The organism is Methylobacterium sp. E-066, from assembly GCF_022829635.1.
GTDB lineage: Bacteria > Pseudomonadota > Alphaproteobacteria > Rhizobiales > Beijerinckiaceae > Methylobacterium.
On sequence record NZ_JAKSYO010000212.1, the window covers coordinates 1 to 51,767 of the forward strand.

General features: G+C 68.5%; 43 protein-coding genes. 22 read left to right on the plus strand and 21 right to left on the minus strand.

Annotated elements, in window-relative coordinates; translation table 11 throughout:
- The 3 genes from MKL20_RS31375 to MKL20_RS31385 all read left to right on the plus strand — a co-directional run.
- A partial coding sequence (locus MKL20_RS31375; protein WP_244039964.1) for a cisplatin damage response ATP-dependent DNA ligase occupies positions 1-1,693 on the plus strand: 1,693 nt, incomplete at its 5' end.
- Complete coding sequence (locus MKL20_RS31380) at positions 1,690-2,157, plus strand: secondary thiamine-phosphate synthase enzyme YjbQ (protein ID WP_244039965.1); 468 nt, start codon at positions 1,690-1,692, stop codon at positions 2,155-2,157. The genes MKL20_RS31375 and MKL20_RS31380, both read left to right, overlap by 4 nt.
- A gap of 141 nt (positions 2,158-2,298) precedes the next feature.
- On the plus strand, positions 2,299-3,090 hold the full coding sequence (locus MKL20_RS31385; RefSeq protein WP_244039966.1) for a flagellar hook basal-body protein: 792 nt from the start codon (positions 2,299-2,301) through the stop codon (positions 3,088-3,090).
- Between the two features lie 16 nt (positions 3,091-3,106).
- Here the strand turns inward: MKL20_RS31385 and MKL20_RS31390 are convergent, their stop codons facing one another.
- The 3 genes from MKL20_RS31390 to MKL20_RS31400 all read right to left on the minus strand — a co-directional run bounded on the left by MKL20_RS31390 (position 3,107) and on the right by MKL20_RS31400 (position 9,265).
- Positions 3,107-4,645: an efflux transporter outer membrane subunit gene (locus tag MKL20_RS31390; RefSeq protein WP_244039967.1), complete on the minus strand. Its 1,539-nt coding sequence runs from the start codon at positions 4,643-4,645 to the stop codon at positions 3,107-3,109.
- Positions 4,646-4,785: 140 nt separating this feature from the next.
- On the minus strand, positions 4,786-7,935 hold the full coding sequence (locus MKL20_RS31395) for an efflux RND transporter permease subunit (protein WP_244039968.1): 3,150 nt from the start codon (positions 7,933-7,935) through the stop codon (positions 4,786-4,788).
- A gap of 16 nt (positions 7,936-7,951) precedes the next feature.
- Positions 7,952-9,265 (minus strand): efflux RND transporter periplasmic adaptor subunit, encoded by a 1,314-nt coding sequence (locus tag MKL20_RS31400; RefSeq protein ID WP_244039969.1) that lies wholly within the window; start codon positions 9,263-9,265, stop codon positions 7,952-7,954.
- Positions 9,266-9,563: 298 nt separating this feature from the next.
- Between MKL20_RS31400 and MKL20_RS31405 the strand changes: the two genes are divergently transcribed.
- The 4 genes from MKL20_RS31405 (at position 9,564) to MKL20_RS31420 (ending at position 15,989) form a co-directional block, all read left to right on the plus strand.
- Positions 9,564-10,565 carry a CobW family GTP-binding protein gene (locus MKL20_RS31405; RefSeq protein WP_243968281.1) on the plus strand — a complete coding sequence of 334 codons (1,002 nt, stop codon included), beginning with the start codon at positions 9,564-9,566 and terminating at the stop codon, positions 10,563-10,565.
- 165 nt (positions 10,566-10,730) lie between these two features.
- Complete coding sequence (locus tag MKL20_RS31410; protein WP_244039970.1) at positions 10,731-11,225, plus strand: hypothetical protein; 495 nt, start codon at positions 10,731-10,733, stop codon at positions 11,223-11,225.
- A gap of 97 nt (positions 11,226-11,322) precedes the next feature.
- Positions 11,323-12,582 (plus strand): O-antigen ligase family protein, encoded by a 1,260-nt coding sequence (locus MKL20_RS31415; RefSeq protein ID WP_244039971.1) that lies wholly within the window; start codon positions 11,323-11,325, stop codon positions 12,580-12,582.
- Between the two features lie 80 nt (positions 12,583-12,662).
- Positions 12,663-15,989, plus strand: a complete 3,327-nt coding sequence (locus MKL20_RS31420; protein WP_244039972.1) for a GAF domain-containing hybrid sensor histidine kinase/response regulator — start codon at positions 12,663-12,665, stop codon at positions 15,987-15,989.
- A 7-nt stretch (positions 15,990-15,996) separates the two neighbouring features.
- Here the strand turns inward: MKL20_RS31420 and MKL20_RS31425 are convergent, their stop codons facing one another.
- From MKL20_RS31425 to MKL20_RS31445, 5 genes are all read right to left on the minus strand, one after another.
- A complete protein-coding gene (locus MKL20_RS31425; RefSeq protein ID WP_244039973.1) occupies positions 15,997-16,305 on the minus strand; it encodes a hypothetical protein in 309 nt (102 codons plus the stop codon).
- The gene (locus tag MKL20_RS31430) at positions 16,302-16,613 is read right to left on the minus strand and encodes an EthD family reductase (protein ID WP_244039974.1); all 312 of its coding nucleotides are present in this window, start codon (positions 16,611-16,613) and stop codon (positions 16,302-16,304) included. The genes MKL20_RS31425 and MKL20_RS31430 overlap by 4 nt, the downstream gene beginning before the upstream one ends.
- A 51-nt stretch (positions 16,614-16,664) precedes the next feature.
- Complete coding sequence (locus tag MKL20_RS31435) at positions 16,665-17,996, minus strand: NAD(P)/FAD-dependent oxidoreductase (protein WP_244039975.1); 1,332 nt, start codon at positions 17,994-17,996, stop codon at positions 16,665-16,667.
- A gap of 181 nt (positions 17,997-18,177) precedes the next feature.
- Complete coding sequence (gene maiA, locus MKL20_RS31440; protein WP_244039976.1) at positions 18,178-18,825, minus strand: maleylacetoacetate isomerase; 648 nt, start codon at positions 18,823-18,825, stop codon at positions 18,178-18,180.
- Between the two features lie 106 nt (positions 18,826-18,931).
- Complete coding sequence (locus MKL20_RS31445) at positions 18,932-19,849, minus strand: aspartate/glutamate racemase family protein (RefSeq protein ID WP_409568219.1); 918 nt, start codon at positions 19,847-19,849, stop codon at positions 18,932-18,934.
- Between the two features lie 879 nt (positions 19,850-20,728).
- Here MKL20_RS31445 and moaB point away from each other — a divergent pair.
- Complete coding sequence (gene moaB, locus MKL20_RS31450) at positions 20,729-21,286, plus strand: molybdenum cofactor biosynthesis protein B (protein WP_244039978.1); 558 nt, start codon at positions 20,729-20,731, stop codon at positions 21,284-21,286.
- 185 nt (positions 21,287-21,471) lie between these two features.
- On the opposite strand, the gene MKL20_RS31455 is transcribed toward moaB, so the two are convergent.
- From MKL20_RS31455 to MKL20_RS31465, 3 genes are all read right to left on the minus strand, one after another.
- Complete coding sequence (locus tag MKL20_RS31455) at positions 21,472-22,404, minus strand: phosphatase PAP2 family protein (protein WP_244039979.1); 933 nt, start codon at positions 22,402-22,404, stop codon at positions 21,472-21,474.
- Positions 22,405-22,667: 263 nt separating this feature from the next.
- Positions 22,668-24,140 (minus strand): amino acid permease, encoded by a 1,473-nt coding sequence (locus tag MKL20_RS31460; RefSeq protein WP_244039980.1) that lies wholly within the window; start codon positions 24,138-24,140, stop codon positions 22,668-22,670.
- A gap of 138 nt (positions 24,141-24,278) precedes the next feature.
- Entirely contained in the window at positions 24,279-24,797 is a 519-nt protein-coding gene (locus MKL20_RS31465) for a hypothetical protein (RefSeq protein WP_244039981.1), read from the minus strand.
- 142 nt (positions 24,798-24,939) lie between these two features.
- Here MKL20_RS31465 and MKL20_RS31470 point away from each other — a divergent pair, with 142 nt between their 5' ends.
- The 3 genes from MKL20_RS31470 to MKL20_RS31480 all read left to right on the plus strand — a co-directional run bounded on the left by MKL20_RS31470 (position 24,940) and on the right by MKL20_RS31480 (position 31,804).
- Positions 24,940-26,055, plus strand: a complete 1,116-nt coding sequence (locus MKL20_RS31470; protein ID WP_244039982.1) for a PA0069 family radical SAM protein — start codon at positions 24,940-24,942, stop codon at positions 26,053-26,055.
- A gap of 387 nt (positions 26,056-26,442) precedes the next feature.
- The gene (locus tag MKL20_RS31475) at positions 26,443-28,575 is read left to right on the plus strand and encodes a methyl-accepting chemotaxis protein (protein ID WP_244039983.1); all 2,133 of its coding nucleotides are present in this window, start codon (positions 26,443-26,445) and stop codon (positions 28,573-28,575) included.
- An 871-nt stretch (positions 28,576-29,446) separates the two neighbouring features.
- Entirely contained in the window at positions 29,447-31,804 is a 2,358-nt protein-coding gene (locus MKL20_RS31480) for a membrane-bound PQQ-dependent dehydrogenase, glucose/quinate/shikimate family (RefSeq protein ID WP_244039984.1), read from the plus strand.
- Between the two features lie 127 nt (positions 31,805-31,931).
- Here MKL20_RS31480 and MKL20_RS31485 read toward each other — a convergent pair whose 3' ends face one another.
- The 3 genes from MKL20_RS31485 to MKL20_RS31495 are packed head-to-tail and all read right to left on the minus strand — an operon-like array spanning position 31,932 to position 34,467.
- A complete protein-coding gene (locus MKL20_RS31485) occupies positions 31,932-32,555 on the minus strand; it encodes a ribonuclease HII (protein WP_244039985.1) in 624 nt (207 codons plus the stop codon).
- Positions 32,556-32,593: 38 nt separating this feature from the next.
- Positions 32,594-33,640 carry a glycosyltransferase family 4 protein gene (locus MKL20_RS31490; protein WP_244039986.1) on the minus strand — a complete coding sequence of 349 codons (1,047 nt, stop codon included), beginning with the start codon at positions 33,638-33,640 and terminating at the stop codon, positions 32,594-32,596.
- An 11-nt stretch (positions 33,641-33,651) separates the two neighbouring features.
- On the minus strand, positions 33,652-34,467 hold the full coding sequence (locus MKL20_RS31495; protein ID WP_243962668.1) for a UDP-2,3-diacylglucosamine diphosphatase: 816 nt from the start codon (positions 34,465-34,467) through the stop codon (positions 33,652-33,654).
- A 542-nt stretch (positions 34,468-35,009) separates the two neighbouring features.
- Here MKL20_RS31495 and MKL20_RS31500 point away from each other — a divergent pair.
- The 8 genes from MKL20_RS31500 (at position 35,010) to MKL20_RS31535 (ending at position 45,294) form a co-directional block, all read left to right on the plus strand.
- The gene (locus tag MKL20_RS31500) at positions 35,010-36,218 is read left to right on the plus strand and encodes an aminotransferase class V-fold PLP-dependent enzyme (RefSeq protein ID WP_243962667.1); all 1,209 of its coding nucleotides are present in this window, start codon (positions 35,010-35,012) and stop codon (positions 36,216-36,218) included.
- 103 nt (positions 36,219-36,321) lie between these two features.
- Positions 36,322-37,266, plus strand: coding sequence for a D-2-hydroxyacid dehydrogenase (locus MKL20_RS31505; protein ID WP_244039987.1), 945 nt, complete (start codon positions 36,322-36,324; stop codon positions 37,264-37,266).
- A gap of 211 nt (positions 37,267-37,477) precedes the next feature.
- Positions 37,478-38,338: an NADP-dependent methylenetetrahydromethanopterin/methylenetetrahydrofolate dehydrogenase gene (locus tag MKL20_RS31510; RefSeq protein ID WP_244019457.1), complete on the plus strand. Its 861-nt coding sequence runs from the start codon at positions 37,478-37,480 to the stop codon at positions 38,336-38,338.
- A 12-nt stretch (positions 38,339-38,350) separates the two neighbouring features.
- Positions 38,351-38,992 carry a methenyltetrahydrofolate cyclohydrolase gene (fchA, locus tag MKL20_RS31515; protein WP_244039988.1) on the plus strand — a complete coding sequence of 214 codons (642 nt, stop codon included), beginning with the start codon at positions 38,351-38,353 and terminating at the stop codon, positions 38,990-38,992.
- A gap of 238 nt (positions 38,993-39,230) precedes the next feature.
- Positions 39,231-40,409, plus strand: coding sequence for a malate--CoA ligase subunit beta (locus tag MKL20_RS31520; protein ID WP_243956589.1), 1,179 nt, complete (start codon positions 39,231-39,233; stop codon positions 40,407-40,409).
- 14 nt (positions 40,410-40,423) lie between these two features.
- Positions 40,424-41,314: a succinate--CoA ligase subunit alpha gene (gene sucD, locus MKL20_RS31525; protein ID WP_243963547.1), complete on the plus strand. Its 891-nt coding sequence runs from the start codon at positions 40,424-40,426 to the stop codon at positions 41,312-41,314.
- 138 nt (positions 41,315-41,452) lie between these two features.
- A complete protein-coding gene (locus MKL20_RS31530) occupies positions 41,453-44,215 on the plus strand; it encodes a phosphoenolpyruvate carboxylase (RefSeq protein WP_244039989.1) in 2,763 nt (920 codons plus the stop codon).
- 107 nt (positions 44,216-44,322) lie between these two features.
- Positions 44,323-45,294 carry an HpcH/HpaI aldolase/citrate lyase family protein gene (locus MKL20_RS31535; RefSeq protein WP_244039990.1) on the plus strand — a complete coding sequence of 324 codons (972 nt, stop codon included), beginning with the start codon at positions 44,323-44,325 and terminating at the stop codon, positions 45,292-45,294.
- A 104-nt stretch (positions 45,295-45,398) separates the two neighbouring features.
- Here MKL20_RS31535 and MKL20_RS31540 read toward each other — a convergent pair whose 3' ends face one another.
- From MKL20_RS31540 to MKL20_RS31560, 5 genes are all read right to left on the minus strand, one after another.
- Positions 45,399-46,076, minus strand: coding sequence for a uridylate kinase (locus MKL20_RS31540; RefSeq protein WP_244039991.1), 678 nt, complete (start codon positions 46,074-46,076; stop codon positions 45,399-45,401).
- 96 nt (positions 46,077-46,172) lie between these two features.
- The gene (locus MKL20_RS31545) at positions 46,173-47,024 is read right to left on the minus strand and encodes a glycosyltransferase family 2 protein (RefSeq protein ID WP_244039992.1); all 852 of its coding nucleotides are present in this window, start codon (positions 47,022-47,024) and stop codon (positions 46,173-46,175) included.
- Complete coding sequence (locus MKL20_RS31550) at positions 47,021-47,614, minus strand: class I SAM-dependent DNA methyltransferase (RefSeq protein ID WP_244039993.1); 594 nt, start codon at positions 47,612-47,614, stop codon at positions 47,021-47,023. The genes MKL20_RS31545 and MKL20_RS31550 overlap by 4 nt, the downstream gene beginning before the upstream one ends.
- On the minus strand, positions 47,611-48,348 hold the full coding sequence (locus MKL20_RS31555; protein WP_244039994.1) for a PIG-L deacetylase family protein: 738 nt from the start codon (positions 48,346-48,348) through the stop codon (positions 47,611-47,613). Before MKL20_RS31555 ends, MKL20_RS31550 begins: the two co-directional genes overlap by 4 nt.
- 157 nt (positions 48,349-48,505) lie before the next feature.
- Positions 48,506-48,829 (minus strand): multiprotein-bridging factor 1 family protein, encoded by a 324-nt coding sequence (locus tag MKL20_RS31560; RefSeq protein ID WP_243963539.1) that lies wholly within the window; start codon positions 48,827-48,829, stop codon positions 48,506-48,508.
- Positions 48,830-49,069: 240 nt separating this feature from the next.
- Here MKL20_RS31560 and MKL20_RS31565 point away from each other — a divergent pair, with 240 nt between their 5' ends.
- Both MKL20_RS31565 and MKL20_RS31570 read left to right on the plus strand, forming a co-directional pair.
- On the plus strand, positions 49,070-49,588 hold the full coding sequence (locus MKL20_RS31565; RefSeq protein ID WP_243963538.1) for an META domain-containing protein: 519 nt from the start codon (positions 49,070-49,072) through the stop codon (positions 49,586-49,588).
- A gap of 312 nt (positions 49,589-49,900) precedes the next feature.
- A complete protein-coding gene (locus MKL20_RS31570) occupies positions 49,901-50,065 on the plus strand; it encodes a hypothetical protein (RefSeq protein ID WP_244039995.1) in 165 nt (54 codons plus the stop codon).
- Positions 50,066-50,104: 39 nt separating this feature from the next.
- Here MKL20_RS31570 and MKL20_RS31575 read toward each other — a convergent pair whose 3' ends face one another.
- Together MKL20_RS31575 and MKL20_RS31580 are read right to left on the minus strand one after the other, a co-directional pair.
- The gene (locus MKL20_RS31575; protein ID WP_244039996.1) at positions 50,105-50,284 is read right to left on the minus strand and encodes a hypothetical protein; all 180 of its coding nucleotides are present in this window, start codon (positions 50,282-50,284) and stop codon (positions 50,105-50,107) included.
- A 179-nt stretch (positions 50,285-50,463) separates the two neighbouring features.
- Complete coding sequence (locus tag MKL20_RS31580; protein WP_244039997.1) at positions 50,464-50,742, minus strand: hypothetical protein; 279 nt, start codon at positions 50,740-50,742, stop codon at positions 50,464-50,466.
- Between the two features lie 136 nt (positions 50,743-50,878).
- Here MKL20_RS31580 and MKL20_RS31585 point away from each other — a divergent pair, with 136 nt between their 5' ends.
- Positions 50,879-51,412: a gamma carbonic anhydrase family protein gene (locus MKL20_RS31585; protein ID WP_244039998.1), complete on the plus strand. Its 534-nt coding sequence runs from the start codon at positions 50,879-50,881 to the stop codon at positions 51,410-51,412.
- Positions 51,413-51,767: the final 355 nt, after the last annotated feature.

Consider the following 51,767-nt stretch of genomic DNA (forward strand, 5'->3'; position numbering starts at 1 on the left):
CGATCTGGCCGAGACCACGGCGTTGATCTGGCCCTCGACGCCTCTTCCGCCCCCCTCCGTGGGCTCCGGTCTTCACCCGGCACCGAATGAGGCGCAGGTCCCCTCTCCCGTGCGGGAGAGGGACAGGGTGAGGGATGCGACCTCTCCGGATGGACCTGATCCCTCACCCCAACCCTCTCCCGCACGGGAGAGGGGGCACGTTGAGCCCTACGCTGACCGATCTGCGAACCTCGTAGCCATCGCAGAGGGGGGAGGGGATGTGCCGGCAGGTCTCGGCCACAACAACCCGCCCCCGCACGTCCCGACCCTCGCCGAGGTCGTGGAGACCCTGGCGACGATCCCGAAGCGGGAGCTGTCCCGCCATCTCGCCGAATGGCTCGACGCCCTGGACGAGACCGGGCGCTGGGCGCTGCTGAAGCTCGTCACCGGCAACCTACGCGTCGGCGTCTCGGCGCGGCTCGCCAAGACCGCGGTCGGCGCGCTGGGCGGCCACGAGGCGGATGCGGTCGAGGAGGTCTGGCACGGGCTGACGCCGCCGTTCGAGACCCTGTTCGCCTGGGTTGAGGGGCGGGCCGAGCGGCCCGAGACCCTGAACCCGGCGCCGTTCCGGCCGCCGATGCTGTCGCATCCGATCGAGGAGGAGGCCGATCTCGAGAAGCTCGAAGCGGAGGCCTTTTCCGCCGAGTGGAAGTGGGACGGCATCCGCGTCCAGCTCGTCGGCGGGCGCGACAAGGCCGGCGTCCAGGTCGCCAAGGTCTATTCCCGCACCGGCGAGGACATCACCGGGGCGTTCCCGGATCTCGCCGAAGCGATCACCTTCACGGGGACGCTCGATGGCGAGCTGCTGATCCTGCGCGAGCGCCGGGTCCAGAGCTTCAACGTGCTGCAGCAGCGCCTGAACCGGAAGGCCGTGACGGGAAAGCTCCTGGAGGAGTTCCCCGCCCATGTCCGGGCCTACGACCTCCTGACCCTGGACGGCGACGACCTGCGGGCGGAGCCGTTCGAGACCCGCCGGGCGCAGCTGGAGGCCCTGGTCACCCGCCTCGACCACGCCCGGATCGACATCTCCCCCGTGGTCCCGTTCGCGGATTGGGAGGCGCTCGCCGCCGCCCGGGCGGACCCGGCCTCCGTGGGCGCCGGCGAGGATGCGGACGCGATCGAGGGCGTGATGCTCAAGCGCCGCAACAGCCCCTACCTGCCGGGCCGTCCGAAGGGGCCCTGGTGGAAGTGGAAGCGCGAACCCCATATCGTCGATGCTGTGATGATGTACGCCCAGCGCGGCCACGGGAAGCGCTCGTCGTTCTACTCGGACTACACGTTCGGGGTCTGGCGGGAGGCGCCGGAGGGCGGCGACGAGTTGGTCCCGGTGGGCAAGGCCTATCACGGCTTCACCGACGCCGAGCTCGCCAAGCTCGACCGCTACGTCCGCAACAACACCACCAAGCGGTTCGGGCCGGTGCGCGAGGTCACCCACGGTCACGAGGCCGGCCTTGTCCTCGAGATCGCCTTCGAGGGCGTGCAGCGCTCGACCCGGCACAAGTCCGGCGTGGCGATGCGCTTCCCCCGGGTCAGCCGCATCCGCTGGGACAAGCCCTCCGCGGAGGCCGACCGGATTGACGTGCTGGAGCGGATTCTGGCCCGCGGCGAGCGCGAGATCGCGTCGGGGGCTACGCTGACGGAGACGGATGCATGAGGCAGGGCAAGATCGGTCCGGTGGAACCGCTGGCCTCCGGCGCGGTGGAGCGCCATGCGAGTGGCCGCCTGACCATCGCGACCCAGGGGCCGGGCTTCACGGATTTCACCGGCGCGGTGGCAGAGTTCGTGCGCGGCAGCGGCATCCGGGACGGGCTCGTCACGGTGTTCTGCCGGCACACCTCGGCGTCGCTGACCATCCAGGAGAATGCCGACCCGGACGTGCAGACCGACCTGATGACCGCGCTCGACGGCTTCGCCCCGCGCGGCGCCCATTATGTCCACGGTGCCGAGGGACCGGACGACATGCCGGCCCATATCCGCACGTTGGTCACGGATTCCGCTCTGAGCATCCCCCTGGTCGAGGGCAGGCTAGCCCTGGGCACGTGGCAGGGGATCTATCTGATCGAGCACCGCGACCGGCCGCACCGGCGTGAGATTGTTGTGAGTGTCATCGGGGCCTGAGCCCAGAGATCCATGTTCGGTCCAATCCTGGCAGCGGTCAGGCAGCAACATTCGCTGACACACCGCCGATTAACCCTGCGGCGCGTCTATAGGCCCGTCTAGGATCGGTTTTTTGGGCCGGTCTCGGGAATGGAGACCCCGATGAGCCTTTACGACGCGCTTTCAAACTCGATCTCCGGCGCGTCGGCACAGTCCTACGCCCTCAACAACATCTCCGGGAACATCGCCAACACCCAGACGGCGGGGTTCAAGACCACGGAGACCAGCTTCGCCGACATGCTCGCCCAGACCGCGCCCAAGACGCAGTCGAGCGGCGGCGTCTCGACCAGCACCCGCGACACCCTCGGGATCCAGGGGACGGTCCAGTCCACCGGGGTCGCGACCAACCTCGCCATCTCGGGCAACGGCTACTTCGTGGTCCGGTCGAACACCGGCACGCCGCAGAGCCCGAGCTTCACGGGCGAGACCGCCTATACCCGGCGCGGCGATTTCTCCCCGGATTCGAGCGGCTATCTGGTCAACGGCGCCGGCTATTACCTGTTTGCCGGTCCCTCGGCGACCGCACCGGTCCAGGTCCCCACCGGAGCGGACACCCTGGCGAGCCTGACGGTCTCGCCCGCGGGCACGCTCACCGGTACGGCCGCGGATGGCAGCACGCAGCCGCTCGGTTCGCTGACGCTGGCGCAGTTCGGCGGCCAGGACAACCTGACCTCCCTCGACGGCGGCACCTACGTGGCCAACGGTCGGTCCGGCGCGCCGAGCTTCGGGTTCGCCGGCGCGACCATCGCGGCTGGTTCGGTGGAGCAGTCGAATGCCGGCATCTCGGACCAGTTCTCCAAGATGATCGAGACGCAGCAGGCCTACACGGCCAACACCAAGGTGATGAGCGCCGCCGACCAGATGCTGCAGGACGCCATCGCGATGGATGTGTGAGGCCCGAAGGCGCGCCTCACAGGAATTTCAGCGGGTCCGTCTCCGGCGGGGGTGGGGCGACGTCGTTGCGGTTCCACCAGCCGCCGCCGAGCGCCACGAACAGGGCCGCGCTGTCGCCGTACTGGGTGGCGCGGGCGCCGGCCGAGGTGACCAGCGCCGAGAGGTAGCCCTGCTGGGCGATCAGCACCTGCGTCGAGGTGACGGCGCCGGCCGTGTACTGCTTGCGGATCAGCCCGAGGCTCTGGTTGGTGGCGCTGACCGCGGCATCGGCGGCGGCCACCGCCTTGGCGTCGGCCTGGAGCGCCCGCAGGGCGTCCGCGACGTTCTGGAAGGCGGTGATCACCGTCGCCTTGTACTGCGCCTGCGCCTGGGTCAGCGTCTCCTCCGCCGCCCGCTGGCGCCGGAACAGGGTGCCGGCGTCAAAGATCGGCGCGGTCGCCTGACCGATGATGGTGAAGAACGCCGCCCCGGGATTGGTCACCTGCGCGAGCCGCACGGCGCTGGAACCGCCCGTGGCGGTCAGGCTGAATTGCGGCAGGCGGTTGGCTACCGCGACGCCGACACTCGCGCTCGCCTGCTGGACCAGGGCCTCGGCCGCCTTCACGTCGGGGCGCTGCTGCACGAGGCGCGAGGGCAGGCTCACCGGCAGCTTGGTCGGCAGGCGCAGGGCCGAGAGCTGGAAGGTCTCCGAGACCTCGTCGGACGGCAGCCGCCCGGCCAGCGCGGTGAGCAGGTTGCGCTGCTGCGCCAGCTGCTTCTCCAGGGGCGGCAGCAATTGCTGCGACAGGGCGAGCGCCGCCTGCTGCTGGACCACGTCGGCGCCGGCGATCTGCCCGAGCGAGAGCTGCTTGTTGAACAGCTGCAGCACCTCGGTCTGCGCCTGGATCACCTTGCGGGTGGCGTCGATCTGCGCCCGCAGGGCCGCTTCCTGGATGGCGGCGGCGACGACGTTGCCGGTGAGGCTGAGATAGGCCGCTTCCAGCTGGAAGCGCTGGTTCTCGGTGGTGGCCTCCAGGGACTCGATCTGGCGTCGGTTCCCGCCGAACACGTCGGGATTGTACGCGACCACCGCCTGCGGCGTGGAGAGGCTGTAGAGGTACCGGCTCTCGTTGTTGAGCGGCGATTGCAGGTCGAGGCCCGGCGCCAGGATGCCCTGCGCCTGCGGGGTCGCGGTCAGGCTCGGATAGAGCGTGCCCTTCTGGGCCAGCACGTTCTGCTGCGCGATCCGGAGCGAGGCCTGCGCGGCCTCCAGGGTCGGGTTGTTCGCCAGCGCTTGCTCGACCAGCTGGTTCAGCGCCTTCGAGTGGAACAGGGTCCACCACTGGCCGGGGATGTCGGCGCCGGAGACGAAGCTCTGGTCCGCCGAGCCGCCCTGGCGGGTGCGGATGTTGTCGGCGGCCGACGGGTTCTTCAGCGGCTCCTTGGTGTAGCGGCCGACCGGCGGCGCCTCGGGCGGCACGTAGTTCGGGCCGACCGCGCAGGCCGACAGCGACAGCGCCGCCGCCAGCATTGCGGCCGCGCGACCGCACCGGTTCGGCGCCAACTCCACCATCATGCCCCCGAAACCCCTCCTGCGGTAGAGCGTCCCGGCGCACGGCCAAGTCAATCCGACGGCGGCGCGATCCCGCGCGCCGGATCGGCGCTGTGGTGTTCCGGTCACGTGTCGTCCCCCGGCTCGCGCCGCCCCGATCCGGCTCATGCCGCGGCCCGATGCTCCGTCCGCGCCCGCGCGTTCGGGTTCGGTCGGCGCCGGGAGAACAGCGAGATCAGCACCGGCACCACCACCAGGATCAGGTTCGGGGCCAGGATGATGCCGCCGACCACCACCAGGGCCAGGGGCTTCTGCACCTGCGAGCCGATGCCCGTGGACACCGCCGCCGGCAGCAGGCCGACGCAGGCGGCCACGCAGGTCATCATCACCGGGCGCATGCGCACGATCGCGGCGTTCCACACCGCCTCCTTGCGCTGCCAGCCCTCGTCGAGGAGCTGGTTGTAGTAGGCCAGGAGGATCACGCCCTCCATGGTCGAGATGCCGAACAGCGCGATGAAGCCGATCGCCGCCGAGATCGAGAACGGCGTGCCGGTGAACGACAGGGCGAAGATGCCGCCGATCATCGCCATCGGGATCACCGAGAGCGTCAGCAGCATGTCCGCCACCGACGAGAAGTTGATGAACAGCAGGAGCGCGATCAGCAGCAGGGTGACCGGCACGACCAGGCTCAGCCGGGTCGCGGCATCCTTGAGGTTGGTGAACTGCCCGACCCATTCCATCCGGTAGCCCGGGGGCAGGTCCACCGCCTCGGCGACCTTGCGCTGGGCCTCGATCACCGCGCTGCCGAGGTCGCGCCCACGCACCGAGAACTTCACCGGGATGTAGCGCTCCTGGTCCTCGCGGTAGATGAACGAGGCGCCCGAGACGAGGTCCACGTCGGCGATCTCGGAGAGCGGCACCTGGATCACGCCGCCATTGGGGTTCTGGGCGCCCACCGCGATGTTGCGGATGCCGGCGAGCGACGAGCGGTATTCCTTGGCCAGCCGCACCCGCATGGAGAAGTGCCGGTCGGAGCCGTACTCGTAGAGGTCGCCCGCGGTCTGGCCGCCGATCGCGGCCTGGATCGTGGTGTTCACGTCGCCGATCGACAGGCCGTAGCGGGCGGCCTTGTGGCGGTCGACGTCGATCCGCACGGTCGGCTGGCCGAGGGATTCGAACACCGCCAGGTCGGTGATGCCGGGCACCGTGGCGAGCGCCGCCTTGGCCGCGTTGGCGGTCTTGGTCAGCTGGGCGAGGTCGCTGCCGTAGATCTTGACCGAGTTCTCGCCCTTCACGCCCGAGGCCGCCTCCTGGACGTTGTCCTCGATATACTGTGAGAAGTTGAACTCGATCCCGGGAAACTCCGCTTCGAGCTTCTTGCTCAGGTCGTGGATCAGCGCGTCCTTGTCGAGGCCCTTGCGCCATTCGTCGATCGGCTTGAGCGGCGCCAGGATCTCGACGTTGAAGAACCCGGTGGCGTCGGTGCCGTCGTTGGGCCGGCCCTGGTGCGAGATCACCGTGACGACTTCCGGGACTTCCTGGAAGATCTTGCGCAGGCGCTGGACGTAGGCGTTGCCGGCCTCCAGCGAGATCGAGGACGGCATGGTGCCGCGCACGTAGAGGTTGCCCTCTTCGAGCCGGGGCAGGAATTCCAGGCCGAGGTTCCGGGCCGCCAGCCCCGAGACCAGCAGCACCGCCAGCATCACCGACAGCGCCAGCACCCGGTTCTTCAGGCCGAAGGCCAGGATACGCTCGTGCCCGGCACGCAGGACCCGCACGATCAGGGTGTCGCGCTCCTCCAGCTTCCGGGGCAGGATCAGCGCCGACAGGGCCGGCGACACCGTGAAGGTCGCGAGCAGGCCGCCGACCAGCGCGTAGGCGTAGGTCTTGGCCATCGGCCCGAAGATGTGGCCCTCGACGCCGCTCATCGTGAAGAGCGGCAGGAAGCCGAGGATGATGATGATCGCCGAGAAGAAGATCGCCCGGTTCACCTCGATGCCCGCGATGGCGATGGTGCCGAGCCGGCCCTCGAGCCCCCCGGGCGCCTCCTGACCCTCGGTATGCTCGGGCTCGGCGAGGTGGCGGAACACGTTCTCGACCATGATCACCGTGGCGTCGACGATCAGGCCGAAATCGATCGCGCCCAGCGACAGCAGGTTGGCCGAATCGCCGCGCACAACCAGGATCAGGATCGCGAAGCCGAGCGCGAACGGGATCGTGGCCGCCACGATGATCGCGCTGGTGAGCGAGCCGAGGAACAGCCACTGCACGATGAACACCAGCACCACCCCGAAAACGAGGTTGTGCATCACCGTGTGGGTCGTGGTGTGGATCAGGCCCGAGCGGTCGTAGATCCGCTCGATCTTCACGTCGGGCGGCAGGATCGTCGAGCCGTTGATCTTGTCGATCTCGGCCTCGACGCGCTCCAGGGTCGGCAGGCTCTGGCCGCCGCGGCTCATGAGCACGATGCCCTCGACCACGTCGGACTGGTCGTCGTGGCCGACGATGCCGAGACGCGGCGCGTTCGACACGCGCACCTCCGCCACGTCCCGCACCAGCACCGGCGTGCCGTTGACGAGGCTGATCATCGTGTCCTTGATGTCGTCCATGTCGCGGATCAGGCCGATGCCGCGCACCACCGCGGATTGCTGGCCGACATTCAGCGTCTGGCCGCCGACATTGATCGAGGCGTTGTTCAGCGCGGTGGTGAGCTGGACCAGGGTCAGGCCCTGGGCCTGGAGACGGTTCAGGTCGACCGCGACCTCGTATTCCTTGGCCTTGCCGCCGAAGGCGGTCACGTCGGTGACCCCCGGGATCGCCTTGAACCGGCGCTGGAGCACCCAATCCTGCAGGGTCTTCATGTCCATGGGCGAGTAGCCCGCCGGGCCGACCAGCTTGTAGCGCATGATCTCGCCCACAGGGCTCGTCGGCGAGATCTGCGGCGTGGCGCCGTTGGGCAGGGCCGGGGCCTGCGACAGGCGGTTGAGCACCCGCTGCAGCGCCTGCTCGTACGTGTACTCGTAGTTGAACTGGACCTTCACGTCGGACAGGCCGAACAGCGAGATGGTGCGCACCACCTGGGCGTTCGGGATGCCGGCGAGCGCCACCTCCAGGGGAATCGTGATGTAGCGCTCGATCTCGTCGGCGGATTGCCCCGGATTCTGGGTGATCACGTCGACCAGCGGCGGCACCGGGTCGGGATAGGCCTCGATGTTGAGCTGCGTGTAGGCGCCGTAGCCGATGCCGAGCATCACCACGAACAGCAGCACCACCAGCACGCGCTGGCGCAGCGAGAAGACGATCAGGCTGTTCATCGCCCGGGATTCCCGCTCAGGACGCCTTGTCGCCGGTGGCCGCCCGGTCGATGAACAGGGCCCCCCGGGTCACGATTTGATCGCCCGCCTGCAGGCCCTCGACGACCTGGGCGTTGTCGCCGTTGATCACGCCGAGCTTGATGTCCCGCGCTTCCACGGCGCCGTCCTGCCGGGCCACCCAGACATGGGTGCGGTCGCCCTCGTACACGATCGCGGCCACCGGCACGCTCGGGCTGGGCTCGCCCTTGCCGGTGATGATCGTATAGGTGGCAAACATCTCCGGGCGCAGCACCCGGTCCGGGTTGTCGACCTCGCTGCGCACGGCGAGGCGCCGCGTCGCCGGGTCGAGGCTCGCGGCCATGTAGTTCACCCGGGCCTTGAACACCCGCGCGCCGAAGCCCGCCACCTTCGCCTCGACTTCCTGGCCGATGCGGATCTTCGGGATCTCGCTCTCCCGCACGTTGGCGACGAGCCAGACCGTGGACAGGTCGCCGATCACGAAGACCGGGTCGCTCGAAGCCGAGAGGAACTGCCCGGTGCCCACTTTCCGCTGGACGATGGTGCCGGCGATCGGCGCCCGGATCTGGGTCTCCGGGCTCAGGCGGCCGTTCTTCTCGTAGGCGGCGATCTCGGCGTCGGACTTGCCGAGCAGCCGCAGGCGGTTCTTCACGGCGTCGAGGGACGCTTCCGCGGTCTTGAGGTCGCTCTGGGCGGCGATGACGTCGTTCTGCGCCGACTGGTAATCCTTCAGCGCCACCGCGTGCGCCTGGAACAGCTCCTGCTGGCGCGCCGCGATGGTCTGGTCGAGCTTCAGCAGGGCCTGCTGCTTCTGGAGGTTGTTCAGGGCCGCCTGGTAGTCGTTCTGCGCCTGGACCATGTCGGTGGCCTCGAGCGTCAGCAGCACGTCGCCGGCCTTCACGTCGTCGCCCGCCCGGGCCAGCACCTTGGTCACCCGGCCCGCATAGGGCGAGACCACCGGCACGTTGTCGTCGTCGTTGAGCGCGATCCGCCCTTCCGCGGAGCCCTCCGGGCGGAACACCTGGGTCGCCACCGGCAGGATCTCGAAGGCGGCGCGCTGCTCCTTGGTCGGGCGGAACACCCGCTCGACGGCGCCGGCCTTCTCGACCTCGATCCCCGCATCGGGGTTGCCCGCTCCGAACAGCGCCGCGACAATTCCCGAGGCGGCCTCGCGGGCACGGTCCGAGAACGCGAGCGCCAGGCCGCCCGCGGCCACGAGCAGCACGAGCACGATCAGGAGCCGCGGCGGGCCGCGCCTGCGCGCGGGACCGGCGCGGGTCTCGTCCTGGTCAATCGGATTGCGGGCGTCCATGCGAAAGGTCTTCTGGGGCCGGGCGAAGGAACCGGGATGGCGGACGAGGTACGATTCGCGCAAGAACTCCGTCCGCTTCAATGCGATCGGTGGCGCTTTTCTAAGGCAGCCGCCCCGCGGCGACTCAGGGGGCGTCGCGTCCCTAGAGCAAAGCTTGACTGATCCGCAATCGATTGGGAGGCCCTGGTCGCGAAACCGTGTGGCTCCGTCTTCCTTCGCCGGGATTTGTTACAATATGACAACGCTCGCGGGCCAGCAGCCCCGAGTCCATCCCGCAGATCCGATCGAAGAATCCGCCATGACCGACATGAGTTCTGCTTCCGCCCCATCGGGTTCGACCGCCGGCAAGATTCCGGTGACCGTACTCACCGGCTATCTCGGCGCCGGCAAGACCACGCTGCTCAACCGGATCCTCACGGAAAATCATGGCAAGCGCTACGCCGTGATCGTCAATGAGTTCGGCGAGATCGGCATCGACAACGACCTCGTCGTCGGCGCGGACGAGGAAGTGTTCGAGATGAACAACGGCTGCGTCTGCTGCACGGTGCGCGGCGACCTGATCCGGATCATGGACGGCTTGGTGAAGCGCCGGGGCAAGTTCGACGCGATCATCGTCGAGACCACCGGGCTCGCCGACCCGGCCCCCGTCGCCCAGACCTTCTTCGTCGACCAGGATGTCGGCGATGCCGCCCGTCTCGACGCGGTGGTGACGGTGGCCGACGCCAAGTGGCTGTCCGACCGCCTGAAGGACGCACCGGAGGCCAAGAACCAGATCGCCTTCGCGGACGTGATCCTGCTCAACAAGAGTGACCTCGTCTCGCCGGCCGATCTCGACCGGGTCGAGGCCGAGATCCGCGGCATCAATCCGCTGGCCACGCTCCACCGCACCCAGAACTGCGCCGTGCCCCTGGAGGCCGTGCTGGAGCGCAACGCCTTCGATCTCGACCGCATCCTGGAGGTCGAGCCCGAATTCCTGGAGGAGGGCCACCACCACCATCACGATTCCGAGATCCAGTCGATCTCGGCGAAGATCGACGGCGCGGTCGATCCGGAAAAGTTCATGCCCTGGATTTCGAACCTGACCCAGGTCCAGGGGCCCGACATCCTGCGCTGCAAGGGCATCGTCGCCTTCCCGAACGAGCCCAAGCGCTTCGTCTTCCAGGGCGTGCACATGATCCTCGACGGCGATGTCCAGGGGGATTGGCGCGCGGACGAGCCCCGGGTGTCCCGGGTGGTGTTCATCGGCCGCAACCTCGACCCGGTGGCGATCCGCGAGGGATTCGAAGCCTGCCGGGTCTGACCCGGGGTCGCCCGGGGCGGCCCGAACACGCGCCGTCGGCAGCTTCGGGTTGCCGGGGGCGCCAAACGGCGTCTGTCAACGCCTGTATATCGACCGGCTACCGGAGCGATTATCCTTGAGATAGCGTATCGGATCGACTCGATACCGACCCGAGGGCTATTCGCTATGGTACGTCTGCTTCTGGCCGCCGCCGCCGTGCTCGCTTGCGGCGCCGGAGCGTTCGCCACGCCGGCGGCGGCCCTGTCCGCCAAGGATTGCTCGACCAAGTATCAGGCGGCCAAGCAAGCCGGGACGCTCAACGGCCAGACGTGGAACGACTTCCGCAAGGCGGAATGCGGTGCCGAGGCGTCCGGCACGACGGCCAACACGGTGCCGAACCCGGTGGCGCCGGGCGCGACCAAGACCGCTGCTCCCACTCCGGCTCCCGCGCCGGCCGCCCCGGCGGCGAGGCCTCCCGCCGCCGCACCGGCCGCCGGCGCCGCTGCATACCCGTCCGCCGTCGATCCGAAATACGCGAGCGAATCCGCCGGAAAGGCCCGGATGCATACCTGCCTCGACAGCTACAACGCGGCCAAGTCCGCCGGGACGCTGGGCGACGCGAAATGGATCCAGAAGGGCGGCGGCTACTACTCGGTCTGCAACAAGCGGCTGAAGGGCTGACGACGAGCCCGATCAGCCGCGAAGCCGATTCTCAACCATTGGATGTCATGGACTCCGGTGCGGGCCTGCGTAACCGGCCCGCGGAGTCCGCGTATCCATGGCTCACACCGCAGCGCCCGGCATCCCGGTCCCGGCAGGCTTCGCCTCCGGGATCCCGCTCCTCGCGGTCGTCCGCGGGCTGGCCAAGGCGCTGTTTGCTGCCTTCATCTTCTTCGCCTGCTTCGCGTTCTCGGAGACCTCGCCCTACGACGCGGTGGCGATCCCGACGATACTGCTGTGGCTCTGCCTCGGCGTGCGCCTGCACCGGGGGGCGGTGCCGCTGCTGGCGCTGCTGCTGCTCTACCTGGGGGCGATCGTCATCGCCCTGTTCCCGTACCTGAACGAGGACTTCCCGGTCACCTGGACGATCCAGCTGATCTACCTCGTGGTCACCTGCATCTTTTTCGCGATGTTCTTCTCGGAGGACACGCAGGCCCGGATGGAGCTGGCGCTCAAGGCCTACACGGTAAGCTGCGTGTTCTCGGCGGCGCTCGGCATCGTCGGCTACCTGCAATGGCTCGGGATCGAGGACCTGTTCTACAAGTACGACCGGGCCTCCGGGACCTTCCAGGACCCGAACGTGTTCGGCTCGTTCCTGACTTTGGGTGCCCTCTACCTGATGCACGGGCTGCTCACCGGCTCGGCCCGGCGCCCGCTGGTGTCGCTCGCCGGCCTGCTGATCATCATGGCCGGCATCTTCCTGTCGTTCTCCCGGGGCTCCTGGGGCGGCAGCGTCGTCGCCGTGCTGCTGATGGTCGGTTCGGTCTATGCGGGCAGCGGCTCCGTCCGCCTGCGCCGCCGCATCGTGCTCCTGACGCTGGCGACCATGGTGCTCGGCACCATCGCGGTGATCGGCCTCCTGTCGGTCGAGCACGTGCACACGATGTTCGAGACCCGGGCGGCCCTGGCCCAGGACTACGACCAGGGCGAGACCGGCCGCTTCGGCAACCAGGTCCGGGGCCTGGCGATGCTGCTGGAGCGCCCGTTCGGCATGGGGCCGATGCACTGGCGCCTCGTCTTCGGGCTGGAGCCGCACAATTCCTATATCGGCTCGTTTGCCAATGGCGGCTGGCTCGGCGGCGTGGTGTTCGTCGGCCTGGTGCTGGCCACCAGCTTCGTCGGCTTCCGCCTGCTGGTGCGGCCCTCGCCGGTCCGGGCACACGCCCAGATCGTCTGGCCGGCGCTGCTGATGTTCTTCCTGCAGGCGTTCCAGATCGACATCGAGAAGTGGCGCCACGTCTACATGATGCTCGGCATGGTCTGGGCGCTCGAAGCCGCGCGGCTGCGCATGTCCCCGATGGGCGCCGGGCCCGCTTGAAACGCGGTCACAGGCAGGTCATCGCTCCTGCGAGGACGCTGGCGATTGCCGAACGGCATATTCGCACCCGGAGACCGTAGGTGAAAGCACACCCGGACGATGAGGCGGCGCGGCTCGCGGCCTTGGACGCCCTCGGCATCGTCGGCACGCCGACCGAGCCGCATTTCGATGCCGTGTGCCGCACCGCCCGCCGCCTGTTCGGCGTGCGCAGCGCCTTCGTTGGGTTCCTCGACGAAACCCGGCAATGGCTCAAGACGCCCTGCGCCGACGTGCCGACGACGATTCCGCGGGATCAGAGTCTCTGCCAGCACACGATCCGCAGCGACGCCATGCTGATCGTGCCCGATGCCCAGGCCGATCCGCGGTTTCGCGATCTGGCCCTGGTGGCTACCCCGGACGGGATCCGGTTCTATGCCGGCATCCCCTTGAGCCTGGCGCCGGGGCTCCGGATCGGCACGTTCTGCCTGATCGACTCGGAGCCCCGGGACGGGCTCTCGGAGGCGGACAAGGACGCGTTCCGCGACCTCGCCGAGATCGTGATCGCCCATCTCCGGCTGTCCGAGGCCGATGTGCGGCGCAGCCACGAGATGGCGCAGGCCGCGATCCGCGAGGCCCTGATCCGGGAGCAGCACCGCGAGATCAACGCCCGGTCCGAGGCGCAGGCGGCGGCCAACCACCAGCTCACCATGGCCGAGCAGCTCGCCAGCGTCGGCAACTGGCGCGTGGACCTCGCCGACGGGCAGCCGGTCTGGTCGGAGAGCCTCTACGCGATCGCCGGCCGCGATCCCCGGGGACCGGCGCCGGCGCTCCCCGCCTTCGCGCAGATCTATCACCCCGACGACCGGGAGCGGCTGGAGGGCATCGTTACGGACGCCATCGCCCGCGGCGCGAGCTTCGATTTCGAGGCCCGGCTGCTGCGGCCCGACGGCGAGGTCCGCGACGTGGTCGTGCGCGGCGTGTGCCGCGGCGAGAACCCCGTGACCGGCCTGATCGGCGTGCTCATCGACGTGACCGAGCGGCGGCGCGCCGAGGACGAGGTCCGCCGCAGCGAGTTGCGCTACCGCGGCCTCGCCGAGACCCTGCCGCTCTTGATCTGGACCATGCGGGTCGGCGACGGGCAGGCCACCTACGCCAACGCGCAGTTCCACGCCTATTACGGCCCGATCGGGCTGGACCGGGCCGAGCGCCTCGCCCGCAACCACCCGGAGGACGCCGCCGCCATGGAGGCGGCCTGGCACGAGGCGATCGCGACCGGGATCGGCTATGGCGGCCAGTGGCGGATCCGGCGGCACGACGGCGCCTACCGGTGGCACAAGATCTCGCTGATCCCGATCTATCTCGACCCGGCCGACGGCGCCGTGGTGGAATGGCTCGGCACCGCGCTCGACGTCGACGACATCGTCACCGCCCGGCTCGCCGTCGAGGAAGCGCGTGGGCTCTTAGGGATCGCCCTCGACGCGGCCGATGCCGGCACCTGGGACTGGGACATGCGCACGGGGTTCGCCACCCTGAGCCTCGAGAGCGCGCGCATGCACGGCCTGCCCGATACCGGCCGGGCGCACACGATGGCCGCGGCGGCCTGGACGGCGCTCCTACATCCCGAGGATGCCGGCGATGTCTGGAACGAGATCCGGCGGGCGGTGGAGACCTCCTCCGCCTTCGTCGCCGAATTCCGGGTCGGCGAGCGCTGGATCTACGCCCGCGGGCGCACGCAATTCGGTCCCGAGGGCCAGCCCCAGCGCATGGTCGGGCTCCATCTCGACATCACCGAGCGCAAGGCGGCCGAGGCGGCCCTGCGGGACGCGACCCGGGACGCGGAGGCGGCCCGCGCCGAAGCCGAGCGCGCCAGCGCGGCCAAGAGCGAGTTCCTGGCCGCGATGAGCCACGAGATCCGCACGCCGCTCAACGGCATCTTGGGCTACGCCGACCTGCTCCTCGACGAGAGCGCCATCCGGGACGAGGACCGGCGCCGCCTGGAGCTGATCCACAGCTCGGGGGCGGCGCTCCTCACCGTGGTCAACGACATCCTCGACTTCTCGAAGATCGAGGCCGGCGAGCTGACCCTCGACCCGGTCGGCTTCCCGCTGGCGCAGATCGTGGACGATACGGTCTCGATCGTCCGGGGCAGCGCGCTCCGGAGCGGCCTGCGGATCGAGGCGGAGATCGATCCGGCGCTTCCGAGGGTCGTGGTCGGCGACCCCGGCCGCCTGCGGCAGGTGCTGCTCAACCTGCTCAACAACGCCGTGAAGTTCACCCCCGAAGGCTCCGTCACCGTCACGGTGCAGCGGGAGGGTGAGGGCGTCGCGCCGGACGGCGGCCCCGGCGACGTGGTCCGCTTCGCGGTCACCGATACCGGCATCGGCATCGCGCCGGCCCAGCAGGAGCGCCTGTTCAAGCGTTTCAGCCAGGTCGACGGCTCGATCAGCCGGCGCTTCGGCGGCACCGGCCTCGGGCTGGCGATCTCCCGGCACCTCGTCACGCTCATGGGGGGCGAGATCGGCATGGAGAGCCGCGAGGGGGCGGGCTCGACCTTCTGGTTCCGCCTGGTTCTGCCGCGCGGCACCGAGGCCGTCGATGCGCTTCGCCGCGAGGCGGCGGCCTCGCCGCCCCCGCCGGTCAAGGCGGCATCCCGGGCGCTCCCGGCCGGGCCGCCGGTGCGCCTGCTCCTGGTCGAGGACGTGCCGCTCAACCAGGAACTCGCCTGCGCGGTGCTCGAATCGCAGGGCTACACCGTCGAGGTGGCCGGGGACGGCGGCGAGGCGATCGCCGCCGTGGGCCTGTCGGTGGCCGAGGGGCGCCCCTACGACCTCGTGCTGATGGATGTGCAGATGCCGGGCGTCGACGGGCTCACCGCCACGCGCCGGATCCGCGCCCTCGCACCGCCGGCCTGCGACGTCCCGATCGTGGCGATGACCGCCAACGTCCTTCCGGCGCAGGTCGCCGAATTGCGCGAGGCCGGGATGGACGACCATGTCGGCAAGCCGTTCCGCCGGGCCGACCTGTTCGCCACGATCAGCCGCTGGACCGCCCCCGGCGCCCGCCGGCCGGCGCGCCAGGAGGCACCGCTGCGCACCGCGCCGGTCGATCCCGCAGTGCTCGACGCCGGGGTGCTCACCGACATGGAGGCGAGTTTCGGCACGGACCAGGTCGGCGCGCTGCTGGATCTGCTCGCCAACGAGCTGTCCGAGCGGTTCCGGCCGAGCGAGACCGACCGTCTCCAGATCGCCCACGACGCCCACGCCATGGTGGCGGCGGCCGGTCTCCTGGGCTTTGTCGGCCTGTCGAGCCTGTGCCGGGAGGTCGAGGCCGCCGCCCATGCGGGCGCCGACCTCGTGCCGCTGATCCGCCGCCTGGAGGTGCAGCGGGCCACGACCCTGCGGGCGATCCGCCAGTTGCGGGCGGCCTGACTCGGCCCTACGGCTCCTCTTCTGCCTCCGGCAGCGGATCGCCGGTCCAGGCCGTCGCGAAGGCGGCGAGCTGCCGCGCGTCCGCGAAGGCCGCCACAGTCACGTCCCGCTCGGCCGGCAACGCTCCTGGATAGGGGGCGAGCAGGACCCGCACCCGGGCGAGGCGGCCGCCGGGGGCGTTCGCCTCGATCCAGGCCTGCGCCTCGGGGGTGAGACGCTCGGGCCCATCGAGGGCCCGGGCGTCGGCGCGCAGCACGACCACGTAGGTGCCGAGGCTCGGATCGGCCTGCTGGACCGCCTTGACGATGTCGATCACGGGCTCTCCGCGAAGTCGTTGATCTGCACCTGGGCCTGGGCCGTGGTGAAGTTCGGGATGTCCGCGAAGATCTCCTCGCCGTGGGCCGCGACGGCCTTCTTGAACGCCTCGGCCGATTCGAAGGTCAGCAGCGCCATCACCTGAAACGGCGCCGCACCGCCATCCGGGGTGCCCGCGCCCTTGATCACCTTCGCCTCGTGAAGGCCCAAAGCCGACCAACGCTCGCGCACCAGCGGCATGTGGTGCCCGAGATAATAGGCCATGTCGAAATTCGGGCCGGCCGGGTACATTACGCTGACCAGGATCATGCCGTTATCCTCCCTGTTGCGGCCCCGTGTCGCCCGGGTGCCGGTGATTGATCAGTGCAGCTTCACCCGCGACTCGGTGCGGCGGGTGAGCGCCCTGGCGAGGGCGTCGAGCGCCGTCTTGACGCTGCCGTGGAGCGCCCGCTCGTGCATCTTGTAGAGCGAGCGGTACATCATCCGGGCGAACAGCCCGGCGATCAGCATGTTCTTGCCCCGGACGAAGCCCATCAGGCTGCCCACCGTGGAATACTCGCCGAGCGACACCAGCGAGCCGAAATCCTTGTACTTGAACGGCTTCAGGGGCTTGCCGTCGATCTTGGCCTGGATCTGGCCGATTAGATGGCTGGCCTGCTGGTGGGCGGCCTGGGCCCGAGGCGGCACCGGCGTGTCCGAGCCGGCCTCAACCAGGTAGGCGCAGTCGCCCATCGCGAAGATGTCCGGGTCGCGCGTCGTCTGCAGGGTGGGGGCGACCACCAGCTGATTGGTCCGCGTAGTCTCGAGGCCGCCGATGCCCTGCAGGAACGGCGGCGCCTTCACGCCCGCCGCCCAGACCACCAGTTCCGACGGGATGAAGGTGCCGTCGGCGAGCTGCACGCCATCGGCGCGCACCTCGGTCACCCGTGCCTTGACGCGGACGTCGACGCCGATCTTGTTCAGAAGCTGCATCACCTCCACCGAGAGGCGCTGCGGCACCGCCGGCAGGATCCGCTCGGCCGCCTCGACCAGGGTGATGCGGATGTCCTTGCTCGGATCGATCCGGTCGAGGCCGGTGGCGACCACGTGGCGGAAGGTCCGGTGCAACTCGGCGGCGAGCTCGGTGCCGGTGGCGCCGGCGCCGATCACCGTAACGTGGAGCTGGCCCGGACGGACCGGCCCCGCCTGCGTGTGGGCCCTCAGGGACGCGTTGACGAGGCGCTGGTGGAAGCGCACCGCCTGGTCCTGGGTGTCGAGGGCGATGGCGTGCTCGGCGACGCCCGGCGTCCCGAAATCGTTGGTGGTCGAGCCGACCGCCATCACCAGGGTGTCGTAGGGCACCGAGCGCTCCGGCGTGACCTCACGGCCCTCGGGGTCGTGGCTCGCGGCGAGCCGAATCGTGCGCGCCTCCCGGTCGAGCCCGGTCATGCTGCCGATTCGGTAGCGGAACCCGTGCATGTGGGCGTGGTGCAGGTAATCGACGGCGTGGTGGCCGATATCGAGGCTGCCGGCCGCGACCTCGTGCAGCAGCGGTTTCCAGATATGCGTGCGGGCGCGATCGACCAGGGTGATGTGCGCCCGCTTGCCGCGCCCCAGCTTGTCGCCGAGCTTCGTCACCAACTGGAGCCCCGCGGCCCCGCCGCCGACCACGACGACGCGATGCAGGCCGGACTCGTTATCGTCGGGTACCATCGACACCCTTTCTCCCCACGGGCCGGACTTGGCGCCCCGGCCGGATTAAACGCCTCGGACGCCCGCTTGCCACATCTGCCCGCCAAGAGCACGTCCGATCCGCGCACGCCCGATCAGAGCACGCTCGATCCGCGCACGTCCCATCCGAGCACGCGCGACCGTTGCACGCACGCGGCGTGCCTCAGGCGGCGGGGGCTCCGGGCTGGCGCAGGGGATGCGCCTCTGCGACCGCCGGCAGGGCCAGGCAGGCCTCGGCGATCCGGGCGACCGTCGGGTAGGTGGCCGTGTCGACCCCGAAGATGCCGGTCCCGACCCAGAGGCTGACGAGGCACAGGTCGGCGTGGCTCACCGCGTCGCCCTGGCAGAACCGGCCGGTCCCCGGCTCGTTGGAAAGCCGGGTCTCAAGGGTCTCCAGCCCGGTCTCGAAGGCGTTGCGGAGGAAGGCCAGCATCCGCTCCCGGGGCAGCCCGTATTCCTCCATCAGGAAGGTGCGCACCCGCGGCACGTAGAGCGGGTGCGTGTCGCAGGCGACGACCTGGGCCAGCGAGCGCGCCCGCGCCCGCGCCCGGGGCTCCTCGGGCAGCAGGCGCACGCCGCCCCGCGTCTCCTCCAGGTAGTCGAGGATCGCCAGGGATTGGGTCAGCGGCGGCCCGTCGCCGTCGAACAGCGCCGGCACCGCGCCCTGCGGGTTGATGGTTCGGAATTCCGGCTTGTGCTGGTCGCCGGCATCAAGGTCGATGAAGGTCTCCTCGTAGGCAATGCCCTTCAGCTTCAGGGCGATCCGGACCCGGAAGGCGGCGGCCGAGCGCCAGTTGCCGTACATGTGCATGTGTGGGGTTCCGCCCTGCGGTGTCTTCGGCACGATTTACGCGTGTTGAAGACACCGCACTTTGCCGCCCGCAGCAAGTCGCGATGGCCGAGAGGTCGGCTCGTCGCTACGAGCGAGGCGACTGCTTTCCGACGGATGTCGGCGCCGAAGCGGCGGCCTTGCCCTTACCGTTGCCCTTGCCTTTGCGAGAGTAGGGGAAGGTGTCGGAATAGGGCATCTTCAACGCGATCCTCGACGGGGCGTCGGAGGCTTCGACGCGCGATTCCGCCGGCGCGGGCCGCATTGCATCGTATAACGGTAGCGTGGGCTGCACGATGTCACGGTCGGCGACACACCATCTCGCCGCCGCAGCAGCATGGAGCTTGGCCGTGTGCAGCACCGGAACCGGTTTCGGCTTGTTGAACGCCAGGGCAATTTCCGGCGAGGCGACGACGATCCCGTCGACGTTCTGCGCTTCGAAATCGGACAGGATCTGCGTATAAGTCTCGGCTTCGAGCATCGTGCCCTCGCCGTCGTAGATTCGATTGCAGATTGAGTAATCAATATTGATCCACAGGCTCTCGCTCGGAAGCACGATATCGATGCCGTGCGAGCCTTGGATGAAGTCCCGATAATAGGGGCTGCGCATCGTCACTGATGTCCCGACGAAACCGATCTTGGTCAGGGACAGGCGCCGGATCTCGTCGGCCAGTACATCGCGGAGCTGGATCACTGGCACGCCGCAATGGATCGCTTCCCGCTCCAGGGCGCAGTGAAGCGTGTCACTAGCGATCATCAGGCCGTCGATGCCCTCGCAGAGGAGGTTGGAGATGGCCTCCTCGATCCGAGGGGCGATCGAGGACCATCCGTTTTCCGACAGGAGATGAACGATCGTGTCCGGATCGAAACTCCACATCACGAGGTCTGCGGCGTAACGGTTATCGGTTAAATTTAGAATCTCACGATTGATCATATCGTGGCATCCGATTGTCGAAGATCGGCTTAATCCTCCGAGGACGCCCAGTTTTCTCGAGGCGGCAGTCATCTTGCGTTCCTCTGTTCGACGTCATCACGAGTGATCTGCCATCCAAAGTGAATTTCACTTGGATGCGCTGGAACATGTGCGGTGCATTGATCGTTTCGGGGCGATGACGAAAGCGCTGCTTGCTAAAGGGCGGAGCCGGTGCCGGACGTAAATCTGATTGCGATCCGCGCCCGGACTACCGCCGCTCCGAGTTCGATATTTTCAATGCCGGGCGGAAGATCTGCCCTCGAGTCGGGCGTTAAACTACCTGTCGTTTCGAGGCTGTGCTGTGGCCTCGGAAGTCTTATTGGTACCTGGAAGATTGCTAACCGGGTCTGCCGACGACAGGTCGCGGCGTATTGGGCGATTGCGACGTGTTCACAATGATCCTGAGTGAAAAAAAGTCAAAGCATTTATTTCTGATCATGTCTCTCGTTATAAGTCGGCTTAAATATCTAGGATCTTCGATATGGCATGGTCTTTGTAGGGAGTGAATTCGGTAGATGATGTTTCGAGACGACGCAGTATAATTCTCGTACCATCTTTGTTGAACGATTTTGCATTTTCAACGTACTTCACAATTTTGTGACCGCAAGTTGGTTGTGAAATTCAGTGGATTGGTTTTATTCTAAAGAAATTTCCCCCGATGCCGCGAGGCTCATGTTTCAAGATGTCTGGGCGCCCGGTTCGGATCACATCGCCGCGGTATCCGAGACGGCGAGCTGAGACCAGCCCTCAGGGAGGGTCGAGGAACCGGTCGGACGGCGTCGGAGATGCGGTCCGGTTCGGCTCCACGACCCGCCCTGTCTCCACGAGACCCGCGGCCGGGGCGACAGCCCAAGGGGCGACAAAGGAGGGCCGGCGGCCCATATCTGAGCCCTGTCCCGGAGAGCCCCTACGATGGCCGATCAGCCCGATTCGCGCCGCTTCATTCCCCTCGGGATCGCGGTGCTCACCGTCTCCGATACACGGCGGATCGCGGACGACCGCTCGGGCGACACCTTGAGCCAGCGCCTCACCGAGGCCGGCCACCGGTTGGCGGCGCGGGCGATCGTGCCGGACGAGATTCCAGCGATCCGCGCGCAGGTCGAGATGTGGCTGCGCGATCCGGCGGTCGATGTGGTGATCACTACCGGCGGCACCGGCTTCACCGGCCGCGATGTCACTCCAGAGGCGCTGGAGCCGCTGTTCGAGAAGCGGATGGACGGTTTTTCAGCGGTGTTCCACCGGATCTCGTACGACAAGATCGGCACCTCGACCCTGCAATCCCGGGCCACCGCCGGGGTCGCGCAGGCGACCTACCTGTTCGTGCTGCCGGGCTCGCCGGGGGCCTGCCGGGACGCCTGGGACGGCATCCTGGCCCAGCAGCTCGATTACCGGCACCGCCCCTGCAACTTCGTCGAGATCATGCCGCGGCTCGACGAGCACCTCCGGCGGGGCGCCAGCATCACGGCGTGACGGGGACGCCGCTCGGCCGGCGAGAGACTGGGTTCCGGCTGTTGCGAAGGCAGACGCTTTATGGCGCCGGATCAACACCCGCGGACGGCGGCGATGGTGGATCGGTCTTGCCTCGCTGTCCTTGCAGACCCACCGGTAGGATCGGTCCAAAGTTTCTCCCGCGCAAAACGTCCGTCTCGCAAGGGTCACGCTTCGCTGCGGATGTAGGCCCGTGAGGTCTGCAACCGCAGGGCGCTGAAGGCGTGGAAGCTGTTGTTCAACCGGATGGCCGCAGCGGCTACAGCCGCACCGGCAAAACAATCCACCAGGTAATGTCCCCCATGGGTCAGCGCGGTGACGCAGAAGCCCAGGCTGATCGGCAGCACGCAGAGAAACAACCATCGGACATCCCGCGCTGCGTACAGCGCCAGAATCGCAATTGCGACGTGCATGGAGGGGAAAGAGACCAGACCGCCCGCTGCGCCGCGCCCAAACTGATGCGCGTCGCCGGAGCGGAGCGCGTACAGGCGATCCAGTGGCGTCGCGCCCGTGGCAAGCGCTGCGGTGTCGGGATCTAACAAGGACGCTGCACCTGCTGCAGGCAAGAGCGCGCAGATGATGAAGGCGAGGAGGAAGGCGATCAAAGCCGACGTAAAGAAGCGCTCGCCCACGCGCATATCGCCGACGAGAACCAAATCTGACAACGTCAGCAAGATGATTAGGGGTGGGAACAGGTTATAGACTTCGCTCAGTACGTTGGACAGCGAGCGATGATGGCTCATCCATGTCATGAGCAAAACATAATCAAATCCGAGGGTCCGATCGACTGCGAGAAATACGTCATCTCGTAATGGGAGAGCAAAAATCTGGATGCTGTAGCTTAAATTGACGGTGGCGCTCCAAGCGAAAACAAGGATCGCGAGAACCTCTATAAGATGAAATAAGACGCTTTTTCTTATAAAATTGACAATGTAATACAGTTTTGTGACATGCATAAGCTTAAATACTAGATTAAATGAGAAGTATAAAAATATACCATCTTGAATTTCAAAGATGGGCAACTGAAAGTTGTTTATTCTGGCGACCAGTGTAGCCAATGCGGTGGCCATGAAGAGCAAAATATAGGTGCGTCTACGCATGCGCGCATGGTGCTGCGCGAATCTTCAAATTGTGTTACCGTGGCATACCTAGAGTTTATATCGGGCCGTTGCAGAACCCTTGGCTAAGCCGATCAGGGCCATGATCTGCCGCACGCAGAAGAGCGTCGCGGGCCTGTTCCGGCTCTCGGACACGCCCAGCGGTGGTGCGATCGAATCGGCTCTAACCCCGCCTGCGCGAGCTCACCTTGGCTACCGCGGGCGCGACTGCCGATCTCGCCTACAATCCTCGCACCCTGAGGTCCCTATGCCTTGCCGGTGCGCGGGGCATCGACCGCGTTGCCCTCCTTGCGCCGCAGGACCGAGTGCCTGCGCCCGTAGAAGAAGTATACGACCAGCCCGATCGCCATCCAGATCACGAGGCGCAGCCAGGTATCGAGGGGCAGGCCGGCCATCAGCAGCAGGCAGAACAGGATCCCGAGGATCGGCACCACCGGCACCCCCGGTACCCGGAACGGGCGCTTCATGTGCCGGTCGGTCCGCCGCAGGTGGATCACCGCGCCGCAGACCAGGATGAAGGCGGCGAGCGTGCCGATGCTGACCATCTCGCCCAGGATGTTGATCGGCACCAGGGCCGCCACCACGGCGACCACGGCCCCGATCAGCGCCTGGCTGCGATAGGGGGTCTGGTAGGTCGGGTGGACATGGGCGAACAGCTTGGGCAGCAGCCCGTCCTGGGCCATGGTGAAGAAGATCCGGCTCTGGCCGTAGAGCAGCACCAGGATCACCGTGGTCAGCCCGGTCAGCGCTCCGAGCTTGATCAGCAGGGCGAACCAGCCGATGCCGATCACGTCGACGCCCTTGGCGATCGGATCGGGGACGTTGAGCTCCTTGTAGGGCACCAATCCGGTCAGGACGGCGGCCACCAGCACGTACAGGATCGTGCACACGATCAGCGAGCCGAGGATGCCGATCGGCATGTCCTTCTGCGGCTTGCGGGCCTCTTGGGCGGCGGTGGAGACCGCGTCGAAGCCGATGAAGGCGAAGAACACCACCCCGGCCCCGCGCAGGACGCCGCTATAGCCGTACTGCCCGAAGCTGCCCTCGTTCGGCGGGATCAGCGGGCTCCAATGCGCCGTGTCGACATGGCCCCAGCCGAGCGCGATGAAGGCGACCACCACGGTGAGCTTCACCGCCACCATGATGTTGTTGAACCGCGCCGATTCCTTGGTGCCGCGGATCAGCAGGAGCGTGATCAGCGCCACGATCACCACGGCCGGCAGGTTGAACAGGGCGGTGCCGCCGCCGTCGATCGCCGTGCCCGGCGCGTGCGCGAACCGAGCCGGGATCGCCAGGCCGACATCCTTCAGAAGGCTCGTGACGTAGCCCGACCAGCCCACCGCCACGGTGGCCGCGCCCATGGCGTATTCGAGGATCAGGTCCCAGCCGATCAGCCAGGCGAAGAACTCGCCCAGCGTCGCGTAGGTGTAGGTGTAGCTCGACCCGGCCACCGGGATCAGCGCGGCCATCTCGGAATAGCACAGGCCGACGAACGCGCAGGCGATGCCACCGAGCACGAAGGACAGCATGATGCCCGGCCCGGCATATTGCGCCGCCGCCGTGCCGGTCAGGACGAAGATGCCGGCCCCGATGATCGCCCCGACGCCCATGGCGGTGATCGAGAGCGCACCGAGGGATTTCGAGAGCTGCTCCTCGCCCTCGCCGCTCTCCAGGATGTCGTCGACGGATTTCCGCCCCATCAGGCCCGAGGAGTCCATCGGCTTATCCTTCCTCGTGGCGCCACGGGAGCGGCGCGCGCCTGTAACCTTCAATTCAGCAAGTTTTCTGCCAGGACGCCAGGAATTTTAACGCTTCTTCACCCGACAACGCCAAGTCGCGCTGCGACAAACTGTCGATCAGGGACGGTCGATCCGGGCAATCAGCGGCCGGACCTTGAGACGCGGCGCGAACACCGCGCCGGCCCGCAGCGCCTCCCGCCGCACCACGTCGCCGGCCCGCGCCTGCCTGGCGCCCAGGAGGCCCTCGATCCGGCCGACGAGGCGGCCGATCCAGCCTGCGGCCGGGCGGTGCAGGCGGCCGAGCCCGGTCTCCGGCCGGGCGGTGCCGACGAAGCGGTCGAGGGTGCGGATCCAGCCCTCGGCCGGGACATCTCCCGCCTCCAGGCACAGCACCCAGTCCCGCCGAGCCTCCGCGGCGCCCGCCCCATAGGGGTTCCTGCCCTGGTGAAGCACCAGCACCGCCCCCGTCGCGTCCGCGATGGCCGCCGCCGCCTCGCTTTCCCGGCCGGTCACGATGACAGCGTCGCCCACCAAGCCGCCGGCCACGCCCGACACCAGCACGCTGAGCGTGTCGGCCAGGCGATCGATCGCATCCGGATCGGCCGGGTCGGCCAGGTAGGTCACCGCGGAGAGCATGTGCGCGCCCATAGACGATTTTGCGCAGCGGTAAACCGGGGCGCGAAGTCTCGACCGGGCTCGGCGGCGTTTGCCTGAAATTGAGGCGTTTGCGAATCCCGTGTTCGCGCTATGTTCCACGTGAAACACGGGGCGGCGCACGATGGCTGAGATTCGGAACGGCTCCATACCCGGGGCGCCCGTGCGTCTCGGTTCGAGCATGCTGCCCCCGGAGGCCCGGCGCGGCCGCGGCGCCACGGCGAACCCGACGAGCCGCTACGAAGCGGCCAAGCGCGAGGTGTTTCAGGATTCCGAGTGGGAAACCGATGCGCCTGCTCCCCTGCGCACGCAGGTGACCCTGGAGCGCGCCGCGCGGATCATCGCCCGCAACACCTCCCCGGACATCCCGTTCGACCGGTCGGTCAACCCGTATCGCGGCTGCGAGCACGGCTGCATCTACTGCTACGCGCGCCCGACCCATGCCTGGCTCGGCCTGTCGCCGGGGCTCGATTTCGAGTCGCGGATCTTCGCCAAACCCGACGCGGCCAAGCTCCTGGCGCGGGAGATCGCCGCGCCGGGCTACGCGCCGGAGACGATCGCCCTCGGGACCGCCACCGATCCCTACCAGCCGGTGGAGCGCGAGCACCGGATCACCCGTGCGGTGCTGGAGGTGCTCCAGGCAGCGCGCCACCCTGTCGGCATCACCACCAAGTCCGATCTGGTGCTGCGCGATCTCGACATCCTGGCCGAGATGGCCGCGGACGACCTCGTGCTCGTGGCGGTCTCGCTGCCGACGCTGGACCCGCGCCTCGCCCGCCTGCTCGACCCGCGGGCGCCGCGACCGGAGAAGCGGCTCGCGGCGATGCGGCGCCTGTCTGAGGCCGGGGTGCCGGTGATGGTCAACGTCTCGCCGATCATCCCCGGCCTGACCGATCACGAGATCGAGGCGATCCTGGCGCAAGCCCGGGAGCACGGTGCCGGCCGTATCGGCCACGCGCTGCTGCGCCTGCCCGGCGAGGTCGCCGACCTGGTAGCCGACTGGTTTGCCGAGCACTATCCCGAGCGCCAAGCGCGGGCCTTCGCGCTGCTGGCGCAGGCGAGGGGCGGCCGCGAGAACGATCCCCGATTCGGCCACCGCTTCCGCGGGGAGGGGGCCTATGCCGAGATGATCGGCCGGCGGGTCCGCCTGGCGGGTGGCCGGCTCGGCTTCGCCTTCGGACGGATGGCGTTGAACCGGACGGCGTTCCGCAAGCCGGGAGCGCAACTCGCGCTGTTCTAAGGCGGTCGCATCCGCCCGGATGAGCGCCGATCTCGAAGCACAAGCGCGATCCCGCGTGCCTCGCGCAGCCGAGATGCGTTTGCCGCCTCCCGGCACGCAGGACCGGGCACCGTTCCTGGCGTCCGGATGGTGGCAAGGATCAGATCTGGGCGCCACGGATTCAGATGACGACCCGACCGGAATTCCGATCGGCCGCGTTGTAGTGCAAAGACGCGAAGGAAAACAATCTTGATCTGCGGACATTTACTTATATTTATTGTCATAAATGTGTGTTGCAGGCGGCATAACCCGCCCCATGTAGAATATTATTCCGATAAATATCTCGGATTTGTTCTGGATCGCATTCGCAAAAAAGCTTAACGACTCAGTCTTTACGGAACGATTTCGATGTCTCGCGCGCCGCACCCGTCGCTCAGCCGCATCGCTTTGGCGAGGCTATCGATCGGCAAAATCCTGTGCGCGATCCTGTTCGCGATGAGCGTCATGCTGCTCGGCTCGGGCGTGACGACCTTGCGGGACGCCCAGATGCAGGCCGATCAGAGCCGCCGCGTGGTGGCGCTCACGGAGGCGAGCCGGACGCTCCTCAAGGATCTGCTCGCCATCCGCATGGAGCGTGGCCGTACGCTTCAGGCCCTCAAGGCCGCTGCACCGATTCCCGGAAAGGACGTGGAGCTGATCGCCACCCAACGCGCGACCCTGGCGAGCGGTGTCGATCGGCTCGGGACTCTGGCCCGCGAGGTCGACGTGCCTTCGGTGCGGGAGAAGGCCGAGCTGACGCAACGGGCCTACGCGGCCCTGCTCGAGCTGCGCCCGCAGGTCGATGCCGCCCTGGCGGTGCCGGCGGCGCAACGATCCGCCGGCACGCTGCCGCCCTTCGCGGGGGCGTCTCAGGCGCTGCTCGATGCGTTGATGGCGGCGAACGACGCGGTCGATGCCGTGATCCCGCGCGGCGACGCGACTCTGGCCCATTACCTCGATCTGAAGCGCGCGGCCTGGATGTCTCGGGCCCTGATCGGCGGCGTGGTCGTGCGGATCGAGCTCGCGGTCGCTGCCGGCACGCCCTGGTCGCAGGCGGACATCGTCGCGGCGTCCGAGGAACGCGGTCGCCTGGCCGGCGCCTGGGACGGTGTGGTCCGGGCTGCCGTCGACGAGACCGCGGACACGGTCCGAGCCGCCTTCCGCAAGGCCAAGGCCGACAATTTCGAGGGCGAGGCGGCTGCGCGCCGCCAGGCCGCCACGGAGGCGCTCACACAGGGTCGGCCGACAGGATTGTCCATCGACGAGTTGCGCACGCGCCAGACCGCCGAGGTGAACACGATCGCCGACCTCGCAAGCACAGCCCTCGACGCGCTGGTCGATCAGGCTCGGGCACTGACCGCGGAAGCAAGCGCCACCCTGCTGCGGACCGTCCTGTTCCTCGCCGCCGCGATCCTGTTGACCGGAATCGGCACCCTCGTCGTGGTCCGCCGGGTTCTCCGGCCGATCCGCAGCATGACCGAGGCCATGCGGGCGCTGGCCGCCGGCGACGCCTCGGTCGTGGTCCCGGCCCGGGAGCGTCAGGACGAGATCGGCGCCATGGCCGCCGCCGTCCAGGTGTTCAAGGACAACCTGCTCCGGACCCGACAGCTCGAAACCGAGGCGGACGAGGCGCGCCGCACCGCCGAGGCGCAGCGCCGGGCGGTCACGCGGCAGATGGCGGAGGCCTTCGAGGCCGCAGTGTCCGGCATCGTCACCCAGGTCTCGTCCGCTGCCACCGAGTTGCAGGCCACCGCCTGGCAGATGACCGCGAGCGCCCAGGAAACCGCCAGCCAATCCGGCACGGTGGCGGCGGCAGCCGAGCAATCGGCATCGAACGTCAACACTGTAGCGAGCGCTGCCGAGCAGCTCGGCAGCTCCGTCGATGAGATCGGCCGGCAGGTGCAGGATTCGACGATCCTCGCCCAGCGGGCGGTGGGCGAGTCCGACCAGACCGCCGCCCTCGTCTCCGAGCTGAGCGCCGCCGCCGCCCGGGTCGGCGACGTGGTGCAGCTGATCGCGTCGATCGCGGCCCAGACCAACCTGCTGGCGCTCAACGCCACGATCGAGGCGGCCCGCGCCGGCGAGGCGGGCCGGGGCTTCGCCGTGGTGGCGACCGAGGTGAAGGAGTTGGCCGGGCAGACTGCCAAGGCGACCGAAGAGATCGCCAACCAGATCGGCCGGATCCAGGGGGTGACCGGCGAGGCGGTGGGCGCGATCGGCGCGATCACCGGCCGCATCCGGGAGATCAACACGGTCGCGAGCGCGATTGCGGAGGCCGTGGAGCAGCAAGGGGCGGCGACCCGGGAGATCGTCCGCAACGTCACCCAGGCGACCGCCGGGACCCAGGAGGTCACCGGCAACATCGCCGGCGTGGCCCAGGCCGCCGAGCAGACCGGCGCCGCGGCCGAGCAGGTTCTGGCGTCCGCCACCGGGTTGTCGCGCCAGTCCGAGCAGCTCGCCGCCGAGGTCGACCGCTTCCTCACCACCGTGCGCGCCGCCTGAGCGCGGATCGCTTTTCGCGATGACGTCCCGATCATGCAGGGCTACGGACTACACAGGTCGAGGCGTCATCGCTCTTGCAGGGCTCGACGCGTCCCGTCTCCCGAATGGGCTACGATGTTTGCACATCGTTGCCGGATGAGGGCGGCAGCCGGACACACGCTGCGTCTCCCTCCCCCGCAGAGCTACGATGTTTCACACATCGGCTTGCGAAAGCCGCGACGCGCCCCCTCTCCCGTGCGGGAGAGGGTTGGGGTGAGGGACCAGGTCTTTCCGGAGAAGTCGCATCCCTCACCCTGTCCCTCTCCCGCACGGGAGAGGGGACCCGCGCCACATTCGGGGATGTGGGAATCCGATAGCCCGCAGAGGGGCAGGGTGAGAGGCGCGCGTAACCGGCCGTCATCCCCTTCCGTCAAAGATCCGTGAAAATCATAGCCCGAACGGGAGGGGGGGCTCGCATCTTCTGTGGGCCATGAGGGTGATCGCGCTCGGCATGCAACCCTGTGGTGCCTGTCGCGTGCCGGCTTCGGGCGCGCGCGTTCGATCGTTTCCGTCTCGGCCTCATCCGATCGAGAAAACAGAGCGTCGCCCGCCCCTGCTGCCGCTGTGGCGAGCCGATGCTCGCGCTTCGGGAGCGCCCGTGGATCGCGAGAGCAGGTCCGGCTGGCGAAATCTGCGCTGCGTGGTGGTCCGATGACAGATCCCGGCCCCGCTATGCAATGGATCGAACGAAACATTGTCGATTTACACAAGAAAAATAATAAATAATCGGCACATTGCAACATGATGCATGATAAAAACATAGAAAAATGTCGTTGACCGAGGCGAGACTCAAGATAAAGAGGCGCGTATCTCGCACGGTTGAGGTTATCCGATGCATCGACCCAAAACGCTTGCCGATGGAGCGCTGATCCTGCTCGGGATCGTGCTGGCTCTGATCGGTTTTGCCTTTGCCGCCGGCGGGATTTATTTGGCCTGGCTCGGCGGGAGCTTGTATTTCGTGGTCATGGGTGCCGCGATGCTGGTCTCGGGTGTGCTGGTCGCCCAGCGGCGACGCGCGGGGGCGCTGCTCTACGGGGCGGCGTTCGTCCTGACCGGAATCTGGGCGGTGTGGGAGGTCGGGTTCGCGTTCTGGCCGCTGGTCTCGCGGCTGTTCGCCCTGGCCGTGCTCGCCTGCGTGGTCGCCCTGCTCGCGCCGTTGCTCAATCGATCAGGCGGCGGCGTGTGGCGCCGGGCTTCCCTCGGCATCGCCGCCGCGCTGGCGCTCGCCCTGGTGGCGACGACGCTGCGGGCTTTCCAGCCGGTGCCGATCATCGCCGCGACCGAGATTGCGGCGGTGCATCCGGCGACCCAGGCGGCGCCGCAGGTCGATTGGACGGCCTGGGGCAACACCACGGGTGGGACCCGCTTCGCCGGTCTGACGCAGATCGACACCACCAACGTCGCCAATCTCCAGCCGGCCTGGACCTTCCACACCGGCGACGTCGCCATCAGCAACGGCTTCGGCGCCGAGGATCAGACCACGCCGCTGCAGATCGGCGACACCGTCTATGTCTGCACGCCGAACGACATCGTCATCGCCCTCGACGCCGATACCGGCACCCAGCGCTGGCGCTACGACCCGAAGGCGAGCGCCCCGCAATGGCAGCGGTGCCGCGGGCTCGGCTATCACGATGCGGGCGCCTCAGCCGGTGACAAGGTCTGCCCCCGCCGCCTGCTGCTGGCGACGATCGACGCGCGCCTGATCGCGCTGGACGCCGCCACCGGCCAGCCCTGCCCCGATTTCGGCGCGGACGGCACGGTCGATCTCAAGACCGACATGGGCGAGATCAAGTCGGGCTACTACACCCAGACCGCCGCCCCGCTGATCGCCGGCGATCTCGTGGTGGTCGGCGGCCGGGTCGCCGACAATATCGAGACCGGCGAGCCCGGCGGCGTGGTCCGCGCCTACGATGTCGGCAGCGGCGACCTGCGCTGGGCCTGGGATCCGGGCAACCCGGCGACCACGCGCCTGCCGCCCCCCGGTGATACCTACACGCGCGGCACGCCCAACGTCTGGACCAGCATGGCCTACGACTCGGCCCTGGGCCTGATCTACGCGCCCACCGGCAACGCGACGCCCGACTTCTTCGGCGGCCACCGGACCGCGGAGGACGACGCCACCAACTCGTCGATCTTCGCGCTCGACGCCGCGACCGGCCGGCCGCGCTGGCACGTCCAGCTCGTTCACAAGGACCTGTGGGACTTCGACGTGCCGGCTCAGCCGGCCCTCTACGACGTGCCGGACGGGAAGGGCGGCACCCTGCCGGGTCTGATCGCGGCGACCAAGCACGGCCAGATCTTCCTGCTGAACCGGGAGACCGGGGCGCCGATCGCGCCGGTCACCGAGCGGCCCGTGCCGCAGGGCAACGTGCCGGGCGAGCATTACGCACCGACGCAGCCGTTCTCGGACATGCCGTCGATCGGCACCGAGACCCTGACCGAAGCCGACATGTGGGGGGCGACGCCGTTCGACCAGCTCCTGTGCCGGATCCAGTTCAAGGGCATGCGCCACGAGGGGACCTTCACCCCGCCGGGCTTCGATACCGCCCTCCAGATGCCGGGCTCGCTCGGCGGCATGAACTGGGGCAGCACCGCGATCGACATGACCCGGGACTACCTGATCGTGAACGACATGCGGCTCGGTCTGTGGAACCGGCTGATCGCGCGGGACCAGGTCGAGACCGGCAAGGCCGCCGGCACCGAGATGGGGATGTCGTCGATGCGCGGCACGCCCTACGTCTCCGTCCGCAACCGCTTCGTGTCGGCGCTGAACATCCCGTGCCAGAAGCCGCCCTTCGGCACGCTGACGGCCATCGACCTGAAGGCCCGCCGGATCGCCTGGCAGGTCCCGCTCGGCACGGTGGAGGATACCGGGCCGCTGGGGATCAAGATGCACCTGCCGATCCCGATCGGGCTGCCCTCGCTCGGCGGCTCGCTGGTGACCGGCTCGGGCCTGATCTTCTTCGCCGGCACGCAGGATTACTACCTGCGGGCGTTCGAAGCCGCGACCGGCCGCGAGGTCTGGAAGGGCCGCCTGCCGGTTGGCAGCCAGGGCGCGCCGATGACCTACCGGTCGCCCAAGACCGGCCGCCAGTACATCGTGATCACGGCCGGCGGCGCCCGCCAATCGCCCGACCGCGGCGACTACGTGGTCGCCTACGCGCTGCCGGCCGAAGCCGGATCGAAGTAATCCGATCCGCCTACCGGCACGACGGGGTTTCCAAAGGGCTCAGCCCTTTGGCGGGGTTCGGGGGCGGAGCCCTTGAAGCTTGCAGGGTTCCACCCTGCACCCGCAAAAGGTCTCGACCTTCTGAAACCTAGCCGAACCCGCGGGTAAAGCTGAGGCGGTGGTGGGGGCTTCGGCCGAGTCTGGTCAGGCCGGCCCGGTGGATGGCTGTGCCGTAGCCGACATTGCGCTCCCAGCCGTAGCCCGGATGGCGCTCGGCGAGGCGACGCATCAGCTCGTCGCGAAACACCTTCGCGACGATCGAGGCGGCTGCGATCTGCGGCACCAGTCCGTCGCCGCCGATCACCGCCCGACCCGGCAGGCCGGGCAGGGCGTCCCGGCCGTCCACCAGGACCGGGGCCGCGATTCCAAGGCGGGACACGGCCCGCAGCATGGCGTCGAGGGTCGCGGCGCGGATGTTGATCCGGTCGATCAGCGCCCGGGAACCCGCCGCTACTGCGACCCGGGCATGGGTGCGGATCAGCGGCGCCAGCTGCGCGCGGATCGGTTCGGGCACGCGCTTGCTGTCGTCGAGTGCAGCCAGCAGGGCAGGGGGGATCGCTGACGGGTCGAACCAGACCGCCGCGACAACCACGGGCCCGCACAGGGCGCCGCGCCCGACCTCATCGCAGCCGATCACCGCGGGGTAGTCCGCGGCCCGGGCCGGGTCGAAGGGCAGGGTGAGGGCGGGCGTTTTTCGCTTCACGGGCGGCATGGCGCCGTCCTGCCATCCCGCGCGGCCGCCGTCACCGGTCAGGCGGCGTTCCGGGTCCCGCGCTCGCCGCCATGGGCCTCGATGATGTTTCCGAAGAACTGGTCGGCGCTGACGTCCCAGCCGCGGCGCAGCGCCTCCTGCCGGCACTCGGCCCGGGACAGGCGCAAGGCCGCCAGCGCCGCCGTGCGCAGATCCTGGTCGAGGATGCCGACGCGGGTCCCGCTCAGCACGTCGTTGGGGCCCGGCACCGGGAAGGCGGCGATCGGCAGGCCGCAGGCCATGGCTTCCAAGAGGACGATGCCGAACGTGTCGGTGAGGCTCGGGAACACGAAGGCGTCGCAGGCGGCGTAGACGGACGCGAGCGCCGCCCCCGTCCGTGTGCCGAGGAAGCGCGCCTCCGGGGCCAGCGCCTGCAGCCGCGTCCGGTCCGGACCGTCGCCGACCACGACCTTCGTGCCGGGCAGGTCGAGGGTGAGGAAGGCCGCGAGGTTCTTCTCCACGGCGAGCCGGCCGACATACAGGAACAGCGGCCGGGGCAGCCCGGCCAGCTCCGCCGGCGGCAGCTCGCCGGGGTCAGCCGGACGGAACCGCTCGGTATCGACCCCGCGGGTCCAGCGCATCAGATGGGCGAAACCCTTTGCCTCGAGCTCCGCCTGGAGGGAGGCGGTGCTGACCATCGTGCCGCGCGCCGCCCCATGGAAGCGGCGCAGATAGGCGTAGGACCACGCCTCCGGCACCGGCAGCCGGGCGGCGAGATATTCGGGAAAGCGTGTGTGGTAGCTCGTGGTGAAGGGCAGCCCGTTCGCCAGGCAGTGCCGCCGGGCCGCGAAGCCGATCGGCCCCTCGGTGGCGATGTGGACGTGGCTCGGCCGCTCCGCGGCCCAGCGCGCCGCGACCCGGTCGCGTCCCGCCAAGGCCAAGCGGATCTCCGCATAGCCCGGCAGGGGCAGGGAGCGGAAGTCAGCCACCGAGAGCAGGGCCGTCGCGAAGCCGTGCTCCGGGGCGCGCCGGACCATCTGCTCCAGGGACCGGACGACGCCGTTGACCTGCGGATGCCAGGCATCGCTGACGATGAGGAGTTTCACGCGTGGGTCCCTCACGCCACCGCGCGCCGGCCCGGCACCGCCCGCGGTGCGGCTTCGGCCTCGCGGGCCCGGAGGATGCTCGGATAGTGCAGCACCTCGATCCGGCCGTCGTAATGCTCGATCAGGCCGGTGCAGGATTCCACCCAGTCGCCGGTGTTGAGATAGCGCAGGTCGCCGATCGCCCGGTCGGCGGCGTGGTGGATATGCCCGCAGATCACCCCGTTCGCGCCCTGGCGGCGCGCCTCCTCGGCCAGGATGCTCTCGAACCGGCCGATGAAGCTGACGGCATTCTTCACCCGCAGCTTCGCCCAGGCCGAGAGCGACCAGTAGGACAGGCCGACCCGCCGCCGGATCCGGTTGATCAGGGTGTTGAGGCTCAAGGCCAGCGTGTAGGCGCCGTCGCCGAGATGGGCGAGCCAGGGCGAGTGGCGCACCACCATGTCGAACTGGTCGCCGTGGATCACCAGGTAGCGCCGTCCGTCGGCCGCCTCGTGGATCGCGGTCTCGGCGATCTCGATGCCGCCGAAATTGGTGCCGACATAGTCGCGCAGGAACTCGTCGTGGTTGCCCGGCAGGTAGACGATCCGGGCGCCCTTGCGCACCTTGCGCAGGAGCTTCTGCACCACGTCGTTGTGCTCCTGCGGCCAGTACCAGCCGGAGCGCAACTGCCAGCCGTCCACGATGTCGCCGACCAGGTAGACGGTGTCGGCGTCGTAATCCCTCAGGAACGACAGCAGAAGCCCGGCCTGGCAGCCGCGCGTGCCGAGATGCAGATCGGACAGGAACAACGTCCGGACCCGGACCGGCATCTCCTCATCCTCGGCCACGTCACCCTCCCGGCGGTCGAACGGTCGGGGGATCCAGAGCGCGATCACGTCTCAGTTTGATGACGCGGACCCGCATCGCTGTGGGGTGTCTTGGTGGGGTGCGGGGAAAGTCATCAAGCGCGAATAGCTGACGTTGCGGCGCACAAAAAATTTTTTTGCCACGATCCCGAAGTTTTTCCGGTTTTGCTTCCCAGCTTCGCCGCCTCATAATACCAGCAACCGGTGGCTCGGCATGAGCCGGGCCGGATGCGTACTGGAAGGCGGCCAGGGTGCCTTGAGACGAGGCGCCGTAGAACGGGACGGCATTTCGGAGGCGACCGGCGCGCGGGGGCGCGCCGCGACGCGAGCGGCACGAGGCCGCCTGCCGCTCCGCTGGGCCCCCCGATCCACGGACGACGCGAATGGTGTTCGGAGAGCCGCGGCCGGCGCCGCGACTGCCGGTGCCGCTCGCAGAATGCCCGACGAAGCCCCAGGGCGCCAAGGACGTTTGAACCAACCGGCGCGGGTCCGCCCGCGCGCAACAGATTTTTGGAGGAAACACCATGGCCGCAACCCGGCGCCCCGGTCGCAATCACCTGTTCATCCCGGGCCCCACGAACATCCCGGATCGCGTCCTGCGCGCGATGCACGTGCCGTCCGAGGATCACCGCTCGCCGAGCTTCCCCGAGCTGGTGAAGCCGCTGCTCCAGGATTCCAAGATCGTGTTCGGTTCGACCGCCGGGACGATCATCCTGTTCCCGTCCTCGGGCACCGGCATCTGGGAATCGGCCCTGTCCAACACCCTGTGCCGCGGCGACAAGGTGCTCACCGCCCGCTACGGCCAGTTCAGCCATCTCTGGGTCGACATGGCCCAGCGCCTCGGCCTCGACGTGATCGTCCAGGAGGAGGAGTGGGGCGCCGGCGCCGATCCGCAGAAGATCGAGGAGGCGCTCCGGGCCGATAAGGACCACGCGATCAAGGCCGTGATGGTCGTCCACAACGAGACCGCCACCGGAGTCACCAGCGATATCGGCGCGGTCCGCAAGGCCCTCGACGCCGCCGGCCACCCGGCGCTGCTGTTCGTGGATGGCATCTCGTCGATCGGCTCACTGCCGTTCAAGATGGACGAGTGGGGCGTCGACTGCGCCATCGCGGGCTCGCAGAAGGGCTTCATGCTGCCCGCCGGCCTCGGCCTGATCTGCATCAGCCCCAAGGCGCTGAAGATCGCCGAGGGCGGCACCGGCCGCAACGACCGGCTCGGTCACGCCTACTTCGCCTGGAAGGACCAGCTCGCCGCCAACGCCACCGGCTACTTCCCGTACACGCCGGCCCTGCCGCTGCTCTACGGCCTGCGCGAAGCCCTGACGATCGTGAAGGAGGAGGGGCTGGAGAACATCTACCACCGCCATCACGTTCTCGCCGAGGCGACCCGTCAGGCGGTGGCGGCCTGGGGCCTCAAGCCCTGTGCCAAGGAGCCGAAGTGGAACTCCGACACGGTCACGGCGATCGTGGTGCCGGAGGGGGTCGATGCCGCCAAGGTGATCAGCCACGCCTACGAGCGCTACAACCTCTCGCTGGGCACCGGCCTGTCGAAAGTCGCCGGCAAGGTGTTCCGCATCGGCCATCTCGGTGACCTGAACGAGCTGTCGCTGCTTGGCGGCATCGCGGGCGCCGAGATGGCGCTCATCGATTGCGGCGTGAAGGTCACGCCCGGCTCCGGCGTCGCCGCCGCGTCGAGCTACCTGCGCGAGAATCCGCTGCACAAGGCGTAAATCGCGCGGGCCACCGAGGCGGGAGCCGCTTGCCGCTCCCGCCTCGGCAGGCAAATAACAAGAAGAATCCCGAGGAAACCGCCCGTCGCCCGAGAGGGGATCCATGACGAAGAAAATCGTGTTCCTGGACCGCGAGTCCCTCGACGCGACGGTCCGGCCGTTCAGCTTCCCCCATGAGTATGTCGAGCACGACTCGACCTGGACGCCCGAGGACACGGTCGCCCGGCTCCAGGGGGCCGAGATCGCGCTGATCAACAAGGTCCCGATGCGGGCCGAGACCCTGAAGCAGCTCCCCGACCTGAAGCTGATCGCGGTGGCCGCCACCGGCACCGACGTGGTCGACAAGGCCCAGGCCAAGGCCCAGGGCATCACCGTCGTCAACATCCGCAACTACGCGTTCAACACCGTGCCCGAGCACGTGGTCGGGCTGATGTTCGCCCTGCGGCGGGCGATCGTGCCCTACGCCAATTCGGTGCGGCGGGGCGACTGGGCGAAATCCACGCAGTTCTGCTACTTCGACTACCCGATCTACGACATCGCCGGCTCGACGCTGGGCATCGTCGGCTATGGGGCGCTGGGCAAGTCGATCGGCAAGCGCGCCGAGGCGCTGGGCATGAAGGTCCTGGCCTACGACGTGTTCCCGCAGGACGGGCTGGTCGATTTCGAGACGATCCTGACGCAATCCGACGTGATCACGCTGCACGTGCCGCTCACCCCCGACACCAAGGGGATGATCGGCGCCGCCGAGCTCAAGCGGATGAAGAAGAACGCCATCCTGATCAACACCGCCCGGGGCGGGTTGGTGGACGAGGCCGCCCTGCTCGCCGCGCTCAAGGACGGGACCATCGCGGGCGCGGGCTTTGACGTGGTCGCGCAGGAGCCGCCGAAAGACGGCAACATCCTGTGCGAGGCCGACCTGCCGAACCTGATCGTGACCCCGCACGTCGCCTGGGCCAGCAAGGAAGCGATGCAGATCCTGGCCGATCAGCTCGTCGACAACGTCGAGGCGTTCGTCGCCGGCAAGCCGCAGAACGTGGTCGAGGGTTAGCCGGGGGATTTTGGAGGGTGCGTTCCCCTCCCCCTTGCGGGGAGGGGTTAGGGGTGGGGGTGGTGCAGACGGCACCGCTCCGGTCATTCCGGAACCACCCCCACCTCCGGCTCCTCCCCGCAAGGGGGAGGAGAGGCGCGCCCATCCGCCCACGGCGCGAACGACAATCAGCGACAGCGCCGCAGGGCGCGACACAAGGATCGAAAAAGAAATGAAAAAGCTGCTGTTCCTGTTCGACACCGATGCGATGCCGAACGTGTTCGACACGGTGGTCGGCTACGACGGCGGCGCCGATCACATCACCGGCTATGGCGGCGTGAATCCGGACAACGTCGGCGCCCTGGTCGATGGCACGATCTACACCCGCGGCGGCTCCGAGAAGAAGTCGACGGCGATCTTCGTCGGCGGCGGCAGCATGGCTGCGGGCGAGGAGCTGTTCGCCGCGGTAAAGAAGCGGTTCTTCGGCCCGTTCCGGGTCTCGTGCATGCTCGATTCCAACGGCTCCAACACCACGGCCGCCGCCGGCGTCGCCCTGGTGGCGAAGGCCGCTGGTTCGCTCCAGGGCAAGAGTGCCGTCGTGCTGGCGGGCACCGGCCCGGTCGGCATGCGCTCGGCGGCGCTGCTCGCCGGCGAGGGGGCCGACGTGACCATCGCGGGCCGCGCGCTGGACAAGACCCAGGCCGCCGCCGACGCGATCAACGCGCGCTTCAAGGTCAGCGTGAAGGCCGCCGCGACGCCGGACGAGGCCTCGCGCATCGCCCTGGTGAAGGGCAAGAACCTCATCTTCACGGCCGGCGCCATCGGCGTCGAGCTGCTGCCGGAAGCCGCCTGGGCCCAGGATCCGGCCGTCGAGATCGTCGCCGACTACAACGCCCAGCCCCCGACCGGGATCGGCGGCATCGAGGTGATGGACAAGGGCAAGGACCGCAACGGCAAGAAAGCGTTCGGCGCGCTGGGCATCGGCGGGCTGAAGCTCAAGCTGCACCGGGCCTGCGTCGGCCAGCTCTTCGAGAGCACCGAGCAGGTGCTCGATGCCGAGGAGATCTACGCGCTCGCCAAGTCGATGGCCTGAGGGGAGGCGCCGGTGACCGAGACACGTCCCCCCGAGAGCGACAGCATCGAAACGTTCCTGACGGCGCTGGCGAGCGCCGCCCCGACCCCCGGCGGCGGCGGCGCGGCGGCGATCTCCGGCGCCATGGGCGCGGCCCTGGTGTCGATGGTCTGCAACCTGACCATCGGCAAGAAGAAGTACGTGGAGGTCGAGGTCGAACTGAAGGACGTGCTCGCCCGGTCCGAGGGCCTGCGGGTCGTGCTCACCGGCATGATCGGCGAGGACGTCCAGGCCTTCGACGCCGTGATGGGCGCCTACGGCCTGCCCAAGGCCACCGACGACGAGAAGGCGGCCCGGGCCGCGGCGATCCAGGCCGCGCTCCGGACGGCCACCGACGTGCCGCTCTCCTGCTGCCGGGCCTGCCGCACGGTGATCGACCTCGCGGCGATCACTGCCGAGAAGGGCAATCTCAACGTCGTCTCCGATGCCGGCGTGGCGGTGCTCTCGGCCTATGCCGGCCTGCGCAGCGCGGCGCTGAACGTCTACGTCAATGCCAAGGGGATCGAGGACCGGGAGTTCGCCGACGAGCGGCTCCAGGAACTCGAAGGCCTGCTCGCCGAGGCCGGAGCGCTCACCGAGAAGGTCTACGGGGTGGTCAAGGCCAAGGTGAACTGAGCCGGGCTGAATCCGCCACGGGTGCCGCAAATGGATCGTCAATGAAGGCCGGGTGCATCATGCGCCCGGCCTTTCTTTTTGCCGGAATGCTGCAGTGCAATAGTGGATACGATTTGTTTTGCGGCCGCGAAAAAGGTCACCTAAACCGACAGATCAAAAAATTTGACGGGCGTAATCTTCCCATTCAACTAAAGTAGACAGCGTCGAACGGCGGCAACGACCGCGGAGGAGGCGCCGAATGGACGTCCACGAGTACCAAGCCAAGGAGCTGCTCGCGAGCTTCGGTGTGGCGGTCCCGAAGGGCGCCATCGCGTTCAGCCCGGACCAGGCGGTCTATGCCGCCACCGAACTCGGCGGCTCGTTCTGGGCCGTGAAGGCGCAGATCCATGCCGGCGCCCGCGGCAAGGCCGGCGGGATCAAGCTGTGCCGGACCTACAACGAGGTCCGCGACGCCGCCAAGGAGCTGCTGGGCAAGCGCCTCGTCACCCTGCAGACCGGGCCCGAGGGCAAGCCGGTCCAGCGGGTCTATGTCGAGACCGCCGACCCGTTCGAGCGGGAACTCTATCTCGGCTACGTGCTGGACCGGAAGGCCGAGCGCGTGCGCGTCATCGCCAGCCAGCGCGGCGGCATGGATATCGAGGAGATCGCCGCCAACGAGCCCGAGGCGCTGATCCAGGTGGTGGTCGAGCCGGCGGTGGGCCTGCAGCAGTTCCAGGCCCGGGAGATCGCCTTCCAGCTCGGCCTGAACATCAAGCAGGTCTCGGCCGCGGTGAAGACCATCATGAACGCCTACCGGGCGTTCCGCGACTGCGACGGCACGATGCTGGAGATCAACCCGCTGGTCGTCACCAAGGACGACCGGGTGCTGGCCCTCGATGCCAAGATGAGCTTCGACGACAACGCGATGTTCCGCCGGCCGGGCATCGCCGACATGCACGACCCGTCGCAGGGTGATCCCCGCGAGGCCCAGGCCGCCGAGCACAACCTCAGCTACATCGGGCTCGAGGGCGAGATCGGCTGCATCGTCAACGGCGCCGGGCTCGCCATGGCGACCATGGACATGATCAAGCACGCGGGCGGTGAGCCGGCGAACTTTCTGGACGTGGGGGGAGGGGCCTCGCCTGAGCGGGTCGCGACGGCGTTCCGGCTCGTGCTCTCGGACCGCAACGTCAAGGCGATCCTGGTCAACATCTTCGCCGGCATCAACCGCTGCGACTGGGTCGCTGAGGGCGTGATCCAGGCCGCCCGGGAGGTGAAGATCGACGTGCCTCTGGTGGTTCGGCTCGCCGGCACGAACGTCGAGGCCGGCCAAAAAATCCTGGCCGAGAGCGGCCTCGACCTGATCACCGCCGACACCCTGTCGGACGCGGCGCGCAAGGCGGTCGAAGCCTGCGACGCCGCCAAGAAGAACCGCTGAGGGGAGACCACGCCATGAGCATCCTCATCGACGAGACCACCCCGATCATCGTCCAGGGCATCACGGGCGATAAGGGCACCTTCCACGCCAAGGAGATGCTGGAATACGGCACGAACGTCGTGGGCGGCGTCACCCCCGGCAAGGGCGGCCGCACCCATCTCGGCCTGCCGGTGTTCAACACCGTCAAGGAGGCGGTGGCCGCCACCGGCGCCACCACGTCGATCACGTTCGTGGCGCCGCCGTTTGCGGCGGACGCCATCATGGAGGCGGCCGATGCCGGGCTTCGGCTGGTCTGCTCGATCACCGACGGCATCCCGGCCCAGGACATGATGCGGGTGAAGCGCTACCTGATGCGCTACCCGCGGGATCGCCGCACCATGGTGGTCGGCCCGAACTGCGCCGGCATCATCTCGCCCGGCAAGGCGATGCTCGGCATCATGCCCGGCCACATCTATCTCCAGGGCAATGTCGGGGTGATCTCGCGCTCGGGCACCCTCGGCTACGAGGCCGCCTCGCAGCTCAAGGAGCTCGGCCTCGGGATCTCGACCTCGGTGGGCATCGGCGGCGACCCGATCAACGGCTCGTCGTTCCTCGACCACCTCGCCCTGTTCGAGACCGACCCGGATACCGACGCGGTGCTGATGATCGGCGAGATCGGTGGCCCGCAGGAGGCCGAGGCCTCGGCCTGGATCCGGGACAACATGTCGAAGCCGGTGATCGGGTTCGTGGCCGGGCTCACCGCTCCCAAGGGGCGCCGGATGGGCCATGCCGGGGCGATCATCTCGGCGGCCGGCGACAGCGCAGCCGAGAAGGCCGAGATCATGCGCTCCTACGGTCTCACCGTGGCGCCCGATCCCGGCTCCTTCGGCCAGACCGTCGCCGACGTGCTCGCCCGGGCGGCTTGAAATCTTCCCTCCCCCTTGCGGGGAGGGACCGAGGGTGGGGGTGGTGCAGAAGGGACCGGATCGCTGGATCCTGCGCCACCCCCACCCCTACCCCTCCCCGCAAGGGGGAGGGGAGCGCATTGCGCTCAAGGTGGCTCCATGACCCGTACCCTCCACGCATCCCCCGCTCTTGCGGAAGCCAGCGCCTTCGCGCCGCCGGTGATCACCGGCACCTCGGCTGAGCAGGCCCTCGACATCCTGTTCCAGGCCCTGCTCGACGTCGCCCGCCGGCACGACCCCGATCTCGAAGCTGTGCTGCACGGCACCGCCGACATCTCGCGGTTCTCGCCGGAGATGCTGGCCCGCGCGCTCCAGGTGCAGGGCATCTGGTTCCACCTGATCTCGATCGCCGAGCAGAACGCCGCGATGCGGCGGCGCCGGCATGTCGAGCGCACGGAGGGACGGGCGGCCTTGAGCGGTTCGTTTGCGAAGGTGTTTGCTGACGCCCGCGCCCAGGGCGTCCCGCCGGAAAAGATCCAGGCGCTGCTCTCCGACCTGCGCATCCGCCCGACGCTGACCGCGCACCCGACCGAGGGTAAGCGGGTGACGGTTCTGGAAAAGTTCCGGCGGATCTACCTGGTGCTGCGCGAGCTGGAGATGCCGCGCTGGACCGACCGCGAGCGCAACGGGCTCATGAACGAGCTGCGCGACCAGATCGAGCTGGTCTGGATGACCGGCGAATTGCACCTGGAGAAGGCCACCGTCGAGCGGGAAGTCGCCTGGGGTCTGCACTTCTTCGACGAGACCCTGTTCGAGATGCTGCCCGAGACCATGGACACCCTGGAGGAGTCCCTGGCCGAGGCCTATCCCGGCACGCCGTTCAAGGTGCCGCCGTTCTTCCAATTCGGCTCGTGGATCGGCGGCGACCGGGACGGCAATCCCTACGTCACCGCCGCGGTCACCCGGCAGGCCCTGCACCGCAACGCGCTCGCCTCGCTCAACCGCTACCGGGACGGCGTGCGCGAGCTCGGCCGGACGCTCTCGCTCACCGAGCGCGCGCTGCCGCTGCCCGAGACGTTCCGCCAGGAACTCGACCGGCAGCTCGCCGAGAGCGGTCAGGCCCGGGCCATCGCCCGGCGCAATCCCGGCGAGCCGTATCGCCAGTATCTCACCTGCGTCCTGCGCAAGCTCGACGCGACCATCGCCCGCAATGAGGGCGAGCACCCGTCCGGGCCGGATTATGCCAGCGCCGACGGCCTGATCGAGGACCTGCGCGTGCTCGAGCGCGGGCTGGACGATGCCAAATGCGGCGCGCTCGGCCGCGACCTGGTCCGGCCGGTCCGCCGCATGGTCGAGATCTTCCGGTTCTCCACGGTCAGGCTGGATCTGCGCGAGAACACCACCCGGACCACCGAGACGCTGCAGGCGCTCTGGCGCCAGCGCAATGGCGAGGGCGAGCCCCCGGCGCTCGGCTCGGCGGCGTGGCGGCAATGGCTCGACGCGGAACTGGTCCGGCCCCGCGACCCGGAGCGCTCCTTCGAGAACCTGCCCGACGCCGCCCGCGAGACCCTGGCGACCTTCGCGCTGGTGGCCGAGATGCGCGAGAGCCTCGACCGGGAGGCGTTCGGCGCCTTCATCCTGTCGATGACCCGCTCCGTGGAGGATGTGCTGGGCGCCTACCTGCTGGCCAAGGAGGCCGGCGTGTTCCTCGACGCCGCCGGCCCGGACATCCGCCCGGAGATCTGCCCGCTCGCGATCGCGCCCCTGTTCGAGACCATCGACGACCTGCGTGCCGCCCCGGCGATCATGCGCGAACTCCTCACCGTGCCGGTGGTGCGCCGCTCGACCCGCTGGCAGGGCGGCGTGCAGGAGGTGATGATCGGCTATTCCGACTCCAACAAGGATGGCGGCTTCGTCGCCGCCAACTGGGAGCTGTACAAGGCGCAGAGCAAGCTGACTCGCCTCGGCCAGGAGCTCGGCGTCGGCATCGCGTTCTTCCACGGGCGCGGCGGCTCGGTGAGCCGAGGCGGCGTGCCGACCCATCGGGGCATCATGGCCCAGCCGCCGGGCTCGATCCGTGGGCGGTTCCGCACCACCGAGCAGGGCGAGGTCGTCTCGTTCAAATACGCCAACCGCGGCACCGCCGCCTACCAGATGGAGCTGCTCGCCGCTTCGGTGTTCGAGCATGCCCTGGCGGGCGACGGCGAGCGGGCGAGTGTCGGCCACGACGACGCCCTGGAGGCGTTGGCCGGTGCCTCGCGCGCGGCCTATGTCCGGCTGCTCCAGACCGACGGCCTCGTCGATTACTTCCAGTCGGCCAGCCCGCTGGACGAGATCGCGCTCCTGAACATCGGCTCGCGGCCGGCCCGCCGGTTCGGCGCCCGCTCGCTCTCGGATCTCCGGGCGATCCCCTGGGTGTTCGCCTGGTCTCAGAACCGGCACGTGGTCACCGGCTGGTACGGGGTCGGCTCGGGGCTCGCGAGCTTCCTCGACGTGCGCGGGCGGGACGGCGAGGCGACCCTGAAGCGGCTGTTCCAGGAGTCCCGGGTGTTCCGCCTGGTCCTCGACGAGGTCGAGAAGACCCTGATGATGGTCGATCTCGACATCGCCCGCGCCTATGCCGGCCTCGTCCCCGACGCGGGCATCCGGGACCGGATCTTCTCGATGATCGAGGCCGAGTACGCGCTGACCCGCGAGATGGTGCTGCGGGTGAGCGGCGGAACCGAGCTGGCCGAACGCTTCCCGCTGTTCCGCGACCGGCTGAAAGGCCGGCTGCCGACCATCAACCAGGTCGGCCGCGAGCAGGTCGAACTGCTGGCCCGCTACCGCGCCGAGACCGACGAGGACCGGCGCGAGGCGGTGAAATCCGCCCTGTTGCTGTCGATCAACTGCATCGCGGTCGGCTTCGGCTCGACGGGGTGAGGCGAGGCGCCCTGTCGGTGCCCCACACCTGACCCATCTTGTTCCCGGAGGGCGATCCCCACGCACCCCGGCGGCATCAGAACCGTTACCAGGAGAGAGAAACACCCATGAGCTTCACCCTGATCCAGCAGGCCAAGCCGCGCCTGCACCGTTCCGAACTCGCCGTCCCGGGCTCCAACCCGACCTTCATGGAGAAGTCGGCGTCTTCGGCCGCCGACGTGATCTTCCTCGATCTCGAGGACGCGGTCGCTCCCGACGACAAGGAGAAGGCCCGCACCAACATCATCCAGGCGTTGAACGACCTGGATTGGGGCAACAAGACCATGATGATCCGCATCAATGGTCTCGACACCCACTACATGTACCGCGACGTGGTCGACATCGTCGAAGCCTGTCCGCGGCTCGACATGGTGCTGATCCCCAAGGTCGGCGTGCCGGCCGACGTCTACGCCATCGACGTGCTGGTCACCCAGATCGAGCAGGCCAAGAAGCGCGACAAGCAGATCGGCTTCGAGGTGCTGATCGAGACCGCCCTCGGCATGGCCAACGTCGAGGCGATCGCCCAGTCGTCGAAGCGCCTGGAGGCGATGTCCTTCGGTGTGGCCGACTACGCTGCCTCGACCCGCGCCCGCTCCACGGTGATCGGCGGCGTGAACCCGGATTACTCGGTGCTCACCGACAAGGACGAGGCCGGCAACCGGCAGACCCACTGGCAGGATCCGTGGCTGTTCGCCCAGAACCGCATGCTGGTGGCCTGCCGCGCCTACGGCCTGCGCCCGATCGACGGCCCGTTCGGCGACTTCTCGGATCCGGACGGCTACCGCTCGGCGGCCAAGCGCTGCGCGGCGCTGGGCTTCGAGGGCAAGTGGGCGATCCACCCGTCCCAGATCGACCTCGCCAACGAGGTGTTCACGCCGTCCGAGGCCGAGGTCACCAAGGCCCGCCGCATCCTGGAGGCCATGCGGGAGGCCGCCAAGGCTGGCCGCGGCGCCGTCTCCCTCGACGGCCGCCTGATCGACATCGCGTCGATCCGCATGGCCGAGGCGCTGATCGAGAAGGCGGATGCGATGAAGGCGTGAGCTTCGGCAGGTCTAAAATGGGTCTTGGGGTTTTCCCAGGACCCATTTTTCACCGCCGTCGAAGATGTGGGCCGTCGGAAGTTGCCGCGCTCGTTGAGCTGGTATCAGCTCAATTCGGGCAAGCGTTGAATGTGTGCTTTTGCGCTTTCGAAATTAGCGTTCTCAAAGACGATGTGCGCACCTGTTTTCGGGTCGCAATAAGTTTCGTAGATTGCGAAAGCCGGTAGATAGCGCTCGCGATAGATTGCTTGAGACTCTTCGGGACCCCCGAGGCGCTCGGCATCCCGATCGGCGCCGCGGGCACGTGCCAATTCTACGGGCACGTCGACGAAGATGATCAGATCCCATTCAGCCCGCAATTCCGGCCGCTGCAGGAACGTGCCATCCACGATCAGGATATTGCCGGCTTCGGCCTTATGCCGTGGCGCATCTATGGGACGATCTAATTCGAGATCGAAGCTCGCCGTTCTATAGAGCAGGTCACCCTGCGGGCCGAGAGGGCGTAGAAGCAAGTCCTTGATCGCAGTCAGGTCCCGCGCATCGTAATAGTATCCTTCTGCTGACCTGCGACCGCGCGAATAGCGTTCGGCCTTCGGGCGATGAAAGCCGTCGATGCTGGTTCGAATGACACTGCGGCCATGGTCCCGTGTCTCGGTCGCGATCTCGTCGGCCAAGGTCGTCTTGCCGGAGGACGTTCTGCCGTCAATCGCAATGCGCAGCGGATGACTCGGCCGGAGATCTAGGATGAGGCGGACGATCGCATCGATAGCTCGGCCGCGCATCCAGACCTCGTTGTTTCGGCTCACTGCCGGCGCCCGATCGACAATTTGGACTCTGCAGTCCCACCGGGCTGGTCTCTATCGTAGGCGCTGCTTGTGTCAGAACGGCCGCGCATCCGGCAGCCGCGCCGCCGCCATCTCGACCGGCGTCGGGTCGCGGTGGACCACGATCCCGTTGGACCGGTCGGCTGCGATCAGGCCGAGCCGCGCGAACCCGTCGAGCCAGCCGTCCATCGGCCAGAAGCCGTGGCGGGCCTGGAAGCGGGCAGCGTTGGCGACGATGTCGCGAAAATGCTGGAGCGGCGGGTCGTAGCTTCCATGGTGCTGGTGGTAGGCCCGCGGTCCGCCGAGGAACAGGATCGGCACGCCGGCCTTGTCCGCCCGGAACGCCAGGTCGGTATCTTCCGCGCCGTAGCCGGAGAAGGACTCATCGAAGCCGCCGATCCGGTCGTAGGTCGCGGCCCGCACCGCGAAGGCCAGCGACCAGAACAGGCCCGGCTGCGGCGCCGACGCCACGAGCCCGGGGGGCGGGAAGGCGCGCGCCGGGTGCGGATGGCCGAGCCGGTCGAGTTCGGCCTCCTGCCAGCCGTCCTGTACGGCGCCGGCCGGCAGATACCCGATCTCGCAGCAGATCAGGCCGTCCTGCTCGGCCACCGCCCGGGACAGGCCGGCGACCAAGCTACGGGACGGAATGCAATCGACGTCGAGGAAGACCAGCGTGTCGGTCCGGGCCGCCCGGCGTCCGGCATTGCGCGCGGAAGCGAGCGGCAGGCCGTCCCGCGGAAACGGAACGCGTTCGACCGGGAACGGCAGGTCCGGCAGGGGGGCATCGTCGCCGCCGATCTCGATGATGATGCAGGCCTCGGGCGGCGTGCCCCGTGCCAGGCCCTCGAGCAGCCGCGCGAGATGCGCGCCCCGGCCCTTGTTGAGGGTGATGACCGTGGTGCTCACAGGGATGCTCCGGCGCGCAGCACGTCGAGGCGATATTTGTCCGTCCGGTCCTGGTGCAGCAGGCGCGCGAACGGGGCGGCCTGCGCGATGAAGCTCTCGGCGGCCTCGTCCCCCGATTGCGGATAGTCGGTCTCGCCGATCCAGTGGACCAGCACCAAGTCGCCGCCGGGCTCGATGGCATCGCCGACGCGGCGGACCAGCTCTGCGAGATCGGGCGCGGCGAGGAAATACAGGAACTCGGACAGCACGATCAGGTCGAACCGGCCCTCCGGCCAATCCGCCGGCACGGCGCCCTGGCGGATCTCGATCGTCGGCCTGTCGGCGCAGCGGGCCCGGGCGGCCTCCACGGCGGCCGGGATCAGGTCGCTGGCCAGGAGGCGGTCGCAGCGCTCAGACAGGGCGCGGGTGAATACCCCGATGGCGCAGGCCGGCTCGAAGGCGGCACGGTAGCGCGGCCGCGGCAGGCAGGCCAGCGTCGCCGCGTACTTGTCGCGCTCGTAGGCCGAACTCGTGAACTGCCAGGGATCCGGATCGCTGGCGTAGATGCCGGCGAAATAATCCACCGGCAAAGTCTCGGTCGCGCGGCTCATGCGGGGATCCTGACGAAGCGTTCGTAGGGCCCGCAGAGCCGGTCGATCATCGCGGGCTCCAGGCGAAAACCCGTGGGATCGTCCGAGATCAGGTCGGTGGTCTGCGATTCGTGCGCCGCAACCGCTCGGGCCTTGGTCGTCCGATAGGCCGAGACATCAAGGCGCAAGCCCTGCGGTGCCGGACCGACCTCAGTTTCGGGCGGCAAGGTCCAGCCCCAGACCGGGTATTCGTAGACCGTGACATCCGGCATCTGCGGCCGGGCCAGCCCGACGATGGCGGCCGACGCCTTGTGGTCGCAATGGGGATCGTGCCGCCAGGTCACGAACACCGCGCCGGCCTCGCAGGCAGTGGCGGCCTGCGCGACGGCATGGGCGGCCGCCTCGGCCTCGGGGCCAGTGCTCGGCACGTGGGCGTCGGGCAGGCGCAGGAAGGTGACGGCCTCCGCGGCCAAGCCGAGGATCGCCACCGCCCGGAGCGTCTCCGCCTCGCGTAAAGTCCGCAGCTTGTCCGGCGGGTACAGCTCGGAGTGGGTGTGCGAGCCGCAGCCGTCGCTGACCACCACAAGGCGCACGTCCCGCCCGGCGGCGCGCGCCGCCGCGATCAGGCCGCCGCAGCCCAGGCTCTCGTCATCGGGATGGGGCGCGACCACCAAGAGGCCGCCCCGCTCCACCAGGGTGCCGAGGTCCGCCACCGGAAGCGCGTCGGCAGCCGCCAGGAAGGCGTCGGCCCGCATCAGCGTGGTCCCGTCGCGAATGCGGCAGGCGCGCCGTTGCGGATCGTGGGGCTGACGTGAACGGTCACGGATCGCTCCTGGGACGGCGGGCGGATCAAGGCGCTCAGCTTTCGGCTCCTGCGGCTGAACGCGTCATGAGCGGCCGCCCGGACCTCCCCTAGCGATCGTTCTCGGTGGTGAGCGCGCCGAGCCGGACGCCCTCGTCGGCCGTGGCCTGGGCGGCGAGGTGGACACCGGGATTCGGCGCATCGTCGAACACCGCGCCCGCCGCGCACAGGGCGCTGCGCAGGGCCTCGATCTGCCCGCTCGGCGGGTCGCCGTAGCCGCTCTCAAAGTCGCGCACGAACCGCTCGTCGAGGCCGACCTTGGCGGCGAGCTCCGCCTCGGACCATCCGAGCAGACCCCGTGCCGCCCGCGACTGCGCCGGGCTCATCGCGGGCGCGCTCGCCCCGGCCTGCCCGCCCTCGTCAGATCCTGCCACGTCGTCCTCCATCCCGTGCTGTGACCAACAACGATATCCGCCGCGGATCGTTTCCGGGCGCCGCGCGATGCGCCGCGACCATAATTGTGCTGAAATTCCGTCGCATCCGCGGGGGCGTATGGGTTCGGGGCGGCCTCGACGCGCGAATCACGGGCGTCGGGCCGGCATGCGTCGTTGGCGCGGCGCCCCCGGATGGACGATGAGTTAAGCGCCGTGTGCGCGCGTTTGAGGGGCAGAACGATGAGAGCGGTGCTGATCGCCACCTTGGCCTGTGCCGTGATGGCCGTGGACCTGACCGCAGCGACCCAGGCCCAGGCCCAGATGGGCGGCGGCGCGCCCACGGGCTTCGGCCGCGGCAACCGTCGCCCCGGCGGCGAGGAAGAGAAGAAGCCGCAATACGTGCCCGGCACCAAGGCGAGCGAGAAGATCTTCCCGCTCGACTCGACCTGGACGGCTGTGAGCCTCAACGGCAAGCCGTTCACCGGCGGCGACCGGCCGAGCTTCATCATCGACAAGCAGTACCGCGCCCGCGGCTACGGCGGCTGCAACACCTTCGCGGCCACCGCCTTCCCGCTGAAGGACCAGCACCTCGCGGTCGGTCCGCTCGCGCTGACCAAGAAGAGCTGCGACAAGGGCCTCGCGGCCTCCGAGCAGGCGTTCTTCGTCGCCCTGCGCACGGCGGCGGTATGGGATCTGGTCGGCTCCCAGCTGGTGCTGAAGAGCCCGAACGGCGAGTTGAAGTTCGACCGGGCGCTTTGAGCGCTCGTTTGGCTGCATGATTTCCGTTGCGGGACGGCTAGGGACGCCACAAGCCGCCACATCTCACCGCTCGTCTTGAGAGGCCGCGCAGCAGCCCGGAAGGAGGACTTCAGGGCTCACCGAGACGCCTGGAGGGCTCCTTCAAGGCTTCTGCTGTGCGGACGCTCGTTAGGATGAGGTCGCGGGTGGGATGGGGTGGTGAGGCCGTCGCCGCTTTAAGGCCGGGTTCACCACGCCGCGCGAACCCGGCCCCCGATTCAGACGCTCTTGAGGGCCGCCGGCCTTTTCTCCTCGGACATCGAGGAGGCGCGCATGGCCATCGGGATCGGTTTCGGACGCGAGGAGATTCTGCGCCCCGGCGTATCGCGGCCCGCGCGCTTCACCGCGCCGCCCGCGTTCCACGCGCCCGCTCTCTGGCTCGCCGCCGCCGTGTCGGCCGTGGCAACGCTGTTGCTGATTGCACGGCTCGCCGCCTGACGCTCGGGGGACGGGCAACACCGCGAGACGCGGGCCGGATCACTCGCCGTCGCGCGGGTCCTGCTCCTCGACCGCGTCAGGCGCTGAATCCTGGTCGGTCCCGGCCTGGGCATGGGACATCACCGGAGGAAACAACGCCGCTAGACCAGCGGCGACCCCGTAAAGAATAGGATGCGCGTTCAAGCCCACACGGGGCGGGTTCAGATCGTCATTGATCATAATCATGGCTTCCGGTCTCGCGCCTGTGCGAGCAACGGTCCGTGTTGACATGCTTGCTGTTGAGCCGTTGGAGCATGTTCAATGCTGCGCCCCGCGTTTTGTTGCCGCAGGAACGAGGATTTTTTCTCACATCGATTGATCCGGCCGCCCTCGGGGCCTGACCGGATCATGCTGTGGCCTCAACCGCGTCGCCGAAGGACGGGTCCAGGCAGGGCATTCGGGATGCGGCAGGCGGCTGGAAGCACATCGAGGATCACGGCGCTCGGGCAGCGCGCCCGGCAGGTCTCCGCCGCTTCGATCTGATCGCCCCCGCAGGCATCCGCGAAGCAGAAGGTCGCGAGATCCTCGCAGGTCGCCCGAAAGCCGCCGACCCGTGCGCCGTCATGCCAATCCGCCGCCGCAGCGGCCTGCGCCAGCAGCAGGCCCGCGAGGCCGATCGATGCCGCGATCCGTTTCACGCCTGCGCCTCGCGTCCGGTTGAGCGTTCAGCCTAGCATTGGCAGCGAGGCCGGACCTGTGCCATTCCGGCGACAGGCGATGCCCATCGTCGGCCTCGACGCCGACCGATGAGCCCCCCCGGGACGGAAGCCAGCCATGCCGCTCTACGCCCTCGACGATCACGTGCCGCAGCTTGCCGATCCCGATCGGGTCTGGATCGCCCCGGACGCCCAGGTGGTCGGCCGCGTCCATCTCGGCCTCGATGTCGGCATCTGGTTCGGCGCGGCCTTGCGCGGTGACAACGAGCCGATCCGCATCGGCGACCGGACCAACGTGCAGGAGGGCGTGATTATGCATGTCGATCCCGGCTTTCCGCTGGTGATCGGTACCGATGTTACGGTGGGCCACGGCGCCATCGTCCACGGCTGCACGATCGGCGACGGCAGCCTCGTCGGCATGGGCGCGACGGTGCTGAACGGCGCCAGGATCGGCCGGGGCTGCCTGATCGGGGCCAACGCACTGGTCACCGAGGGCAAGGAGTTTCCGGACAACAGCCTGATCGTCGGCGCCCCGGCCAAGGCCGTGCGCACCCTCGACGCCGAGGCGGTGGAGGGCCTGCGCCAGGCGGCCCAGCGCTACGTCGAGAACGCCCGGCGCTACAAGGCTGGCCTGCGCCGCATCGACGGGTGAATAAGAAAGATCAGCGAGCTCGTCCCATCAAGGGAAGGGGCTCTATAGGACTTCGGGTGATCTCACCCTCGACCTCATCCTGAGCTGCCCGCGTCAGCGGGCCTCGACGCAGCCCTCCAGCGCTCGCTGAGCCGTCCGGAGGGCCTCTTCGACGCCGAACGATCGGCGATCGCCCGGCACCTCAGGATGAAGCGGAGATCTGGCTCCTTGTAGCCTCAGGCTTTCTTGGCCGTCGCCCGCTCCATCGCTTCCTCGATCAGCCGGTAGGCCTCTTTCTTGTCGCCCCTGCGGACGAACTTCACCCACTTTCCGGTCCCCATAGCCTTGTGATGCTCGAAGACGTCGTGTGTCTGCC

Bases quoted from the DNA above. Each gene is read 5' to 3' on its own strand.
- MKL20_RS31380 (WP_244039965.1), top strand. From the start codon at position 1,690: ATGAGGCAGGGCAAGATCGGTCCGGTGGAACCGCTGGCCTCCGGCGCG.
- MKL20_RS31385 (WP_244039966.1), top strand. From the start codon at position 2,299: ATGAGCCTTTACGACGCGCTTTCAAACTCGATCTCCGGCGCGTCGGCA.
- MKL20_RS31390 (WP_244039967.1), bottom strand. From the start codon at position 4,645: ATGATGGTGGAGTTGGCGCCGAACCGGTGCGGTCGCGCGGCCGCAATG.
- MKL20_RS31395 (WP_244039968.1), bottom strand. From the start codon at position 7,935: ATGAACAGCCTGATCGTCTTCTCGCTGCGCCAGCGCGTGCTGGTGGTG.
- MKL20_RS31400 (WP_244039969.1), bottom strand. From the start codon at position 9,265: ATGGACGCCCGCAATCCGATTGACCAGGACGAGACCCGCGCCGGTCCC.
- MKL20_RS31405 (WP_243968281.1), top strand. From the start codon at position 9,564: ATGACCGACATGAGTTCTGCTTCCGCCCCATCGGGTTCGACCGCCGGC.
- MKL20_RS31410 (WP_244039970.1), top strand. From the start codon at position 10,731: ATGGTACGTCTGCTTCTGGCCGCCGCCGCCGTGCTCGCTTGCGGCGCC.
- MKL20_RS31415 (WP_244039971.1), top strand. From the start codon at position 11,323: ATGGCTCACACCGCAGCGCCCGGCATCCCGGTCCCGGCAGGCTTCGCC.
- MKL20_RS31430 (WP_244039974.1), bottom strand. From the start codon at position 16,613: ATGATCCTGGTCAGCGTAATGTACCCGGCCGGCCCGAATTTCGACATG.
- MKL20_RS31435 (WP_244039975.1), bottom strand. From the start codon at position 17,996: ATGGTACCCGACGATAACGAGTCCGGCCTGCATCGCGTCGTCGTGGTC.
- maiA (WP_244039976.1), bottom strand. From the start codon at position 18,825: ATGCACATGTACGGCAACTGGCGCTCGGCCGCCGCCTTCCGGGTCCGG.
- MKL20_RS31445 (WP_409568219.1), bottom strand. From the start codon at position 19,849: ATGACTGCCGCCTCGAGAAAACTGGGCGTCCTCGGAGGATTAAGCCGA.
- moaB (WP_244039978.1), top strand. From the start codon at position 20,729: ATGGCCGATCAGCCCGATTCGCGCCGCTTCATTCCCCTCGGGATCGCG.
- MKL20_RS31455 (WP_244039979.1), bottom strand. From the start codon at position 22,404: ATGCGTAGACGCACCTATATTTTGCTCTTCATGGCCACCGCATTGGCT.
- MKL20_RS31460 (WP_244039980.1), bottom strand. From the start codon at position 24,140: ATGGACTCCTCGGGCCTGATGGGGCGGAAATCCGTCGACGACATCCTG.
- MKL20_RS31465 (WP_244039981.1), bottom strand. From the start codon at position 24,797: ATGCTCTCCGCGGTGACCTACCTGGCCGACCCGGCCGATCCGGATGCG.
- MKL20_RS31470 (WP_244039982.1), top strand. From the start codon at position 24,940: ATGGCTGAGATTCGGAACGGCTCCATACCCGGGGCGCCCGTGCGTCTC.
- MKL20_RS31475 (WP_244039983.1), top strand. From the start codon at position 26,443: ATGTCTCGCGCGCCGCACCCGTCGCTCAGCCGCATCGCTTTGGCGAGG.
- MKL20_RS31480 (WP_244039984.1), top strand. From the start codon at position 29,447: ATGCATCGACCCAAAACGCTTGCCGATGGAGCGCTGATCCTGCTCGGG.
- MKL20_RS31485 (WP_244039985.1), bottom strand. From the start codon at position 32,555: ATGCCGCCCGTGAAGCGAAAAACGCCCGCCCTCACCCTGCCCTTCGAC.
- MKL20_RS31500 (WP_243962667.1), top strand. From the start codon at position 35,010: ATGGCCGCAACCCGGCGCCCCGGTCGCAATCACCTGTTCATCCCGGGC.
- MKL20_RS31505 (WP_244039987.1), top strand. From the start codon at position 36,322: ATGACGAAGAAAATCGTGTTCCTGGACCGCGAGTCCCTCGACGCGACG.
- MKL20_RS31510 (WP_244019457.1), top strand. From the start codon at position 37,478: ATGAAAAAGCTGCTGTTCCTGTTCGACACCGATGCGATGCCGAACGTG.
- MKL20_RS31520 (WP_243956589.1), top strand. From the start codon at position 39,231: ATGGACGTCCACGAGTACCAAGCCAAGGAGCTGCTCGCGAGCTTCGGT.
- sucD (WP_243963547.1), top strand. From the start codon at position 40,424: ATGAGCATCCTCATCGACGAGACCACCCCGATCATCGTCCAGGGCATC.
- MKL20_RS31530 (WP_244039989.1), top strand. From the start codon at position 41,453: ATGACCCGTACCCTCCACGCATCCCCCGCTCTTGCGGAAGCCAGCGCC.
- MKL20_RS31535 (WP_244039990.1), top strand. From the start codon at position 44,323: ATGAGCTTCACCCTGATCCAGCAGGCCAAGCCGCGCCTGCACCGTTCC.
- MKL20_RS31540 (WP_244039991.1), bottom strand. From the start codon at position 46,076: ATGCGCGGCCGAGCTATCGATGCGATCGTCCGCCTCATCCTAGATCTC.
- MKL20_RS31550 (WP_244039993.1), bottom strand. From the start codon at position 47,614: ATGAGCCGCGCGACCGAGACTTTGCCGGTGGATTATTTCGCCGGCATC.
- MKL20_RS31555 (WP_244039994.1), bottom strand. From the start codon at position 48,348: ATGCGGGCCGACGCCTTCCTGGCGGCTGCCGACGCGCTTCCGGTGGCG.
- MKL20_RS31565 (WP_243963538.1), top strand. From the start codon at position 49,070: ATGAGAGCGGTGCTGATCGCCACCTTGGCCTGTGCCGTGATGGCCGTG.
- MKL20_RS31570 (WP_244039995.1), top strand. From the start codon at position 49,901: ATGGCCATCGGGATCGGTTTCGGACGCGAGGAGATTCTGCGCCCCGGC.
- MKL20_RS31575 (WP_244039996.1), bottom strand. From the start codon at position 50,284: ATGATCAATGACGATCTGAACCCGCCCCGTGTGGGCTTGAACGCGCAT.
- MKL20_RS31585 (WP_244039998.1), top strand. From the start codon at position 50,879: ATGCCGCTCTACGCCCTCGACGATCACGTGCCGCAGCTTGCCGATCCC.